Origin of the sequence: Nocardia camponoti, from assembly GCF_014646135.1 — a bacterium.
Classification (GTDB): domain Bacteria; phylum Actinomycetota; class Actinomycetes; order Mycobacteriales; family Mycobacteriaceae; genus Nocardia; species Nocardia camponoti.
Map to the genome: position 1 here is coordinate 251,123 of NZ_BMMW01000001.1, position 57,671 is coordinate 308,793.

General features: G+C 61.5%; 53 protein-coding genes (2 of these 53 running past the window's edge). 26 read left to right on the forward strand and 27 right to left on the reverse strand.

Annotated features, from left to right (window positions below):
• The 4 genes in view from IEX78_RS01065 to IEX78_RS01080 are tightly spaced (at most 52 nt apart) and all read left to right on the forward strand, a layout consistent with a single transcriptional unit that may run on beyond the window.
• Positions 1-876: the 3' portion of an MCE family protein gene (locus IEX78_RS01065; RefSeq protein ID WP_188826817.1), read on the forward strand. 201 nt of this gene lie to the left of the window's left edge; only the last 876 of its 1,077 coding nucleotides appear in the window; its start codon lies beyond the left edge, outside the window; its stop codon occupies positions 874-876.
• Positions 873-2,057 (forward strand): MCE family protein, encoded by a 1,185-nt coding sequence (locus IEX78_RS01070; RefSeq protein ID WP_188826818.1) that lies wholly within the window; start codon positions 873-875, stop codon positions 2,055-2,057. The genes IEX78_RS01065 and IEX78_RS01070 overlap by 4 nt, the downstream gene beginning before the upstream one ends.
• An 8-nt stretch (positions 2,058-2,065) precedes the next feature.
• A complete protein-coding gene (locus IEX78_RS01075) occupies positions 2,066-2,581 on the forward strand; it encodes a hypothetical protein (protein WP_188826819.1) in 516 nt (171 codons plus the stop codon).
• Between the two features lie 52 nt (positions 2,582-2,633).
• Complete coding sequence (locus tag IEX78_RS01080) at positions 2,634-3,851, forward strand: TetR/AcrR family transcriptional regulator (protein ID WP_188826820.1); 1,218 nt, start codon at positions 2,634-2,636, stop codon at positions 3,849-3,851.
• Here IEX78_RS01080 and IEX78_RS01085 read toward each other — a convergent pair.
• The gene (locus tag IEX78_RS01085) at positions 3,839-4,984 is read right to left on the reverse strand and encodes an acyl-CoA dehydrogenase family protein (RefSeq protein ID WP_188826821.1); all 1,146 of its coding nucleotides are present in this window, start codon (positions 4,982-4,984) and stop codon (positions 3,839-3,841) included. The two genes, IEX78_RS01080 and IEX78_RS01085, sit on opposite strands and share 13 nt — an antisense overlap.
• Before the next feature lie 174 nt (positions 4,985-5,158).
• Here IEX78_RS01085 and IEX78_RS01090 point away from each other — a divergent pair, with 174 nt between their 5' ends.
• The 10 genes from IEX78_RS01090 (at position 5,159) to IEX78_RS01135 (ending at position 15,591) form a co-directional block, all read left to right on the forward strand.
• Positions 5,159-6,154 carry a phosphotransferase family protein gene (locus IEX78_RS01090; RefSeq protein WP_188828152.1) on the forward strand — a complete coding sequence of 332 codons (996 nt, stop codon included), beginning with the start codon at positions 5,159-5,161 and terminating at the stop codon, positions 6,152-6,154.
• Positions 6,154-7,302: an acyl-CoA dehydrogenase family protein gene (locus IEX78_RS01095; RefSeq protein ID WP_188828153.1), complete on the forward strand. Its 1,149-nt coding sequence runs from the start codon at positions 6,154-6,156 to the stop codon at positions 7,300-7,302. The genes IEX78_RS01090 and IEX78_RS01095 overlap by 1 nt, the downstream gene beginning before the upstream one ends.
• Positions 7,303-7,596: 294 nt before the next feature.
• Positions 7,597-7,965, forward strand: a complete 369-nt coding sequence (locus IEX78_RS01100; protein ID WP_188826822.1) for a type II toxin-antitoxin system RelE/ParE family toxin — start codon at positions 7,597-7,599, stop codon at positions 7,963-7,965.
• A gap of 2 nt (positions 7,966-7,967) precedes the next feature.
• On the forward strand, positions 7,968-8,297 hold the full coding sequence (locus IEX78_RS01105) for a helix-turn-helix domain-containing protein (RefSeq protein ID WP_188826823.1): 330 nt from the start codon (positions 7,968-7,970) through the stop codon (positions 8,295-8,297).
• Between the two features lie 137 nt (positions 8,298-8,434).
• On the forward strand, positions 8,435-9,556 hold the full coding sequence (locus IEX78_RS01110) for an ABC transporter substrate-binding protein (protein ID WP_188826824.1): 1,122 nt from the start codon (positions 8,435-8,437) through the stop codon (positions 9,554-9,556).
• A gap of 4 nt (positions 9,557-9,560) precedes the next feature.
• Positions 9,561-10,568: an ABC transporter permease gene (locus tag IEX78_RS01115; RefSeq protein ID WP_188826825.1), complete on the forward strand. Its 1,008-nt coding sequence runs from the start codon at positions 9,561-9,563 to the stop codon at positions 10,566-10,568.
• On the forward strand, positions 10,562-11,413 hold the full coding sequence (locus IEX78_RS01120) for an ABC transporter ATP-binding protein (protein WP_188826826.1): 852 nt from the start codon (positions 10,562-10,564) through the stop codon (positions 11,411-11,413). The genes IEX78_RS01115 and IEX78_RS01120 overlap by 7 nt, the downstream gene beginning before the upstream one ends.
• Positions 11,410-12,837 carry a PLP-dependent cysteine synthase family protein gene (locus tag IEX78_RS01125; protein WP_188826827.1) on the forward strand — a complete coding sequence of 476 codons (1,428 nt, stop codon included), beginning with the start codon at positions 11,410-11,412 and terminating at the stop codon, positions 12,835-12,837. The genes IEX78_RS01120 and IEX78_RS01125 overlap by 4 nt, the downstream gene beginning before the upstream one ends.
• A complete protein-coding gene (locus IEX78_RS01130; RefSeq protein WP_188826828.1) occupies positions 12,834-13,508 on the forward strand; it encodes a YcnI family copper-binding membrane protein in 675 nt (224 codons plus the stop codon). Before IEX78_RS01125 ends, IEX78_RS01130 begins: the two co-directional genes overlap by 4 nt.
• A 229-nt stretch (positions 13,509-13,737) precedes the next feature.
• Positions 13,738-15,591: a copper resistance CopC/CopD family protein gene (locus tag IEX78_RS01135; protein ID WP_188826829.1), complete on the forward strand. Its 1,854-nt coding sequence runs from the start codon at positions 13,738-13,740 to the stop codon at positions 15,589-15,591.
• A 4-nt stretch (positions 15,592-15,595) separates the two neighbouring features.
• Here the strand turns inward: IEX78_RS01135 and dprE1 are convergent, their stop codons facing one another.
• Positions 15,596-16,963, reverse strand: a complete 1,368-nt coding sequence (dprE1, locus tag IEX78_RS01140; RefSeq protein WP_229683625.1) for a decaprenylphosphoryl-beta-D-ribose oxidase — start codon at positions 16,961-16,963, stop codon at positions 15,596-15,598.
• A 48-nt stretch (positions 16,964-17,011) separates the two neighbouring features.
• The gene (locus IEX78_RS01145; protein ID WP_188826830.1) at positions 17,012-18,838 is read right to left on the reverse strand and encodes a glycoside hydrolase family 15 protein; all 1,827 of its coding nucleotides are present in this window, start codon (positions 18,836-18,838) and stop codon (positions 17,012-17,014) included.
• Positions 18,839-19,108: 270 nt separating this feature from the next.
• On the opposite strand from IEX78_RS01145, the gene IEX78_RS01150 reads away from it, so the two are divergent.
• Positions 19,109-19,474, forward strand: coding sequence for a YybH family protein (locus IEX78_RS01150; RefSeq protein ID WP_188826831.1), 366 nt, complete (start codon positions 19,109-19,111; stop codon positions 19,472-19,474).
• Here IEX78_RS01150 and IEX78_RS01155 read toward each other — a convergent pair.
• Complete coding sequence (locus tag IEX78_RS01155) at positions 19,471-19,812, reverse strand: hypothetical protein (protein WP_188826832.1); 342 nt, start codon at positions 19,810-19,812, stop codon at positions 19,471-19,473. The two genes, IEX78_RS01150 and IEX78_RS01155, sit on opposite strands and share 4 nt — an antisense overlap.
• A 122-nt stretch (positions 19,813-19,934) precedes the next feature.
• On the opposite strand from IEX78_RS01155, the gene IEX78_RS01160 reads away from it, so the two are divergent.
• On the forward strand, positions 19,935-20,639 hold the full coding sequence (locus tag IEX78_RS01160) for a 2'-5' RNA ligase family protein (RefSeq protein ID WP_188826833.1): 705 nt from the start codon (positions 19,935-19,937) through the stop codon (positions 20,637-20,639).
• Here IEX78_RS01160 and IEX78_RS01165 read toward each other — a convergent pair.
• The 10 genes from IEX78_RS01165 to IEX78_RS01210 all read right to left on the reverse strand — a co-directional run bounded on the left by IEX78_RS01165 (position 20,629) and on the right by IEX78_RS01210 (position 31,381).
• Positions 20,629-20,967 carry a 4Fe-4S binding protein gene (locus tag IEX78_RS01165; RefSeq protein ID WP_188826834.1) on the reverse strand — a complete coding sequence of 113 codons (339 nt, stop codon included), beginning with the start codon at positions 20,965-20,967 and terminating at the stop codon, positions 20,629-20,631. The genes IEX78_RS01160 and IEX78_RS01165 overlap by 11 nt on opposite strands.
• A complete protein-coding gene (locus IEX78_RS01170; RefSeq protein WP_188826835.1) occupies positions 20,964-22,547 on the reverse strand; it encodes an FAD-dependent oxidoreductase in 1,584 nt (527 codons plus the stop codon). Before IEX78_RS01170 ends, IEX78_RS01165 begins: the two co-directional genes overlap by 4 nt.
• A gap of 58 nt (positions 22,548-22,605) precedes the next feature.
• A complete protein-coding gene (locus IEX78_RS01175) occupies positions 22,606-23,541 on the reverse strand; it encodes a TauD/TfdA dioxygenase family protein (protein WP_188826836.1) in 936 nt (311 codons plus the stop codon).
• Positions 23,542-23,646: 105 nt separating this feature from the next.
• Positions 23,647-24,978: an LLM class flavin-dependent oxidoreductase gene (locus tag IEX78_RS01180; RefSeq protein WP_188826837.1), complete on the reverse strand. Its 1,332-nt coding sequence runs from the start codon at positions 24,976-24,978 to the stop codon at positions 23,647-23,649.
• A 10-nt stretch (positions 24,979-24,988) separates the two neighbouring features.
• Positions 24,989-25,867, reverse strand: a complete 879-nt coding sequence (locus IEX78_RS01185; protein WP_188826838.1) for an ABC transporter permease — start codon at positions 25,865-25,867, stop codon at positions 24,989-24,991.
• Positions 25,860-26,684 carry an ABC transporter ATP-binding protein gene (locus tag IEX78_RS01190; protein WP_188826839.1) on the reverse strand — a complete coding sequence of 275 codons (825 nt, stop codon included), beginning with the start codon at positions 26,682-26,684 and terminating at the stop codon, positions 25,860-25,862. The genes IEX78_RS01185 and IEX78_RS01190 overlap by 8 nt, the downstream gene beginning before the upstream one ends.
• Entirely contained in the window at positions 26,681-27,763 is a 1,083-nt protein-coding gene (locus tag IEX78_RS01195) for an ABC transporter substrate-binding protein (protein ID WP_188828155.1), read from the reverse strand. The genes IEX78_RS01190 and IEX78_RS01195 overlap by 4 nt, the downstream gene beginning before the upstream one ends.
• 338 nt (positions 27,764-28,101) lie before the next feature.
• Positions 28,102-28,917 carry a hypothetical protein gene (locus IEX78_RS01200; protein WP_188826840.1) on the reverse strand — a complete coding sequence of 272 codons (816 nt, stop codon included), beginning with the start codon at positions 28,915-28,917 and terminating at the stop codon, positions 28,102-28,104.
• A gap of 55 nt (positions 28,918-28,972) precedes the next feature.
• Positions 28,973-29,701 (reverse strand): IclR family transcriptional regulator, encoded by a 729-nt coding sequence (locus tag IEX78_RS01205; RefSeq protein ID WP_188826841.1) that lies wholly within the window; start codon positions 29,699-29,701, stop codon positions 28,973-28,975.
• A 285-nt stretch (positions 29,702-29,986) separates the two neighbouring features.
• Positions 29,987-31,381, reverse strand: a complete 1,395-nt coding sequence (locus tag IEX78_RS01210) for a hypothetical protein (protein ID WP_188826842.1) — start codon at positions 31,379-31,381, stop codon at positions 29,987-29,989.
• 1,257 nt (positions 31,382-32,638) lie between these two features.
• Between IEX78_RS01210 and IEX78_RS01215 the strand changes: the two genes are divergently transcribed.
• The 10 genes from IEX78_RS01215 to IEX78_RS01260 all read left to right on the forward strand — a co-directional run bounded on the left by IEX78_RS01215 (position 32,639) and on the right by IEX78_RS01260 (position 42,966).
• A complete protein-coding gene (locus tag IEX78_RS01215) occupies positions 32,639-33,841 on the forward strand; it encodes an MFS transporter (RefSeq protein ID WP_188826843.1) in 1,203 nt (400 codons plus the stop codon).
• A 34-nt stretch (positions 33,842-33,875) separates the two neighbouring features.
• Entirely contained in the window at positions 33,876-34,673 is a 798-nt protein-coding gene (locus tag IEX78_RS01220; RefSeq protein ID WP_188826844.1) for a purine-nucleoside phosphorylase, read from the forward strand.
• A gap of 121 nt (positions 34,674-34,794) precedes the next feature.
• Positions 34,795-35,775, forward strand: coding sequence for an HD domain-containing protein (locus IEX78_RS01225; protein WP_188826845.1), 981 nt, complete (start codon positions 34,795-34,797; stop codon positions 35,773-35,775).
• The gene (locus tag IEX78_RS01230) at positions 35,772-37,013 is read left to right on the forward strand and encodes a cytochrome P450 (protein WP_229683626.1); all 1,242 of its coding nucleotides are present in this window, start codon (positions 35,772-35,774) and stop codon (positions 37,011-37,013) included. Before IEX78_RS01225 ends, IEX78_RS01230 begins: the two co-directional genes overlap by 4 nt.
• The gene (locus tag IEX78_RS24680; protein WP_188826846.1) at positions 36,956-37,603 is read left to right on the forward strand and encodes a dienelactone hydrolase family protein; all 648 of its coding nucleotides are present in this window, start codon (positions 36,956-36,958) and stop codon (positions 37,601-37,603) included. Before IEX78_RS01230 ends, IEX78_RS24680 begins: the two co-directional genes overlap by 58 nt.
• A gap of 194 nt (positions 37,604-37,797) precedes the next feature.
• Entirely contained in the window at positions 37,798-38,370 is a 573-nt protein-coding gene (locus IEX78_RS01240) for a GNAT family N-acetyltransferase (RefSeq protein WP_188826847.1), read from the forward strand.
• Between the two features lie 5 nt (positions 38,371-38,375).
• Positions 38,376-39,074 (forward strand): iron-containing redox enzyme family protein, encoded by a 699-nt coding sequence (locus IEX78_RS01245; protein WP_188826848.1) that lies wholly within the window; start codon positions 38,376-38,378, stop codon positions 39,072-39,074.
• Between the two features lie 205 nt (positions 39,075-39,279).
• On the forward strand, positions 39,280-40,566 hold the full coding sequence (locus IEX78_RS01250; protein WP_188826849.1) for an MFS transporter: 1,287 nt from the start codon (positions 39,280-39,282) through the stop codon (positions 40,564-40,566).
• 10 nt (positions 40,567-40,576) lie between these two features.
• Positions 40,577-41,767 (forward strand): M20 metallopeptidase family protein, encoded by a 1,191-nt coding sequence (locus tag IEX78_RS01255; RefSeq protein ID WP_188826850.1) that lies wholly within the window; start codon positions 40,577-40,579, stop codon positions 41,765-41,767.
• 1,025 nt (positions 41,768-42,792) lie between these two features.
• Positions 42,793-42,966, forward strand: coding sequence for a hypothetical protein (locus IEX78_RS01260; protein WP_188826851.1), 174 nt, complete (start codon positions 42,793-42,795; stop codon positions 42,964-42,966).
• A gap of 38 nt (positions 42,967-43,004) precedes the next feature.
• Here the strand turns inward: IEX78_RS01260 and IEX78_RS01265 are convergent, their stop codons facing one another.
• From IEX78_RS01265 to IEX78_RS01325, 13 genes are all read right to left on the reverse strand, one after another.
• Complete coding sequence (locus IEX78_RS01265; RefSeq protein ID WP_188826852.1) at positions 43,005-44,273, reverse strand: MFS transporter; 1,269 nt, start codon at positions 44,271-44,273, stop codon at positions 43,005-43,007.
• 17 nt (positions 44,274-44,290) lie between these two features.
• Positions 44,291-45,079: a putative hydro-lyase gene (locus IEX78_RS01270; RefSeq protein WP_188826853.1), complete on the reverse strand. Its 789-nt coding sequence runs from the start codon at positions 45,077-45,079 to the stop codon at positions 44,291-44,293.
• Complete coding sequence (locus IEX78_RS24685) at positions 45,076-45,537, reverse strand: flavin reductase family protein (protein WP_373291529.1); 462 nt, start codon at positions 45,535-45,537, stop codon at positions 45,076-45,078. The genes IEX78_RS01270 and IEX78_RS24685 overlap by 4 nt, the downstream gene beginning before the upstream one ends.
• A 145-nt stretch (positions 45,538-45,682) precedes the next feature.
• Positions 45,683-47,542 carry an asparagine synthase (glutamine-hydrolyzing) gene (gene asnB, locus IEX78_RS01280; RefSeq protein WP_188826855.1) on the reverse strand — a complete coding sequence of 620 codons (1,860 nt, stop codon included), beginning with the start codon at positions 47,540-47,542 and terminating at the stop codon, positions 45,683-45,685.
• 32 nt (positions 47,543-47,574) lie between these two features.
• Positions 47,575-49,041, reverse strand: coding sequence for a 4-hydroxyphenylacetate 3-hydroxylase family protein (locus tag IEX78_RS01285; RefSeq protein ID WP_188826856.1), 1,467 nt, complete (start codon positions 49,039-49,041; stop codon positions 47,575-47,577).
• A gap of 36 nt (positions 49,042-49,077) precedes the next feature.
• A complete protein-coding gene (locus IEX78_RS01290; protein WP_229683627.1) occupies positions 49,078-50,142 on the reverse strand; it encodes a PLP-dependent cysteine synthase family protein in 1,065 nt (354 codons plus the stop codon).
• Positions 50,129-51,409 carry a M24 family metallopeptidase gene (locus tag IEX78_RS01295; RefSeq protein WP_308426519.1) on the reverse strand — a complete coding sequence of 427 codons (1,281 nt, stop codon included), beginning with the start codon at positions 51,407-51,409 and terminating at the stop codon, positions 50,129-50,131. The genes IEX78_RS01290 and IEX78_RS01295 overlap by 14 nt, the downstream gene beginning before the upstream one ends.
• 1,163 nt (positions 51,410-52,572) lie before the next feature.
• Positions 52,573-53,145 carry a Uma2 family endonuclease gene (locus IEX78_RS01300; RefSeq protein WP_229683629.1) on the reverse strand — a complete coding sequence of 191 codons (573 nt, stop codon included), beginning with the start codon at positions 53,143-53,145 and terminating at the stop codon, positions 52,573-52,575.
• A 298-nt stretch (positions 53,146-53,443) separates the two neighbouring features.
• Positions 53,444-53,872, reverse strand: a complete 429-nt coding sequence (locus IEX78_RS01305) for a type II toxin-antitoxin system VapC family toxin (RefSeq protein ID WP_188826857.1) — start codon at positions 53,870-53,872, stop codon at positions 53,444-53,446.
• Positions 53,869-54,075: a type II toxin-antitoxin system VapB family antitoxin gene (locus IEX78_RS01310; protein WP_188826858.1), complete on the reverse strand. Its 207-nt coding sequence runs from the start codon at positions 54,073-54,075 to the stop codon at positions 53,869-53,871. Before IEX78_RS01310 ends, IEX78_RS01305 begins: the two co-directional genes overlap by 4 nt.
• Positions 54,076-54,219: 144 nt before the next feature.
• A complete protein-coding gene (locus IEX78_RS01315) occupies positions 54,220-55,530 on the reverse strand; it encodes an AAA domain-containing protein (protein ID WP_229683630.1) in 1,311 nt (436 codons plus the stop codon).
• Position 55,531: 1 nt separating this feature from the next.
• Positions 55,532-56,998 carry a hypothetical protein gene (locus IEX78_RS01320; RefSeq protein WP_188826860.1) on the reverse strand — a complete coding sequence of 489 codons (1,467 nt, stop codon included), beginning with the start codon at positions 56,996-56,998 and terminating at the stop codon, positions 55,532-55,534.
• Positions 56,995-57,671, reverse strand: the 3' portion of a protein-coding gene (locus IEX78_RS01325; RefSeq protein WP_188826861.1) for a hypothetical protein. It continues 409 nt past the right edge of the window; only the last 677 of its 1,086 coding nucleotides appear in the window; the start codon falls outside the window, past its right edge; its stop codon occupies positions 56,995-56,997. The genes IEX78_RS01320 and IEX78_RS01325 overlap by 4 nt, the downstream gene beginning before the upstream one ends.

Below are 57,671 nucleotides of genomic sequence, written 5' to 3' on the forward strand. Positions count from 1 at the left end.
ACCACGTCGTTTCTCGCCGACGTTGAAATGCACATCCGCGCCGACATCGAATTACCAAGGGGCACAACGGCGGAACTGCGCCAGGCGACACCGCTCGGTGACATCTTCGTCGCAATGACCCTGCCCAGCGCCGCCGAGGCTGGCCCCGCGCTGCGCGCTGGCGAGACCATCGGTGCAGACCACACCGCGTCGGCCGCGTCCGTCGAGCAGTTGATGATGTCGATTTCGATGTTGATCAACGGCGGCGGCGTCAACCAGGTCGCGCGGGTGACGTCCGAACTCGATTCGATCTTCGCGGGCAAGGCACCGCAGTTGCGGCACCTCGTCGGGGAGACGACGAGCGTGATCACCGCGCTCAACCAGCGGACCGGCGACCTCGACGCGACACTGGCGGGATTGTCGGGCCTAACCGGTGAATTGGCAAGGCGCAAAACCGAATTGGGTGCTGTGGCGGATAGCTTCCCGCAGTTGATTGGGCTGTTCGCCGAGAACAACCAGGCGATGGTCGAGTTGATCACCAAGCTCGCGGTCACTACCGACGCGCTTGGCGATTTCGCCGCGACGAACGGTCCGCAGTTCGCCAGTCTGTTTCAGAGCGTCCAGAATTTGATGTCCGGGTTCGCGCAGATGGGCGATGACCTCACCGGCGCGCTCACCGGCTTGCATCAGCTCTATCCGAACCTCATGGACACCCTGCGTGGGCCGAATCTCGCTGTCGGAGCGATACTTTCGTATCTCGACATCGGCGCGATCACCGATCCAGCGGGAAGCCGGTGGCCGGAGGGGAGCGACGCTGGCGCGTTCGTCGGCAGCCTTACCCAGGTGCTCGCCAAGGTGCTTGGCCGAGTCGGCAGCCAACCGGCAGGTCCGCGATGAACCCACCGCTGTGGCAATGGCTCGTCCGGCGACGGATCACCGTCGCCAACCTGGGCCTTGTTGTCGTGATGATCCTGGGCAGCGCGTACCTGGGCGTCGCGGTTCTGCGGGTTGACCCGACGAAGACGCGGATGCACGTCACCGTCGAGTTGGCCACGTCGGGCGGCCTCACGGTCAATAACGACGTCACCTATCGCGGGGTGCGGGTAGGTCGGGTCAGCGACGTGCGCGCTGAAGGGGACGGCGTTGTTGCGATCGCCGAAATCGACAGTGAGACAAGGATTCCGACGAGCGGAACGGTCTCGGTCGCGCGGTTGTCGGCGGCGGGGGAGCAGTACCTCGACTTTCGGCCCGAATCCGAGGCTGGACCGTATTTGCGCGACGGTGCCATTGTCGACCGGGCCCGTACCGCGGTGCCGGTGCCGATCCAGTCGGTGCTCGGCAACGTGAGCGCGCTGTTCGACGGGATGAACCCCGATCGGCTCACGGTGATCGTCGACGGACTCGACAAGGCGCTCGCGGGCGGACCCGACAGTCTGCGCAACATGATCTCCGGGATGAGCCAGGCGATGGCCGGACTCAGCGGCCTCCTCCCGCAGACTCAGCAACTCCTGCGCAATCTGGAAGTGATCGCGTCGACGACCGCGCACGCCCAACCCGACCTCGGCACGCTCACGCACGCGGGCAGCACCCTGTTTCGCCAGTTCAGTGCCGCCGACGCGGAAGTGCGTCGACTGCTTGAGCAGACACCGGGTCAGCTAGGCACGCTCGGTGGATTTATTTCCACCACCCAGGACCCGATCACCGATTTGGTCACGAACTTCGTCGCGATCACCCGCGCTGCCAAGTTGCGTCAGCCCGCGCTCGAAGCGCTGTTCCCGTCGATGAGTCGCTTCGCCGACGCGCTCGGCGTCCCCGCCCACGACAACGCGTACTTCACCCTCGTCGACCCGTGGCCGCGCCCGACCTGCGATTACGACACGATCCCCGTCGCGCCCGCTGTCCCAACCACCGACACCCGGGTTCGCCTTTACAACTACTGCGTCACCGACAATCCCGCGCTGCAAGTTCGCGGCTCGGCGAACGCGCCCCGACCCGCCGGTCCCGACAATGGCGCTGGTCCGCCGCCCGGGGTCACCGGCAACGAACTGTCCCAGCCCGCGGTACCCGCACCCCGATAAGGACTGTCATGAACGACGAAACCGCACGGAAGAAACTCGCCATTCGAAGCGCGATCGCCGTCGTGCTCGGCTCTTCGATCGCGGCATCGGTGTTCTTCTTCGTCCAAAACAGCAATACCCAGGACCTCCTCACCGCCGAGCGGGAAGCGCGGGAGGCGGCCTGCCGCTACGCGCCGGTGCTCGCCGACTACGACAGCAAACACCTCGACACCTACTTCACCGCCGTGCTCGACGGCGCGACCGGCGACTGGAAGAAACAGTTCAGCTCGACGAGCACCGAGCTGCGCGACGTTCTCGTGCACGGCGCGGTGACGTCCAAGGTCACCGATACCCAATGCGCGATCCGCACCGCCGACACCGAATCCGCCGAGGCGATCGTGGTCATCGGCCAGACCATCAGCAGCGTCGGCACCGACAACAAACCCAAACCCGGGCAGCTGTCGATGGTGTTGCATCTGCGCAAAGTCGATGACAAGTGGCTCGTCGACAAGCTGAACTCGCCACTGGCAACGCCGGCACCGTGACCGCATCCGCCCAGCTACCGGCCCGCACGCCGCGATACCATGACAACCGAGCATGACCACACAGACAAATCCCCCGAGTACGACCGTGCCGCAACGTGAAGTAAGGCGCAGGCCGAAGAACCGGCGAGCCCAAATCGCGGCGGAGTCGGCGGCAGCGTTCGCCGCGAACGGCTACCACGGCGTGAGCATGGACGACATCGCCAAGCGACTCGGCATCAGTTCAACCGCGCTCTACCGCCACTTCCCGAACAAATACGCGCTGTTCCGGGAAGAATTGTTGCGTTTGTCGGGGCTCATCGCGGGCACGACCGCGCTGGCGGAGGCCGACGGGTCACCGCGTGAGCGCATCGACCAGCTACTTGATGCGGTGATCGCGATGACGATCGCCAATCGCGCGACCGTCCGGTTGACCCGCTGGGAACGCCGATACCTTGAGCCCGACGACTACCACCAGCTCATCGAAGAGCTAACCGGACCGATCCGCCTCATGCGCGCGCTGGTCGCCCAGGTTCGCCCCGAACTCAGCGGACACGACCGCGCTGTTCGTGCGGTCGCTATCTTCGCGCTTACCAGCAGCATTGGTGATCACCACGTGAAGGTCTCCTCGGAAGTCCTTGCGCCGCTGCTGCATTCGGCGAGTTGGGCCATCATCGACGCCGACCTGACAACGCCGGAAAGCGCGACCCCCGAAATTAGCGAAACTAGTAGCGACGCACCACTTTTCCGACAGGAGCAGTTGCTGCGCGCGGCGGTCACCCTCTTCCACGAACGGGGCTACCCGAACGTCAGCATGGAAGATATCGCTGGCGCGGCGAACCTGGTCGCGGCGTCGGCGGTGTATCGGTACTACCGGGGCAAGAGCGACCTGCTCGCGACCGCGTTCCGCCGGGCGGCCGAGCGGGCGTCAGCCGCGATCACCGCCGCGACGTCGACCGAACGCCCGCCCGAAGCCGCCCTCGCCGAGCTGATCGACGGCTACGTTCGCGACTGCTTCGCCGAACGCGCGTTGACCTTCGTCTATTACACCGAGTTCGGCAACGTCGACGCCGCCGACCAGGTCACGTTGCGGCAGATGCAGCAAGCGGTCGTCACCGAGTGGGCCGCGCTTGTCGTCAAAGCACGGCCGGAACTGACGATGAGCGAGGCTCGCGTGCTCGTACATGCCTGTTTCAGCCTCGTCGTCGACCTCGGTTGGATCTTCAGAGACACCGGAATCTGCAAGCGGGGCAAGGTCATTCGCATCCTTGAAGCAGTCGCCTACAGGCCGTAGGTCTTGCCGATGATGTCGCGCTGAATCTCGCTCGTCCCACCGAAGATCGTGGAGACAAGCGCGCCGCGGACATGCTTTTCCATGTCGAACTCGCGCGCGTAACCGTAGCCGCCCATCATCTGCATGCCCGCCAACGCGACCGCCTTACTGGTCTCGGTTGCCTTGAGCTTGGCCATTGACGCTTCCCGCGCGAACATCTTGGTTGGGTTCGCGTCGACCGCGTCCGCCACGCTGTAGACGAGGAGTTTCGTGCACTCAATCTCGGTCGCGAGGTCGGCGATCCGGTGCCGGAGCGCCTGAAAGGTGCCGATTGGTCGACCGAATTGCTTTCGCGCACTGACGAATTGGAGGGTGTCTTCGAAGGCGCGCTCGGCCGAGCCCAGGCTCATCGCGGCAAGGACGAGGCGTTCGAAGTTCAACCCGGTCATCAGCTGACGCCAACCGTTGCCGACCTCGCCGACCACCGCGTCGTCGGGCAGCAGGCAGTCGGTGAAGTACAGATCGTTCGTCTCGCGTTGGTTGCCCATCAGCTCGATCGGGTTGATCTTGAGGCCGGGGGTGTTCGCAGGCACATGGAACATCGTCAAGCCCTCATGCTTACCGCCGCTGCGATCGGTGCGGGCGACGAGCAGGATGTTTTCGGAGATGTGGGCGTTCGAACACCAGGTCTTTTGGCCGTTGATCAACCAGCCATCGTTGGTCTTTTCCGCGCGGGTGGTGAGGTTGCCGACGTCGGACCCAGCTTCGGGCTCGGACATCGAAATCGACTGCGACGCACCGCGAACGATGCCGCGCAGCACCGTTTCCTTCTGTGCGTCGGTGCCGAATTTGGCGTAGGCACCGCCGGTGATGAGCGTCGGTCCGATCGCGCCGATGGGCAGCATGCCTCGGATGCTTTCCTCAAGCAGGATGCACATGTCGACCATTGAGGCGTCCGAGCCGCCGTAGGCCTCGGGCACGGTCAGCCCGAGCCAACCCAGCTGAGCCATCTTGGCGTAAACCGCCGGATTGTGTTGTTCCGCATCGTCTTTGGTGAGCGCGTCGCGCTTTTCCCGTGTGCCGGCTTCCCGCTTGGCGAACGCGGCGACGGCGGCCGCGAAATCCTGCTGCTCGGAACTGAATTCGACGCCCATCTGACCGTTCTCCTTCGAACGTGACCGTTGACACATTCGCGCCAACCCAGCTAAGTTAACAAAAATTCTCGCTAAGTTAATAGGTATTCTCGTCGGAAGTGAAGAGGTTCGGTGCGCGATAACCCGAGCGGCACGGTGCTTACCAAGGGCGAGTTAGCCGCGCTTGCGGCCTGGATGGACGCGCGGGGCCTCGGCTCGGGACCTCTCGGCGCGGTTGAGCCGGTGACCGGCGGGACGCAGAACGTGATGGTCCGGTTCGAGCGTGAGGGTCGCGGTTATGTTCTGCGGCGCGGTCCGCGCCACCTGCGGCCACGCAGCAACGACGTGATCCGGCGTGAGTTCACGATTCTCGACGCACTCGCGAAAACCGATGTGCCGCATGCACGTTTGATCGGCGCGTGTGGTGACACGTCGGTGCTTGGTGGCGCGGTTTTCTATCTGATGGAGCCGGTTGCGGGGTTCAACGCGGGGGTTGAACTGCCTGCCCTGCATGCGGGTGACGTTGCTCTGCGCCGGGAGATGGGGTTCAGCATTGTCGACGCGCAGGCTCGCCTCGGTGCTGTCGACCATGTCGCGGTGGGCCTGGCTGAGCTCGGTCGGCCCGACGGATTCCTTGAGCGTCAGGTGCCAAGGTGGCTTCGCGAACTTGATTCTTACGCGGCATTTCCCGAATATCCCGGTCCCGCGATTGGTGCCGTTGATGAGGTCGCGCGTTGGCTTGATGAGCACCGGCCGAAGTCGTATATGCCCGGCATTCTGCATGGCGATTTCCACGCGTCGAACGTGATGTTTTCCCGCGCCGGAGCTGACGTCGTTGCGGTTGTTGACTGGGAAATGTGCACGATCGGTGACCCGCTGCTCGACCTGGGCTGGCTTTTAGCTACCTGGCAACTGCCCGGCTCGCCCGCCGAGTTCGGTGGTGAATTGGCCCGCGCGGGCGGTTTGCCGACGCCTTCCGAATTGGTCGCGCGGTATAGCGAGCAATCGCAGCGCGACGTCACCGCGATTCGGTGGTACACCGTGCTCGCCTGCTTCAAACTCGGCATCATCCTGGAAGGCAGTTACGCGCGAGCGTTGGCGGGTAAGGCACCGATGAGCGTCGGCGAAGCACTACACGGAACAACGCTGCGCCTGTTTGAACGGGCGCAAACTTTGATGAGTGGAGAATGATGATCGACTTCGAAATACCCGCTGAGCTCGTCGAATTAGGTGCTCGGGTGCGTGCTTTCGTTGAAACCGAGGTGGTGCCGTATGAGCGTGACCCGCGCGTCACCGCCCACGGCCCGTCCGACGAATTACGCGATGAGTTGATCGCGAAGGCTCGTGCGGCCGGACTGCTGTCCATCCAACAGCGCCCCGGCGGCATGACGCACCTGGAGCAAGCGGTGGTTTTCGAAGCTGCTGGTTGGTCGACACTTGGTCCGGTCGCGATGAATTGTGCGGCACCGGACGAGGGCAATATGTTTTTGCTGTCGAAAGTCGCCAATCCGGAACAGGCGGCGGAGTTTTTGCAGCCGATTATTGACGGTGCGCGACGTTCAGTGTTCGCGATGACCGAACCCGACGGTGCTGGCTCTGACCCAAGCCAATTGCGAACGACGGCCGTGCGGGACGGCGATAAGTTCGTCATTAACGGGCGTAAATGGTTAATCACCGGCGCGATTAACGCCGACACGTGGATCATCATGGCCGACGTTGTCGACGAAGGCGCGACGCTGTTTCTCTGCCACGGGAACGCGCCGGGCATTGTGATCGAACGGGTCATGAACACCATGGACCGCAATTATGTTGAAGGCCATTGCGTCGTCCGATTCGAGGATTTAGTGCTGCCGGAGTCGGCGGTCCTCGGCGCGGTAGGGGAGGCATTCCGCTACGCCCAACTTCGCCTAGCCCCCGCGCGACTCACCCACTGCATGCGGTGGCTCGGCGCTGCGGCACGCGCGCAGTCGATCGCGGTCGAGCACGCCAAGACCCGAATGTCGTTCGGCAAGCCGATCGGCGAACATCAGGGCGTGGGATTCATGTTGGCAGACAACGAGATTGCGCTACAACAATGCCGACTGATGATCTGGTGGGCATGTTGGACGTTGGACAAGGGTGGTAAGGGACGGCACGAGTCGTCGATGGTGAAGTCGATGGTGTCGGAGGAGCTATTCAAGGTCGCCGACCGCTGCGTGCAGGTACTGGGCGGCATGGGCATCAGCGACGAAACCCCGGTAGCGGCGATCTTCACCGACCTACGCGCATTCCGCCTATACGACGGCCCGACTGAGGTGCACAAGTACGCGATCGCCCGCCAGTTGTTACGGGCGAAGTAGGTTTCGCCGGTCCATTACGCACCTCCGCGCGCGATGCAGTCCTCGCCGCTGGCCGTGTTTCGCCGCTTTCTCGACGGCAACCGGACCGACAGGTATGCAGATACGTGGCATTTTCGTGCATGCTCACGCCTCCGCCCCTGATTTTGGGCCCTCGGCCCGCGAATGTGCACGGATATGCCACGTGGTCGCATGATCTTGAAGCGCGCCAGGCCACCAGGCCGCGTTTTACGCCAATGAACGGACGCCTACGCCGAGTGGTGGCATCCACATAAGTGCTGACTTATACTCGCAGGTGTGGAATGGGAAGTCGTGCTACTCGAACCAGTCGACCGCTGGTACCTGAAGCTGTGCGAATCCGACCCGAAGTCTGCGATTTTGATCGAGCAGGCCGTGGACCGACTCGCCGCACTCGGTCCGGCGCTCGGCCGTCCGCTCGTCGATACTCTGGAGCACAGCAACCTACGAAATTTGAAGGAGCTGCGACCGGGCTCTCGCGGCCGTTCTGAGATCAGAATGCTGTTTGCATTCGATCCCCGTCGGCGCGCGATCATCCTGGTCGCTGGCGATAAGGCCGGGCTATGGGCCAGGTGGTACGACGACGCGATTCCGCTGGCGGAGCTCCGCTTCGCGGACTATCTCGCGACGACGTTGAAGGAGGAATGACTATGACTGGCGCACGCAACTGGCGTGAGGTGAAAGCGGAAGGGCATCGCCTGAACCCGGATCTCGCTAACCCTGAACTACGCGCTGAAGCGGCCGCGCAGCTCGATGGGCGCATCGCGGGTCACCATCTCAAAGAGCTGCGGCAAGGGGTAGGTGTCACCCAGGCTGAGCTCGCCGCTGCGCTCGGCGTCAGTCAAGCGCGCGTTTCGCAGATCGAAAATGGCGACCTCGCGGCCATGGAGCTCGAAACTTTGCGCGCCTACGCACGCGCGCTTGGTGGGCACGTCGACATCAGTGTGAGCGTTGGTCCGCACACGATCAAGGTCGCTTAGTAGCGCGGCGGAGCGGGGGATCATCATCAAATCCACGTGAGGCCAAATCTGGTTGGGGGAACCTATTCGCGCGACGCTTGTTCGCATGGCCCGCCGCATCGCGGGTCGCGAAACACGTTGCGAGAATTAGGATTTCGATGAGCGAAACTCCATCAGGTGATTCCGGCAAGGGCGAGTTGGACGCGTCCGACTCGAACCCCGCAGTCGTTCCCAGCGACGACGAAGACCTCAGTGCCCCTGCGGAATTGCCCAGTTCCGGCCTCTCCAGGCGCGGGTTGTTCATCGGGGCCGGGGCTGCCGCTGCGGTCGTCGCGGGCGGCGGGCTCGGGGCCTGGCTGACGCTGCGGCGCACACCCGGCTCCGGTGCCGTTAACCGCGCGCTCAAGATCGGGCACGGCGGCGGCATCTGTGAAGCGCCGCTGTATGCGGCTCTGCACCAAGGGATCTTCGAAAAGCACGGGCTCAACGTCGAGATCATCAAGACGGCGGGCGGCGAGATCAAGGACGCCGTTGGCGCCGGCAAGCTCGACGCCGCGCCTGGCATCTTCTTCTCCTGGCTCAAGCCAATCGAACAGGGCATCGACGCGAAACTCGCCGCTGGCCTGCACGAAGGCTGCCTCCGCATTGTTGTCCCGCCGGACAGCCCGATCAAGAACGTCAGCGAACTGCGCGGGCAGCCCGTTGGCGTTGGGGCCATTGGTGATTCGGCGATGTCGTTCTTCTCGCTCGACCTGCTCGACGCCGGGCTCAACCCGACCAAGGACGTGAACTGGCGCGTTTTCGACGCCGACCAGCTGCCGGACGCGCTGGCCCGCGGTGAGATCGTCGCGATCGCGGCGAGCGACCCGGTCGCGCTGCTGCCCACTCTCAAGGGCAAGGCGCGCGAGCTCACTAACAACTCGCAGGGCATCAACAAGCAGCACTACTGCTGCGCCACCGCGATCAGCGGCAAGCTGCTGCGCGACGACCCCGATGTCGCGCGTTCGCTCGTCACCGCATGGGCTGAGGGGAGTCGCTGGGTCGGTGCGAACACCTCGGCGGCCGCGAAGATTCAGGTCGACAACAAGTACGTCGCTGCCGAATTGCCCACCGTCGACGCGATTTTGAAAACATACGGCTACAACCCGTCGGCGTCGCGACTCAAGGCTGAAATCACGCCCGGCATCGCGAAGTTCGCCAAGACCGGCTACCTCGACGCGAAAACCGACCCCGAAGCGCTGGCGAACAAGGTCTATGTCGACCTCGGGCTGAAGTGGTGAGCTCGTGACCGCGACGATCACGCGGCCGGTCACGCCGACCGCAGCGCCGGTGAGCGTCGTCCGTCGCAACCAACCCGGGGTGAGTTTCGCAGTGGGATGGGCGATTTGGGCGCTCACGGCGGCACTCACCCTGGCGGTCCCGGACAAGCTCGACGCGGCCGACCCGCGCTACGTCGGGATCGGGTTCGCAGGCTGGACGGTGTTCCTCGCTGGCTGGGCCGTGGCGGGCTATTTCCACTTCAATGCCGCTGCGGCACTGCGCAAGTGGCAACCCTGGATCATCGTCCTCGGCCTTTGGACGCTGTTTTGGGAATGGTCGACGGCGAAAACCGCGTGGCTCATTCCGCCGCATTTCGCCTCGCCGCAGCACCTGCTGAGCGCGGGCGTTTCCGACTTCGGGTTGCTGGTTTCGAGCACGTATCACTCACTGTTGTTGCTGCTCATCGGGTTTGGGATCGGCTCGGTCGCGGGATTCGCGACGGGACTGGCGATGGGGTGGTCGAAAGTCGCGTCGTACTGGGGGAATCCGTTCCTGCAGTTCATCGGACCCGTTCCGGCAGCGACCTTGCTTCCACTCGTGCTCGTCCTCGCGCCGACCACCTACTCCGGCAGCGTGTTCATGGTCGCGTTCGGGGTGTGGTTCCCGGTCGCCGTCCTCACCCGCGCGGGCATCGCCGGCGTGGCACGCGGGTACTTCGACGTCGCCCAAACCCTCGGCGCCTCACCGTCTTTCCTCGTGTGGCGCATCGCGGTGCCCGGCGCTTTGCCGAGCATTTTCACCGGCCTGTTCATGGGACTCGGCGCGTCACTTGCCGCACTCGCCGTCGCGGAACTGCTCGGTGTCAAGAACGGGCTCGGTTGGTACATCCAGTGGACGAAGGGGTGGGCCGCGTACCCGCGCATGTATGTCGCGATCTTGATCATGGTCGTGGTGTGTCGGGTGCTCATGTTGGTGCTGTTCAGGGTCCGCAATCGGGCGCTGGCGTGGCAGAAGGATTTGGTGCGATGGTGAACGCGGTCGCGACCGGCGCGACAATCGACATTGACGGGGTCTCACACCAGTTCACTGTCGAAAAACCGCGCGGGCAAAGCATTTTCGATCGACTGCTCGGCAAGCCAGCGCCGGTACTCACTCGCGCGCAGGAGTTGGGTCGCCTTCGGGTGTTGACCGACATCTCGCTGCGCATCGAGCCAGGCGAGTTCGTTGTGCTGCTCGGGCCGTCGGGATGTGGGAAATCGACACTGCTGCGGCTACTTTCGGGTCTGGACAAGCCGTCGCGCGGGTCGTTGCGCGCCGACGGCGCCGAGATCGTCGGACCAGATCCGCACCGCGCGTTGATGTTTCAAGATCCGACGCTGCTGCCGTGGCGGACCGTGCTCGACAATGTCGCGCTGGGTCCGCAGGCCCGGGGAACATCGGCGCAGGATCGTGAGCGCGTCGACCAAACGCTGGAACTCGTTGGACTGGAAGGGTTTCGGGATTCGCTGCCCGCGCAACTGTCGGGCGGGATGGCTCAGCGCGTCGCGTTGGCACGGGCGCTGGTGAACCGGCCGCGTCTGCTGCTGCTTGACGAACCACTCGGCCGACTCGACGCACTCACTCGCGCGACGCTGCAAACCGAGATCGCGCGACTGTGGAGCGAAGAGGGTTTCACCGCAGTGCTTGTCACCCATGACGTCGACGAAGCGCTCCAATTAGCCGACCGCGTAGTGGTTTTCACGCCGCGACCCGGTCGCATCGTTGCCGACCTCGCGGTGCGCATCAACCGACCGCGCGAACTCGACAACCCTGAAAATTTGCGGCTGCGCAGAGAAATCCTGCGGCTGCTTGGACAGACAGAAAGGCCGGCATCGTGACCGCGACCGAATCGGTGACCGGCGGCGTGTTCGCCTCGGTCGACGCCGCCATCGGCAACACCCCGCTCGTCCGGCTGAATCGGATCACCGAGGGCATTGCCGCGACGGTGTATGTGAAGCTCGAATACTTGAATCCCGGTGGAAGCGTGAAGGATCGGGCTGCGGTGTCGATGATTGACGCCGCTGAAGCAGCGGGGGAGCTGCGACCGGGTTCGACCATTGTCGAAGCCACATCGGGCAACACCGGGACCGGACTCGCGCTCGTCGCGGCCGCGCGGGGTTACCCGGTGATCGCGGTGGTCCCCGACAAGGTGAGCGCGGAGAAAATCGCGTTGCTGCGTGCGTTTGGGGTGACGGTGCACATCACGCCTGCTGGTCGCCCGGTCGGGCACCCTGAGCATCTGCGCACGGTCGCGCTGGGGCTGGTCGAGTCGATTCCGGGCGCGTGGTTCGCCGGTCAGTACGACAACCCGGCGAACCCCGAGGCGCACCGGACGACGACGGGCCCGGAGATTTGGGCGCAGACGGCGGGGCGTGTCACGCATTACGTCGCGGGGATCGGCACGGGCGGAACCGTCAGTGGCGCAGGGGAATTCCTCAAATCGGTGGGTGACGTGACCGTCGTTGGGGCCGACCCGGATTCGTCGGTGTATGGCGGCGGTGACGGTCGGGCGTGGTACATCGAGGCGGTCGGACACTACGTGCATCCGGAAACGGAACTCGACGAGTGGCCGCAGTCGTACCACCTCGACGCCGTTGACCGGATTGAGCGAATCCCGGACGCGGAAGCCCTTCGCGTTTTGCACCGGCTCGGGCGGGAGGAAGGGTTGCCGCTCGGCGGATCGTCGGGCACTGCCGTTGCCGCTGCGCTGCGGGTGGCGCGTGAGCTTGGGCCCGACGACGTGGTTGTTGTCGTCGCGCCGGACTCCGGGCGGGCGTACCTGTCGAAGTACTTCAACGATGAATGGTTGGGGCGCTTCGGATTTCAGCTGTTGACGCCTGCTGACGGCCCGACTGTCGGCGACGTAGTTGCGTTCGCCGATACGCCGACGGTGATTGAGTCGAGCGCGACCGTTGCCTCGGCGCGAGAAGTGTTGGGCGACTTGGGGTTCGCTCCGGTCCGGCTCGCTCGCGAGCGTGGGGGTTCGGTTGTGGCGGCCGAGGTTGTTGGGACGCTGCGCGCGGATCGGCTCGTGGGTGTTGACTGTGAAGCGCCGATTGCGGACTACCTCGATGCGCCGCTGCCGTTAGTCGGGACGACGGAATCGGTGGTGAGCGTGCTCGCGCGGGTGCCCGACGGTGCTGTGCTGGTGGTGCATGAGGGAATTGTCGTTGGGGTGCAGGATGTTTCGGCCTTGGCTGTTGCTTCGGGTGACGACGTCGCCCCAGGTGACTCCGTCAACATCCCGGGCGAAGTTCAATGACGAAACTAAAGATTGCGACGAGTGCCGTTGTGGCACTTGTTGTTTCGCTGGTCGGCGCTGGTCCCGCATCCGCCCACGTCACCGCGAGTGCGGCGGACGCGGCGGTTGGCGGCTACGCGGTTGTCACGTTGCGGGTGCCGACCGAGTCGGAAACGGCAGGCACTGTGGGACTTCAGGTTTCGTTGCCTACCGACTCGCCGCTCGCGTCGGTACGCGCGGAAACCACGCCCGGCTGGACGACGACACTCACGCGAACCGCGCTGGCTAAGCCGGTCGACAACGGACACGGCAAAAGCATCGACCAAGCGGTTTCGACAGTGAATTTCACTGCTAGTCCCGGTGTTTCGATCGCGCCGGGGGAGTTCGCGGAGTTCCGACTGCTCGTCGGCCCGCTGCTTCGGGGCGGTGCGTTGGTGCTGCCGACGAAGCAGCGCTACAGCGACGGGACCGAGGTCAGCTGGATCGACCGGAGCACCGACGGAACCAAAACCGACCACCCGGCCCCGCAGATCACGGTCGCACCGAGCGGAGGCGAACACGGTCACGACAGCCGTGCGGCACTGGGCGCGCAGCCGTCGACGCCGTTGACGTGGCCGGCTTACGCCCTGGTGTTGGCGGCATTGGGCGCGAGCGGCGCGGCATTGGTTACCGCGCGTCGCAATGCGAAGTGATGTCGACCCCGCCGCTGAGGTGCCTGCTCACGCGCTCGCATCGGCAGCACTGGGCGTGCACGGGGCGCGGCAGTGATTACGCGCGTCGCAACGTTAGGTGAGGGAGCGCAGCCCTCGGCGCAGCCATGCACGCCGTGGACGTGGCCTGCCGACGCGCTCACAGTGGCAGCCCTGGAAGTAAGAGGCGCGGCGCGCTGTGAAATATCTAGTCGAATGAGGTGAAAGTCGGATGCGTGCGGTGCTCGGCAGGAAGGAGCGGAGGACGGCGGGGCGGTTGGCGGCGGTCGTCAGTTCGCTCTTCGTCCTCGGGTGGGCGGCGACGGGGTTCGCGGCGGCCCACGCGACGGTGGTTTCGGTAGCGCCCGCCTATGGGACAACCGTTGTCAGCGGCGAAAAGGGTGACGTCACAATCCATTTCGATGAAGCGGTCACCGTGGCCGACACCGGGCTCGCTGTCCTCGACCGCGACGGGAATCGCGTGGAAACCCCGCGGCCGACGTACCGCGACAGCGACCACACCATCGCGACCACGCTCCCCGCCGCGTTACCGGATGGGACGTACCTCATCAGCTGGGCGATCCTTTCGGCCGACGGGCACACGGTCGGCGGATCGAGCGTGTTCGGACTGGGTGTGCCGCCAGATACGACGCTGTCGAAGCCAACCCCGGACCCGCTGCGCGGCGCGCTCGACACCATGACCCGTTTGCTCCACGCACTGACCTACCTCGGAGTGGTTGCGGCCGTTGGCCTCCCGTTAGTGGTGGCCTGGTGCAGCGCGAGGCGCTCCCACGCCCCTCACGACGGGTCCGGCGTCCACGCTGCCGCAGTCGGGCAACGGCGAGCAGTCCGTCTGTCGACCACCGGGCGGCCGCCGTTGCCGCCCACCGAGAGTCGCATCGTTCGCGCCGGACACGTCGCGGTAGCAGCGCCACGCTTCCTTTCCCTCATCGCCACGAGGCGCGGTGCGGAGCCGTCGCGGCCGACCCTGCGCGCAAGTCCGGCTCAAGGTGCATCCGGCGAAGTGGGTGCAGCAACTGGCTCGCTGGCGCGGGTCGGGGCCAGTACCGTCGCGATCACCTCGCTCGCCGTCCTCCTGCTTCTTCCCGCGCGACTCGGCGGCGCGGCATCGTGGGTCGAATCTGCCTCGTGGACTGCGGCATTCACGTCGAACGCCGGTATCGCGGCACTGCTTGGACTGACAGGTGCGGCCGTCACACTGCTCGCTCGGCCCGTTGTCCTCGAAACTAGCGCGATAACGCCGCGCAACCTCGCCTGGCGCGCGGGCGCAGCGCTGACCGTCCTAGGCACCGCCCTCGCCGGACATGCAAGCGCCGCTTCAGATTTCGGTCTCACCCTCGTCAGTGCCACCGTGCACGTCACGGCGATGGCGCTGTGGGGCGGCGGCTTGCTGGCGGTGGTCGCAATCTGGCGCGGTCCCGAACGTGCTTCCGCGCTAAGACAATTCACCCCCATCGCCGTCGGCGCGGTGATCGCCCTCGCGATCACCGGCACCATTCAGGCCGTCCCCGCCATCACCCCGCTCGACGCACTCTGGACGACCGCTTGGGGCCAACTCCTGCTCGCCAAACTCGCCCTGGTCGCCGTGACCCTCGCGCTGGCCGCAGTGCTCCGCCACCGAGCGCGCCGCTCAGAATACCCTGGCCGACTGCTCATCGCCGAAACCGCGACCCTCTCGGTAATCGTGCTGCTGAGCGCGCTATTGGCTGGCGCGGTCCCCGCCCGCGACGCCTACGACCCGCCACTGCACGCCACCCTCAACCTCGGCGACGCGCAGGCCGACGTGACCGTCGACGGCATGGCAGCAGGCGACCAAACAGTGGCCGTCCACGTTCGTCGAGACGACGCCCCGATCGAAATTCGTTCACTAACAGGAAAGTTGGCGAAAGAAGACGACACCCTTCCCCAAAACCTCGACTTCCGACGAGTCACGCCGAAAGACCGAGGCCCCGACTACTTCGTAGCGGACCTACGCGCGGCAAGGGGCGACTGGCGCTTGGCTCTAACCGTCACCTTCGACCAAACAACGGCTTACGCCGCATCAACCCCTTACCGCGTTTGGTAGCGCGTCAGTCGGCGATGAGCCGTAACCGCCGCGCCAGGTCCGACACAAACACGCCGTCCGGGTCAGCCGTGTGCCGAATCCGACGCCACTCATCAAGCCTCGGATACATCGTCCGAACCATTTCTGGTGTCGTTCGCGATTCCTTCGCGAAATACAACCGCCCGCCAGCGTCAAGAACGCGCTCGTCAAGCGCCGTGCAGAAATCGTCAATGCCAGGCTTGATCGGAAAGTCCAGGCTCAGCATGAAACCGGGATGTGGCCAGGAAAGCGGGGCACGACTGCTCGGACCCATGCGTTTGAACACGTTCAGGAACGACCGGTGTCCCGAATGTGCGATGGCTCGCACCGCGTCCGCGAGCTGCTGCTCAGCCCCGTATGGCATCGAGAACTGGTACTGCAAGAATCCACGTCGGCCGTAGCCGCGATTCCACTCGCCAAGCAGGTCCAGTGGGTGCAGGAATTGCGTGATGTTCTGAATCAGGCCGCGCCCACCCTTGGCGAAGGTGTAATGCGTGACCTCACCGCCAAGGCGCGACGTGAACCCATTCACCATTCCGTTCGGGAAAATGTCGGGAACGGTGAGCAATTGCGGCGCGGTGAATCGCAGCGGATCGCGACGCAATTTCGGTGGCAGCTGGTCGAGCGTCGCGAGATTACCGCGACTGAATCCCGCGCGGCCCAATTTCGACCCAGTGGAAATGGTGTCGGGAACGGCCACCGAATACTCGTACCCGTCGTCAGAACCGCCGGTGAGCAATTCCATCGTCTCGTCAAGATTGTTCGTGCGGTCACTGTCGACGTAGAAGTACGCGGTTTCGGTGCGCTTCATCCGAATTCGGGCGCGCACGACGATGCCGGTAAGCCCCATGCCGCCGACCGTCGCCCAAAACACGTCACTGTCGGGGCCAAGCGTCCGTACTTCACCGTCGGCCATCAGCAAGTCGAGCGAGAGGACATGGTTGCCGAAACTGCCCTGCGAGTGGTGATTCTTGCCGTGGATGTCGGCGGCGATCGCGCCACCGATGGTCACCTGGCGCGTTCCGGGCAACACCGGCACCCAAAGGCCATGCGGGAGCGCAGCTCTCATGAGGCTATCCAGGCTGACACCCGCGTCCGCGTCGACAATGCCGCTGTCGACGTCGATGTCGTGAATGACGTTGAAAGCCGTCATATCTACGACAAGCCCGCCGCCATTCTGCGCGGGGTCGCCGTAGCTGCGCCCGAGACCGCGCGCGATGACACCCCGCTCGCCCGCCTCCCGCACCGCGCGGGCCACCGCATCCAGGTCTGGTGTGGAGATAACCTGCGCCACCGTGGAAGCCGTTCGGCTCCACCCACTCAAGCGACGTTGCTCGATCACTGATGAATTCACCGCATCCACCGTACCTGGCTTACGGAATACCGTGGGGCACAGCGACGCTCAGGACAATCCCTCCTCACGATCAAGTTCCTCATCCAATGCCATCGCCGCCGCGATCAAGGCCAAGTGGGTGAAGGCCTGCGGGAAGTTGCCCAATTGTTCGCCCGACGGGCCTATTTCCTCCGCGAACAAACCGACGTGGTTCGCGTACGTCAGCATCTTGTCGAACGCGTAGCGCGCCTGCTGCACGCGGCCCGTTCGCGCCAACGCCTCCACGTACAAAAAGCTGCACAGGTTGAACGTGCCTTCCGTGCCGCGCAATCCGTCCGGCGACGCGGCCGGGTCGTATCGGTAAACGAGGCTGTCGCTCACCAATTCCTTGTCCATCGCGTCGAGCGTGCTGCGCCACCTCGGGTCCGATGCCGCGAGAAATCCCATGCGCGGCATCAACAGCAGTGACGCGTCGAGTACGTCGGTGTCGTAATGCTGCACGAACGCCTGCCGCTCGGCATTCCAACCCTTGTCGACAATCTGCCGAAACACCGCGTCACGCTCGGTTCGCCAACGGTCGATGTCGGCGGGGCGCGCGGCGTCGGTCGCCATGCGGATGCCGCGATCGAACGCGACCCACGTCATCAGTCGGCTGTAGGTGAAATTCTGTTGTCCACCTCGGGTTTCCCAAATGCCTTCGTCGGGGCGGTCCCAATTGTCGGCGAGCCAATCGAGCAGGCCGGCGAAGGTGTCCCACGCGTCGACGCCGGGCAGGTCGGTCGCTTGAAAAAGCGCGTCGGTCGCTTCGCCGTAGATGTCGAGCTGAAGCTGGTCGGCCGCGCCATTGCCCAAGCGCACCGGCGACGAATTCTCGTACCCGGCAAGATGATCCAGCGTTTCCTCCGCTAAATGCGGATCGCCATCGACGCGGTACATGATCTGCAACGGATCGCCCGACGCACTGTCGCCCGCCTCAACCCGCGCCCGCAACCAACGCCGAAACGCGTATGCCTCCTCGGTGAATCCGAGGTCCATCAGCGCCCGTACGGAAAGAGAAGCGTCCCGAATCCACGTGTACCGGTAATCCCAATTGCGTTCGCCGCCAACCTGTTCCGGCAACCCCATCGTTGCCGCCGCGATCGGCGCGCCCGTTGGTGCGTAGGTCATCAACTTCAACGTGATCGCCGCCCGATTCACCATGTCCCGCCAGCGACCTCGATACGTCGACGACCGCAACCACGTCTGCCAAAAGCGACGACACTGATCGAATTCGGTCCCGATTTCCTCCCACGTCGGTGGCGGCGCGACGGGCGCACCTGGCGCGGTCGTCGTCAACACCACCGCCGCCCATTCGCTCGCCGAGAGCGTGAAGCGCGCGACGCTGTCGGTCCCGTCAACCTCAAGCTTGATCGGCTCAGTTGTCTGAAGGTGTAGGTCGGCGACGGGCGACCGGAAAACGGCGGTTTGGTCGTCGATCGCATCGAGGGTGTGGGTGGCTCGCGCGTAGTCGAAGCGGGGTCGGCAATCGAGCGCGAACGTCAATTCCCCACGCACCGCCCGAACAACGCGAATGAGCTGGTGGCGGTCGGTAGCCGGACTGTCTGGCAGCGGGACCATGAAGTCACCAACCTCGCCAACGCCGTCGGGCCCCGAGAAACGGGTGAGCAGGATCGCGGTGTCGGGGAGGTAGAGCTGGCGGATCGTCATCTCGTGCGCGGAGTCGACAGCGAGCGTGCACGACCCGCCCTTCTCAGCGTCGAGCAGGGACGCGAATACGCTCGGCGCGTCGAACCGCGGCGCGCACCACCAATCGATCGTGCCCGCCGACGACACCAACGCCGCCGTCTGCAAATCCCCGACAATCCCGTGCTCATCGATGGGCGGATATGCGCTCACGTACGTCCTCCTCGGCTGCGTGGACCAAGCACAGCATCACCTGCCCGCCCGCGACTCACCCAGCGCGGATGAATACGCCGCGCGATCGCCCGCTCGGGAGTCCTGCAGCCCGATCACCTGGGTGGCGCTAGTCTCGCAGGCAGCAACTCACGCGATCCAGCGCGAACCCGCCGCACCACCCACGCGAATGCAACAGCAGCGCAAGCACCTAACCTGTCGTACCCCCTCGCTAGCGTTAATCACGTAATCCGAGCAGAGGGAGGGTGTGCGATGGAGCACCAAGTCACGCGCGAACGGGCGCTGCGGCCGGAAGATCTGAGCAGGCTTGTCGTCGAACGCATCAACGCGGGCGATATCGACGGGCTCATCGAACTATATGAGCCGAACGCGGTGCTCGCGCTGCCGAATGGGGTGGTCGCTACCGGGCTTGCCGAGATCCGCGAAGCCTATACGCGCCTAGTCGCCGACCGTCCCGTTTTCCAACTCGGTCCCCAAGCGCCCGCGCTGCGAGCAGGCGATTTAGCGATGACGTCGTCGCGATTGCCGGGTGGCCCGGGCGCGACGGCCGAGGTGGCGCGCAGACAACCCGACGGCAGTTGGCGCTGGATACTCGACCAACCCAACATCCTTGGCTAGTTCGGGTTCACCCCGGTGGAGAGCACGACAACCACTTTGTCGGCCGTCACCTCGTTGACCCGCACGTTCATCCCGTCGGTCTGCTGCGACTGCCCGACGGGCACAACCACCTGCTGACCGCCCACCGACAACGTCACGTTTTGTCCGTCGACAGAAACGAGCTGCGCTTCGACGCCGAGCACCGACGCTTTCGCATCGACACCTCGTTCGAAGGTGATGGTGCACCCCGAGACTTTGCATTCGGTGGTTGTCCCTTGGCCGCTGATCGTGCATGCGGAAAGGGCGGGCAACGACAACAGCGCGAACGCGCACACGGCAAGCAGCCGACGAGCAGGCATGCCGCGAGTCTAGACGGTGGCGAACCTACAACGGAACGGTCTCGCGCGGTTGCTCGCGCCCGCACCGGGGCATACCGTCGCTGAGAGATAGCTGAGGGCAGTGCGGGAGGAGCTGGCGGCACATGAGTGAAGTCACGACGCCGAGTCGGTGGTGGTGGCGACCAGGCTGGACGTCGGGTCGGTCGTTTTACGAATGGCAGCTCACCCCGACCCAGCCCATCGCCGACAAGATCGTTGAGATCTTCGCGCCGGTGCTGTCGCGGATCAGCACCTTCGAGCAGGTCGACGCCCCGCGCCTGCGAATTCCCGTGCAGGGCATCGGTTTTGCCGACGCGATCAAGGGCGTGCACCTGGCCGCCTTGGTCGCGGGCGCACGCGAATCAGTGCGCGCGCGCTCAACATTTCAACTGTCGTTCGGGCCGCCGGTCGTGCTCGCGGACTCGATCCGCCTGCCCGTCACCGCACCCGACCCCATCTTGCGGATTCGTGAATCCCTCACCGCCACCCTGCTCGACGTGTGGATTCGCGAACGCATCCCCGATTTCGGTGAACCGCTCAAACCGTATTTGACGATCGCGCACGCAACGGATGCTGGATCGTTGCGGGCGGTGCGCGAAGCGCTCGCTGCCGATGATTTCGCGGACTTCCACATCGATGACAGTATTTCCACGGTCGCGATGGTCGAGCTGCGGTGTGTGGACGGCCGCTACGACTGGGGTGAGGTCAGCTGTGCCGACCTCGCCAGCGAGCCAGAGCCGCCGAAGCCATCGATGGTCGACGACCTGCTGTTCGGCGGCCTGCCCGCGCCTGGCGTTTTCAACGGTTGAGTCGCGGCGGCGGCGTCCCCCTCGGCAGTTCGGGGCCTACCGCCACGCGCGCACCCGCCACGCGACCGTGTCCCCAGCCCAGCTTCTCCCGATAGCGACCGATATGTTCGACGGGCACCTCATCCTCAGCGGCGAGCGGCGTTGTCTGCGGCGCGACATACAGCGCGTCGGTCGGGCAGTACGCCTCGCACATGAAGCACGTTTGGCAGTCGGACTGGCGGGCGATGATCGGGATTCCGCTCGCCGTTGGCTCGAAAACGTTTGTTGGGCACGCGAGTACGCACTTGTCACAGCCGATGCAGTCGTCGGCGCGCAGCAGTTCGATCATGATGCGACCGCCAATCCTGAGTTGCGAGTGGGCGCACTCGCGGTCCACTGATCATCGAGACCGCCCGAGTGCATGTGATGGTGCTGGCTCGCGTCGAGTTCTGGATGGTCGGCGCGCTTGCTCATGCCGCGAGATTCCGTGCGCGCCAACGTCGATCGATACATCAACCGCCCGACCGCGACGATCGCCGCCGCACTGCGCGCCCGCACCCGGTCGTCGCCCGAAACGGGCCGTAACTGACTCACTCCGTCACGCCAAAGCTCGTCGAGACGGGCGAGCGCGGGAGCGAGGGTTGTGCCGTCGCGGAGGAAGTTCTTCTCGAACGGGATCAGCTCGGCTTGCGCCGCGCTAACCACCTCTTCTGGAGAGACTGCGCCAGTTTCGTTGTCATCCAAAGCAATCCGACCCGCTCCCGAAACGTCGCCTACCGTCGAAGCAAGCGCATACCTCGCGGCACCAGCGCCCGCCCACGTGCCCGACGACATCGCCCATGCCGCATTGTGACTACCACCGCCGGTGAACCCGCCGCAGATCCGTTCGCGCGTGGCAGCGTCGCCAGCGACGTAAAGTCCGGGAACCGTTGTGGCGCAATCATCGTCGACCACGTCGATGCCGCCGGTGCCCCGCACCGTGCCTTCCGCGAGCAGGTCGATTTCGAACTTCTGCGTGAACGGGTTGATGCCGCGTCGATCGAACTGCAGGAAGAAGTTCGGCTGACCAACCCGCATCTGCTGCTGCGTCGCCTCGTCCGCGCGGTCGAGTTGCGCAAAAACCTTCTCGTGCAGCAGATGTCGCGCGATCACCGAGCGCCCCTTGCTTGAACCGGCCTCCTCAAGCACTCGCCCGTCCTCGCCGAAGAACGTCGCGTAGCTGTAGTAGGCGGTCTTGGTGATCGTTGACCCCTTCGGCGCGATCCCGTACGCGTTCGAAAACTCCATGCCGGAGAACCGCGCGCCCACCTCGGCGGCCATCAGCGTGCCGTCGCCGGTGTCGACGTTAGTGCCCAACGCACCGGCGAGGAAGGCGCAGCCGCCGCTCGCGAGCACGACCGCGCCCGCGGTGACGCGGTAGTCGCGGTCGAGTTGGCGCTGATAACCAGCCGCGCCGCGCACCGCCCCATCGGCATCGACAAGAAGCTCCAACGCGGGGGAGTGGTCGTGGATGTCAACGCCAATTCGATTGAGCCACGCGCGCATTCGTCGCATGTACTCCGGACCTTGGACGCCGGTGCGCAACTGGGTGCCGTCGGCGTTCACGGGGAATGGGTAGCGACCGTCGACCGCGAGTCGCTCCATGTTGCGGTAGGTCTGGTCGAGGACGCGGTCCATCCAGTAGTGGTCGGCGAGGTATCCGCCGAGCGCTTCGCGGCTGGCTTTCGCGTTCGCGCGTGCCGTCGCTTCGGGTGCCACGTACCAGACGCCGGTGCCCGCCGGGGCGGTCGCGCCGCTCGTTCCGCAATAACCCTTGTCGACGAGGACCACCCGCGCGCCCGCTTCCCGCGCGTGGATCGCCGCCCACGCGGCCGCTGGTCCGCCGCCGATGACCAGCACGTCGGTGCTCGTATGCCACGGTTCTCGCATTGTCGCTCCTTGCAAAAGGCGGGGCCCGGTCGCGAAACCGGGCCCCGGAGAAGAACTTTCAGGCGCCGGTGAATTCCGCGCCAGCGACGGACGTCGACTGCTTACCGTCGACGCCAACCGGCACGTCGCCCGCGAGGGTCGTGCGGTAGAGCACCCGGGTGACATCGAGGTCGTCGAGGTCGCTAGGGGCGAGATGCGCGGTCGCCCGGTTGTCCCAGAACGCGATGCTGCCGCGCCGCCAGCGGAACCGGACCGTGTAGGCGGGGTGGGTGATCTGATCGAACAGCAGCTGCAACACCGCGTCGCTTTGCGCGGGGCTGAGCCCGATGATGCGGGTGGTGAAACCCGGGTTCACGAAGAGCAGTCGCTCGCCGGTCACCGGGTGCACCCGCACCACCGGATGCTCGGTGACCAGCGGTGATGCGGCGATTTTGCGCGCGTAGTCGCTGTCGGCCTCCCACTGCGGGATGCGGCCACCGAAACGGTGTTCGGCGCGCAGCCCGTCGACGAAGGTGCGCAGCGATTCCGGCAGGCCCGCGTAGGCGGCGGCCAGGTTGGTCCACTGCGTGTCGCCACCTTGTGCGGGGGCGATCTCGGCCCGCAGGATCGACGCTGCGGGCGGGTTGATCAGCGGGGAGATGTCGGTGTGCCAGTGGTTGGTGTAGCTGAATTTCTTTCGGCCGAACCGCTTTTCGTAAAGCCGACTGTCGACGGCGAGGATTTCCGGGTACTCGGTCGGCGCGTCGTCGTCATACGGGTGCGAAGGGGTCACCGCGCCGAAGTGCCGCGAGAACGCGATCTGTTCGGCGTGCCCGATTTCCTGGTCGTGGAAGAACAGGACCTTGTGTCGGTGCAGCGCGGCGGTGAGGTCGGCGACCTGGGTGTCGTCGAGGTCGGTGCGCAGGTCGATGCCGGTGACTTCGGCACCGATGTGTCCTGCGACCGGCGTGATCGTCAAACTCTGTGTGGCAGCGAGGTTTTCGATGGTGGTCATGTGCTGTGCTTTCTGATTGGAGGTGTCCTACCGGCGGTCACCTCGAACAGGAACTGGCTGTCGCGCGCATCAGCGCGATGACGAGCCCGCGACGCGGGTTGAGCATTAGGCGCCGACCGCGACCGGGTGGGCGGTGTGGCGGTTCTCGGCGTGGCCGAGCCCGTAATGTCCACGCAGCGTTGATGATTCGTAGTCAGTGCGGAACAGGCCGCGTTCTTGCAGGATCGGCACGACCTGGTCAACGAAGTCCTCAAGCCCACCCGGCAGGTACGGCGGCATGATGTTGAAGCCGTCGGCAGCGCCCGCTTCGAACCAGGTCTGCAGTTCGTCGGCGACCTGTTCCGGGGTGCCAGCGAAGGTGCGGTGCCCGCGTCCGCCACCCAGCTTGCCGATCAATTCGCGCACGGTGAGCTGCTCGTTTTCGGCGAGTTCCTTAACCAGAGTGAAGCGACTCTTGCCGCCTTCGATCTGGCTCTCGGAGGGCAGCGGCGGGAGCGGCGCGTCGAGCGCGTGTTCGGTGAGGTCGACGCCGAGCAACGTCGACAGCTGTCGCAGTGCGTAATCGGGCGAAATGAGGTCGGTGAACTCCTGCTCAAGCGCGCGGGCGGCCTCTTGCGTCTCAGCGATAAACGGGACGAGGCCCGGCAGCACCTTGAGGTCGTGCTCGGCGCGACCGTACTTGGCAAGGCGCGACTTGAGGTCACGGTAGAACGCGACGCCCTCTTCGACCGTCCGCTGCGCGGTGAACACCGCTTCGGCATGCTGAGCTGCGAATTCCTTACCCGCTTCCGACGAACCCGCCTGGACGAGCAGCGGGCGACCCTGCACACTGCGTGGCGAATTCAGCGGGCCGCGCACGCGGAAGCGTTCACCCTCGTGGTCGATGGCGTGGACCTTGGTCGGGTCGGCGAAGCGGCCCGCTTCTTCGTCAAGGACGATCGCGTCGTCCTCCCAGCTGTCCCACAGTGCCAGCGCGACGTCGACGAACTCGCCAGCACGCTCATACCGCTTGGCATGCTCGGGGCGGGCGTCGAGGCCGAAATTGAAGGCTTCCTCGGCATTGGCCGAGGTGACGATGTTCCAGCCCGCGCGGCCGCCGCTGATGTGGTCGAGCGAAGCGAACTTGCGGGCCAGGTTGAAGGGTTCGTTGTAGCTGGTTGACGCGGTCGCGATCAGGCCGACGCGGTCGGTGACGGCCGCGATCGCGCTCAGTAGGGTGATCGGCTCGAAGATCGTGAGGGTGTTGCGTTCGATGCGCGGGCCAGCGGCGAGGCCGTCGGCGAAGAAGATCGAATCGAGCTTGCCGCGTTCGGCGATGCGGCCGAGGTTTTGGAAGTGAGCGACGTCGAGAACGTCGGTCGCGGTGGTGCGCGGGTGCCGCCACGCGGCTTCGTGGTGGCCGACGCCCATCAGAAAAGCGTTGAGGTGGAAGGTCATTCGAGTACTCCTAGAAGGTGGGCGTGGTGCGCCAGCGCGAAAGGCGACGTTCCAGCGCGACGAGGGCGAAGTTGAAGCTCAGACCGATGAGTGAGATGGCGACGATCCCCGCATACATCTGCGGGATCTGGAAGTTCTGCTGTGCCGCGGTGATGAGGTAGCCCAAACCGGCTCTCGCACCGACCATTTCGGCAGCGATCAGGACGAGGATCGAGCCCGCCGCCGCCATGCGAATGCCGGTGAAGATTTGTGGAATCGCAGCGGGGAGGATCACTTTTTGGAACAGCTGCAATGGTGAGAAGCCGAGCGAGACAGCGGATTTCACGAGCAATGGGTCGACCGTGCGAACACCGGTGATGGTGTTGAGCAGGATCGGGAAGAACGTCGCGTAGCCGATCAAGGCGATCTTTGACGTCTCGCCGATGCCGAGGATCAGCACGAAAACCGGCAGCAGCGCGAGCGCGGCGGTGTTGCGGAACAGTTCGAGTACCGGATTGAGGAAATCCGACACCGGCTTGTACCAGGCGATGGCGATGCCGATCGGAATCGCGAGGGCTAGCGCGATGGAGAAGCCGGTCAGCGACCTCGTGAGACTGGCTGAAACATGCTCTGCCAGTTGGCCGTTGGCGACGAGTTCAGCGAGGGCCCCAATGACCGTCGAGAACGGTGGAAGGAAAACCTCGTCGACGATGCCGACGCGAGGGGCGATTTCCCATGCGCTGAGCAGAAGTGCGAAGGCGAGGAGGGGTTTGGCTGTGCGCCAGAGAACACGGGCTGCTGTATTCGCAACTCGGCCAACGGGATTCGGCTTCTTCGTTTCGATTATGGGCGCGATAACGTCGTTGACCGGAGCGATCACGCGGGGCGGTGCTTGCAATGCGCTAGACATGAGCAGGCGTCCCTTCGGATGACGGCGCGTTGAGTTCGATGCGCTGGGCGCGAGCCACTTCGTCTTGCAGTTCGGTCCAGATCAGGTGGCGGTAGTCGCGGAACGCCTCGCTTGACCTGACATCGGCTGCGCTGCGGTCGAATTCGATATCAATGAGCTTTTTCACGCGGCCTGGTCGCGAAGTGAGCACGGCGACGCGCTGGCCCAAATACACGGCCTCGTCAATGCCATGCGTGATGAACAAGACCGTTTTGCCGGTGGTCCGCCAAATGCGCAGCAGTTCGTCTTGCAGCGACTCGCGGGTTTGCGCGTCGAGCGCGGCGAACGGTTCGTCCATCAACAAGACCTCGGGGTCGAACGCGAGGCTGCGAGCGATCGCGACACGCTGCTTCATGCCACCCGAGAGTTCGTGCGGGTAGCGGTCGCCGAAGCCGGTAAGACCGACTAATTCAAGGTATTCGTCGGCAAGTGCGCGGCGTTGTTTGCGCGGAATGCCTTTTGCCTCAAGGCCGAACTGGATATTGGCGCGGGCGGTGCGCCAGGGGAGTAGGGCGTATTGCTGGAAAACAATGCCGCGATCGAGGCCGGGACCGGTGATCGGTTTGCCGTCCAGCAGGATTTCCCCCGCTGTCGGTTTGCTGAGGCCGCCGAGCAGGTCGAGCAGGGTGGATTTGCCAGAACCGCTTGGGCCGACGAGGACGAGGAATTCGCCCGTCTTCACATCAAGGGTGATGTTGTCGACGGCGGTGAAACGTTCCGTTGAACCGCGCACCGCGAATTGTTTACTTACGCCGTTGAGCGCCAGTTTGGTCGTCATTTCGCGGCCACCGCTTCGCCAGTTGGGCCGGTGGTCGGGCCGAAGGTGCCGTTGGAGTAGGGGTTGTCTTTGTTGGTGAACAGGTCGGTTGCCTTGACCTTGCCCTTGGGGAGTTCGCCGTTGCGTTCGAGCCAGTCGATCCAGATTTGGATCTCTTTCTCCGCGATTACCCCGCCGGCGACGGGGAGGCCCGAACTGCGCCAGTATTCCAGCAGCTTCGTGTTTTCGTTGCGCCCACGCTTGGTGATGATCTCGGTGAATTTCGCGATTACCTGGTCGCGTGGGGTGATTTGCAGCCAGCGGATCGCCCGGGCTGTTCCCTGGACGAAGTCCTTCACGGCGTCGGGGTTCTGCGCGATGAAGTCTTTGCGGAAGACGAGGGTGCCGTAGCTGAATTTGCCGAAGATGTCTTTGTCGGCGAAGAGCGGATGGATGCCGCCGCGCGCGACCGCGGTTTCGCGGAATACGCCGTTCAGTGCCGCAAGATCGATCTGCCCGCTGCGCAGTGCTTCCTCGGTGTTCACTGGGGGAACGACGACGAGCTGGACCTTTTTGATTTCGTCTTCTGAGAGTCCCTGCTGATGGAGCCACTCACGAGTGAGGAATTCGTGGTGCGCGCCAAGGGTATTCACACCGACCTTCTTGCCGATCAGGTCGCGAGCCGAGTTGATATTCGCGTCGTCCTTGACGTAGTAGCCGGTGAAAGTTTGGTCATCAGAGCCGTAGTACGAGATCACCGACTGCACCTGCGCGCCGCCAGCCGCGAGCTTGACGACCGCGCCGTTGAACGCGCCGCCGAATTCGATTTGTTTCGTCGCTGCCGCCTGGATATTGGCGGGGCCGCTCGTGGTGTCGCCCTCCCACTGGAGTTTGACCTTTGAGAAGTAGCCGAGGTTCTCGGCAAGTTCCCAGGACATAACCTGGCCGGTCGACCCCTGGTAACGCAGCACTGTCTTACCTTCAGCGGTAGTTGCCGTTGAGGAATGTCCGCATGCGGTGCTCAATGCGAGAGCGGCCGGGATTACTAGCGCCGCAGCGAACGCCCGCAGCGTTCGGCGACGAGAAAGGGTGGGAAACATCGTTGACGTCATTCTTTCCACGTGAGCGCGCACTCTTTCGTTAATTAGGCGCGCGAAAGGAACACACCCCTCGAAAGGTGGTGTGGGGGAAGCGGAAACGAAATCAGCGTCGACAGAACCCGGGTGCGAGGCGCATCAGGTCCACCGTTCGGCGGCGGACGAGCGCGGGGGTTTCGATCATGACTGGACTTTCGGCTAGCGGCGACGCACTCACTGGCATCGGCTCGAATTACATCCTGCGCCAACGATTATCGTTGAGACAATGGTGTTTTCACATCGTGGAAATCACCGTGCGCCGAATCCCGCATCGGCGGCGGCGTTGGACTGAATCCGCGGCCTCACCACTGGCCGTGGAAGGCCGTCAGCAGGGCGGGCGCTGGGTCCGTTGCGGTGCTGGTGTTAGCGACGGCCACCACCGCCATCGAAAGGGCGACCACGCCTAAGGCGGCCGCGAATGAGCCGAGCGCCCAACGGGTTTCGCGGCCCTCGGCGCGTCTTGCCCGTCGCCACAACACCACGGCGGTTGTTAGTGCCGCCAGGGTGACGGCGGCGGCGAGCGCGGCCATCGCGACGTGGTAGCGCGTGAAGTCATCGACCATCCGGTCGATCGCGGGCACGCCATGCCAGCCCGGCGAATCGGCGAGACTTTTGACCTGGTCGAGCGTCACCGCCAGTTCGGGGTCGGTGGTGTCAGTAACGAGCATCGGCAGCAGCGAGGCAAGCGGTGCGATGGCACCTTGAACGTTGACCATGGCAAGCACTAAAGCGACGAGCCCCAACAGCGCGACCGCGACACCAGCGACCGACCTGACGACTTTGGCTGCCAGTCCGGCGGGGCTGAGCACGCTTGACCAGACCCGAACGCCGACCACGATCAGCGCCGCGAATAACGCGGACGCCAGCACCGCCTTCACGCAGTGGTAGCGCAGCCAGTAGTCGGTGATCGCCGCGAGATCAGGGCTGAGCTCTCCCCGCCCAGAGTCCCAGTACTTCACGAAAGCCGACCCCAGCGCGACTCGCAGATCGGCTTCGGTATCGAAGTGGGCCGTGGTCGTCGAAGCGAGTGGACCTGGGGCGACAACGAACAGGACAGCTGCTACGGCGGCAACAACCGCAGCCACATACGGGAGGATTCGACCGCTGCGCAAGCCCATGCGTTGATCATCGACCGACGCGGCGGGGACTGTCTAGAACCGGCATCACGATGAATCACGATGCGTCGAAGCCCTCGCCTGCTGCCGCGGCGTGGAAGTACGGGCCGATGCGGACGGCGATCTGGTGCATGGCGGGAACAACGGCGCGCACGAGGTCGGCGTCGAGGCGCGCGGCGCGGGCTTGGACGCCCAGCGCGCCCCACACCTGCTTGTCGGGTCCGACAACCGGAACAGCAAGGGCGCGAATGGGATCCGCGTGGTCGATGGCTTCGACGGCGAAGCCGCGTCGGCGGACGGTGTCGAACACTTCGCCGGGTGCGCGGTCGGTGTGGGCGAGCAGGACGTGGCCGACGGCGCTGGTGGTGAGGGAGCGGCGTTCGTCGGGGACCTGGTGCGAGCAGAACGAGACGGGCGGGCGTGCTTGAAAGACGGTCAACGCTTCGTCGGCGTCGGGGACGCTCAGGCTGACGGTGATTTTGATGCCTGCGGCGAGGGCATAGAGGTGAGGCGCTGCGGCGTCGAGCCCGAGCCGCGAGAGCGCGGGCTTGGCGAGGCAGGCGAGCCCGTGCCCGATGCGGTAGCGGTCATTGGCCGGATTCTGCTCAAGCAGCCTGCCCCTGACCAGGGCTTGCGCGAGTCGGAATGTGGTGCTGACCGGCAGGCCCGCGCGTTGGGCAAGCTCGCTCACCGAGAGCTCGAAGTCGCCACCGCGAAAGCAGTTGAGGACGTGGACGGCTTTATCGACAGCTTGCGCGCCCGAACGTGGGGGCTCGGTGGTGGTCATAGGTCACTATCGCCAGCGGTTCGCGGGCGGACAAGGGTTGTGGTCGGGATGGAGGAATCTATGGACACCGAATCGGTGTCATCTTCCCGCGGAACCGCGCTGAACGGCCCCAAGCGAGTCACCCCATTAATCCAGGAACCCGCGCCTACAAGCTTTCGACGTACTCCGTCCACATCTCACAAGCTCCGTGACACCGAGTGAGCGATGCACCGAGCCCGACCTGAGACAGCGGCTGAACGTGACGGTGAGTGCGCTCGCAGTGTAGGGTGCCGGTACCTGGATCTACTACGCGGTTCTTCCAGCCGACCGCTGGTACCACCGATGCACGGCTGCGCTGGCCCGATGCGGCCACGCCCACACATGCCACCATCGGTATGCGGTGGGGACAGTGGGAGGAGTGGGCGCGCTTACGCCGAGCAACGACTCAAGGCGCTTGATCTGCCCGAGGATCAAGCTTCGCACCGTTGCCCGGGCGAGTCCGGTGGGCAGCCAACTCGCGCGCTCGCGTTGGATTGCCAACGCGCAGACTGTGAGACAAATCGGGCCGAAGATTGTCCACACTCCAGCGACGGCTAGTGCCAGATCGTCTGGCCTGCGCGCATCCTCTAGGTAGCTAGCGATCGGTAACGCTGCGACGATCAGCAATGCCACTGCCACTAGCGACGACAGAACCACGGATAGTGGCGTCGGGCGGGCAATAACCGCGAACGCGAGAGCGACGACCGATCCGCTGAATGTGAGAATCAGTAGTAGGACGCCCACCGATAGGAGGGCAAGGCCGGACCAGTAGCCGTCGAAATTGTCCGCGAACCAGCACTGGACCGCGACGACCGTGGCAGGCCCGAGTAAAGCAAGCACGACGGTCGCAAGAATCTCGTAGACCCACCACGATGTCGACGACACACTCGTGGCTGGATAGCGTGCCTGGGTTGCTTTCGCCGACCACGGTGGCGGTGGCGTGGTGTCGGCAGTGACGCGACGCAATCGCTCGACGTCTGAGTTGCGTTGGGCGCGAACGACTTCGCGCCGAATAGCGTCGCCGTTATACAGGCCCTGCTTCGCGTCAAGGCTGACAAGTGAAATGACGATCGCCAGCGAAAGAACCGCGAAGGCGGCGAGAACGGCGTTGCCGTTGATCGCGTCCGCAAACGACGCACACCCAATCACGATGGACGCGAATCCCATGAGTTCGGCCGTGTTTGAGAGAAAGAAGTGGCGCGCATACGCGCGTGCACGCGCCTCGGGCGTCTGCATGAGCACGTCCGGCGCTTCGGCTGTTCCCGTCAGCCGCGCACTGACGTTCAACGCGATCACGGCAGTTCCGATCGCGGCGAGAAAGTCGATGCCTGTCGAGTGGCTGATCGTGAGCGGGACGTGGAACCGGAGCCCTAGCGATGCCATGTGGTTTTGCGCCACCCACAAACTGACGCCGATGACCAGATAGCCGAACACACCCGAACACAGCAGCTTCAGCGCGCGGGTCGTCGCCGTATCCCAGTGATCAAGCACCATCGGCGCAACTTCTGAATCGAGAGTGGGTAGCACGGTGAGTCCACCCGGAGTTTCATTGGTTGTGGATTGGACAACCGCTGGACGAGCTAGGTACGCGACTGCGAGAGTGGCTGTGGCCGCGAGCGCACCGACAAGCATGGGTCGGGTGAGGCGAGGATCGTTGGGCATGTAAGTCCTTGGCAGATAGGTTGTTTGGCAAGGACTACCAGCTGGCACCGACAGGTTTGGCCCTGACGCTCGCCGCGTGGCCGCCCTTCCCTCGCTACGGCGGTGATCCGATTTGTCGCGTCGGTGCGGGCGGCAACGAGTTGGCGCAACACGAAGTGTCCAGTCTGGAGACGGTATTGGGCGATCCTCACCAATCCGGTCAACATCACCGACGTGGCCTAAGAGCGCGATAGTCGGGCAGTGACGGGTACCCGCGAGCAGGGAATTGATTCCCGCCCGCAACCCCACGCCGCCGATCAACGCATCATCAGAAGCCAGGAACCGCGACGCTTCCTATGCGAGACGTTGCCCGTGGTAGGCGTAGCTACATCCCCGGACGGTATCCAGCCGCTGCAGGTATCGCTAGATCCGGCACAGGTGACCACACCATGTGAGCTTGTGTGCTTCTGCAGGCGAAACATCCGGCTGAGTACGGCTGTTGGCATCGACGATCAACGGCCTCCACCGCTCCAGGGCTACCCGGGTCGCCGTGCCGAACGACATGGCGGCGGTCCATCAGTGTGGGGGCGAGCGCGCATCTGCGCCAGACACGCCTCCTCCATCGCCGGTTTCAGGATTGGCGCCCGCCTCAAGACCCCGCCTTAGCCCGAGGAGCGCCACATCCTGCAGTTGGCGCCGCACAGTCATCAGCTGTGATCTGAGTCACTTAATGCCTCCCCGACGTGTGCACGGATTGGCAGAGTACAAACGATGTATACAACTCTGTCGACACCGAGTTAGTATGGAGAAAAAGCAACGACGTGCACGGTCCATGCATACACCCGGGGCGTCTCTCCGCACTTCTGGGGCTACTAAGCAAAATCGTCTCGATGATGCTTGCTGAGGCTGTAAAAGGCCACGACACGATCGTATTTTCTGCCAGCGCAGCAATCTTTTCGCAATTCGAACAGTTGCTAACAACCTGTCGTGAGCAATAACAACCCGTGATCATGGCAGCATCAAGCTTGCTCGACGACCTAGCCGCCCCGGGGGATCAAGTAAGGGTGCAATTCCCTCGCTTGCACGGTTGCTCGACCATCGGCTACGGTCACCTGTAGTTATCGCCGGGAGGGAACTTAATCGGGCTACAGGGGATCGATGCAAAATCTGCACCGGAAAGTCGTGCGGGCACTTGGCTCCTAATTAAGGCACCAAGGTTAGTTCATGCCAGCCAAACTTTACGCACCACTGCGTCTAGAAGTACGCCAGGAGTGATAGATGGTCGAACGCAATATGCGTCTGCGCGGAATAGTCTTAACATTATCCATTGTTGTCGGTGCTACCGTGTCAAATATCTACTACGCCCAGCCGTTGTCCGGGACAATGATGGACGCATTTCACGTGAGCGCACTGGCGATAGGTGTCGTTCTCGCCAGCATTCAGATTGGTTTTGCAGTAGGGCTTGCCTTCGTGGTGCCTCTTGGCGATATTTCTGACTGTAGGAAACTATGCTCGATTCTCTTGATCGCCTGCGGTGTGTCTTTGTTGGGGATGAGCCTGGCACCGAATATTTATTTGCTAGTTTCCTTCGGCGTAATGACCGGTGTCGCGTCGTCCGTGGTTCACATTCTCGTGCCATATGCGTCGAAGCTTGCGCCCGTTGAACAGCGTGGCGCGGTTGTTGGGACAGTTATGACCGGTCTCTTCACGGGCATCCTGTTGTCCCGCACTGTCGCTGGCCTCATCAGCGACTACTACGGGTGGCGGTGGGTCTTTGGTGTCGCCGCAGCCGTGACCTTCACTCAGGCCGCCGTTGTGACTGCACGCCTACCGCGCTCCCAGCCCACCGCCGGACTATCGTATCGCGACCTCGTAAGCTCGGTTTTCGAGCTAGTCAAACGCCACCGGGAGCTGCGTGTGCGCATGCTGTACGGCGGTCTTGAGTTCGCGGCGTTCAGTGCGTTTTGGTCAACGGTTGGCATCGTGCTGCGGGATCGGTATGGGTGGTCAGATGCTTCAATCGGGTTGTTTGCGCTCATCGGTGTTGCTGGCATAGCTGTTGCGAGGGTCGCGGGACGCCTGGTTGACATGAACTGGCAGCGTGGTCTGACCGGGGGATTCCTCGCAGTGATTGCGATATCATTCGCTGTTCTCGGAACCGACAACATTACGGGAATGATAGGGGTCTTCGTCGGTGCGGTGTTGCTTGACTTCGCCGTTCAGGGTTTGCAGGTAACGAATCAATCGGTCGTGTTCTCGCTCGAAGAAAACGCGCAGAGTCGAATAAATACTGCCTACATGACCGCGTATTTCTGCGCAGGAGCAGTCGGCTCCGCAACAGCTGCAGTGGCATACTCTCTTGGTGGATGGCGCGCAGTCTGTTTTTGCGGCTCGTTATTCCCGTTGCTCGGTCTCGCAGTGTGGTTGGGCGAATCTCCTCGATTTCATTCGTCCGCTGATTCTAAAGTCGTGCAAACGTAGTGCCGTAGTGCTCAAGTTCGTTCTAAGGGGAGAAATGTACCCGCAGATTGTAGACGCAGACGCCATCACCGCAGCGAATGCCATTCGTGCCCGGTTCGGAGACCACCGCATCGGAGTCGTGCTTGGATCCGGATGGGGAACAGCGAAGGAATATCTGGGTGCCGACGAGAGCCGATTCATTGATCTTTTGGACCTTCCCGGATTCCGGGCAGCAGGAGTGGCCGGACACAAATCTCACGCGTACTCAATAGGGCGCGATTCTGGCTCAATTCTTCTCTTCATGGGACGGACTCACTTTTACGAAACGCGTGACGCATTCTCGGCCACGCATCATATCCGGGTAGCTATTTCGCTTGGCTGCGAGCATCTCATCTTGACGAATGCTTCGGGAGGGATAAACCCCTCCTTGGACCTCGGTCGGCCAGCCATCATTGATGACCACATCAACTTTACGGCGAGTTCGCCGCTTACCGGCAGCGAGCATGGTTCCGACAAGCCGATGTACTCGCCCAAACTTGCCGAAATCGCTAGGTCGATTTCCCCTGATCTGAAATCCGGTGTGTACGCCCAGTTCATTGGACCACAATACGAGACCCCTGCCGAGATAAGAATGGCGAAGATCCTCGGTGCCGACATGGTCGGCATGTCAACAGCACTCGAGGCGATTGCCGCTTCGCATTACGGCGCGGAGCTCCTCGCGCTGTCGCTTGTAACTAACTCGGCGCCCGGTCTCTCCAGTGAGACAGTCAACCATGACGCGGTCCTGCACTCAGCAGACGCTCATGCAGAGTCGAATGGACGCCTCCTTGCCCGGATCGTCCATGCACTGTGACCCGACAGACCTCGCCCCCGTACCAAGCCCGGAGGACGTTATCGCTGCCAGCCAGTTTCAACCGCTCCTCAACAGACTCTCCGGCGTTACCCAAATAATTCCGGTGTTTGTAGCATCCCGAGTGCGTGACAGGAGAACACACAGCCGCCACGTTGCGAAGCTAGCCAGAAAGATCTATCTAGCGACTGCAGATGCGCCTGACGACGCGCAGGTTTCCCACCTCACGCTGGCAGCTCTTCTTCACGATGTGGGCCACCCGCCATTCGGCCATGTCGGTGAACGAATCCTTGATCGCAAACTTTGCGGTCACGGCGGCTTCGAATCGAACGCTGAGGGAATCCGCCGGGTACTCGCCACCGAGGACCCCAGGAGAATAGAGGTGGCCGCCATCTTGGCGAAGCATCAGAATGTCATTCCAGACACGCGATCTGAGTACGAATCGGTTGTCAAGGGTCTCTATCGAGCTGAAGCGATGATCCTGCGCGACCATCAAAAAACGATGGTCGCAACAACCCTACAGCGCACAGTGGTTGATGTTGCCGACCGCGTATCGAATGCCGTTGGTGACTACGTCGACATCGCGATCATGTTGGGGCCCGTCCGGGCGACTCAGCTCTACCGTCAGTGGACCAGGACAGTCCCGCCGTGCGCCTTTTACATGAGCACCGCCGCGGTCGAATGGCGGTCAGAAGCTGACGTACGGTCTTGGGCAAAGCGAGTCCGAAATGTCTTGTGCGCAGAACTGATCGCCTCTAATCAGGCTCGACGCCGGAGCGCACCACTTGTTGTACCGCCCAAAAGCGCCGCCCTGCTGGATCAGCTTGAAAAGCCAATCAGGCGCGGCTTTCTTCACTCGCCTGTGAACGTCGCTATCGACGAGCTTGTCACCCGCGCCTATGACGTGGCGTTGGAGCGTATTTCGGCAGGTGGCTTACTGGCGGCAAACCCGCTGCTCCAGCCTGGTGGAAGCCAAGGGAAGTTCGAGAGCTCGAAGAGTCCAGTACCGACAACGGCGGCTGATCTTGCCCACCTCAACGACGCTGACCTACTCACGTTCGCAGGACTAGAACCCAACCTTCAATCTCTTAGGGGGATCACATGACAACGCCCACGCTCGACTTCAGCATCTATGGCGCCGAGTTCGCCAGCAAGCGCTACAACCTCTATGCCGCGCTCCGGCAACAGGCACCGGTCCGGTGGCATGAAGAAACTCAGTCGTGGTTCGTGACCCGTTACAACGACATCGCTAAGGGCCTTGTCGGTGACGACTTCATCACAAGCCCTCTCATCGGCAACAAGATGGCCGCTGTCGACGAGGGATCCGTTGACGCATTCGATGAGATCGTCCGGGTGATTTCCACCTGGATGATCTACAACGATCGACCGCACCACACTAGGCTCCGAAGCCACATGAGCCGGGCGTTCTGGGCGAGCGAACTTGAGGCGATCAAACCGGAGATCGCGGACATCGTCGGACAGCGACTAGACCGTCTCACCGATGCTCCCTCATTCGACTTCGTAACGGAGATCGCACATCCCACACCTGCGCTCGTCTTGTGCAAGATGCTCGGGATCTCGGGGGACGACGTCGACAGGTTCATCGGGTGGTCCGACTCAATCGCGCTCTTCATGCAGGACTTCGTGGTTTCCCCAATCCCCGACGAGAAGATCAGTCGCGATACCGCCCAAGCAGTGATCGAAATCCGCGACTACCTGACCGCGGCCATCGCTGATCGCCGTGCCACGCCCCGCAACGATCTCCTTACGCGACTCATCTCGACTAATCCCGAGAGCGGAGACCAGCTTTCAGACATCGAGCTGATGAATCAGGTCATCCACCTGATCTTCGGTGGCCACAAGATTCCTCAGTTCCTGCTTAGCAACTGTCTGAACATGCTCTTCTGCTACCCAAACATTCTGGAGGAAGTCAAAGCCGACTTGTCACTTGTACCCCAAGTCGTCGAGGAAACCATGCGACTTGAGAGCCCCATCCAGTACATCACCCGGCATGCGGCTCATGACCTCGTCCTGCATGGAGCTGAGATCAAAGCTAACGACTCAGTGTACTTCTTCCTGGGATCCGCGGGTCGCGACGAGACCCAGTTCAACGACCCGGAGGAGTTCCGGCTACGGGGCGGCGGCAAACGGTCACTCGCATTCGGCGGGGGATACCATGCCTGCATCGCTGGCGCATTCGCGAGGATGGAAGTGGAAGTAATCCTTGCCCAGGTACTCGAACGACACGGCAACCTGACACCTTCCTACGACCCAAGGCAGCCGACGTGGACCAACAACCCTACCTTTCACGGACTGGCCAAGATGCCGGTACGGCGCTCGTAGTTCGACCCGCGGACGATACACATTCGGCAGTTGTCCTGTGTCATGAAGTCTTTGGGCTAACTGGCACGATTGCAGATCTCGCCGAGCGGATTGCGCACGATACAGGGGCGACGGTCTACGCGCCGCATCTTCTGACCACTGGTCCGTTCCGCCGGTCGGAGGAACACACCGCCTACACGCAGTTCATGACCACGATGGGACCAAGCGGCCTAGCAGAGAGACTTCTCGACTTCACCGCCCTGCATACCGCAGATCATCAAGTCGTCCACTGTCTCGGCCTCAGCGTAGGTGCGACTGCTGCGTGGATAGCTTCGGGCGTTGACCAGTTCAGTGCGGTCGTTCCGGTGTATGGCTCGCGGATCCGTGACCACATGGACGTTCAACCGTACGGTCGCGCTCATCTCGTCTTCGCGGAGCATGAACCAAGCTTTTCGCCGAGTGAACTTGCGTCACAGCTTAGGAATATTGATCGGGTTACCGTCGAGATCCTTCCGCATCACCATGGCTTCTGTAGCACGGACGCGGGGACTTACTCACGGACGGGATTAGATCATGTAATCACAACGGCGCAGGCGTTATTCCAAAGATGACCGCGGGCGCGGTTGCTGTCTCCGGTCTGTTTGCCTGGGTTCATGCCATCGCAGACAGACCGCGTGGAAGATGCGGGTTTCGAAGGCTACCCGATTCGCTGAACGATAAGTTTCGTCACCGGTAACGTTAAGGTATGCCGGGGGAATCTATTCTGCGAATGATACAGAATCCCCTAGGTTTGGAGTAGGCGTACATGGCAAATGAAATCGACTGCACTACAGGCTACAAACCTATATGGCTGAGCGATTCCCACAAAGTATATGTGGACCAGATCGTAGATATGGTCGTGGAGACATCGAAGAGCGAACCTTTCATCGGGGTTTCGTCGGAACCCTCGCAATCCGACATCCACATGCTACGCGGACGACTCATCCAGGGGCTGTCTTCTGATCGGTCCGGCGTCCTAGCAGTGCTGTGGGGTTCGACCATCGTGGGAGCGGTGTGCATGAATCGTTCTGCGACCGCTAACCAAGCCCACATCGCGGAGTTGACAACAGGGGTGGTCGACAAAGCGCATCGCAAGCGAGGCGTGGTAGCAGTAGCGTTTCGCGGAATTGTCGACAGATGTTCAGAGGAGGGCATTGACATCCTCCGACTAGATGTTAGAGAAGGCACCGATTCGGAAAGAATTTGGAGAAGATTTGGCTTCATGGAATACGGACGCCTGGAAGACTACGGCCGATGCAATGAAGAACGTTATACAGGCGTCTATCTTGCGCAGTCGGTGCGTAGCTTGAACTCAATTCTCTCAACCCAGATTAGGTGAAAGCAATGTTGTCTCGCGCCGAATTTAAAGACCAGCTGTATGCTGCCATTCATGAAAATACCTCGGTCATGCACCCGCTGGTATCGGAACTGGTGAAACCAGAGAAGAACCTGGAGCTTCTCCAAGCGCTGACCTTACAGGGGTATCAGCTCACCAAAAACTTCTTGACATACATAGAATATCTTTTCTTCTACTGCCCTCTTCCAAAGCACAAGAAGGCCCTGTTGGTAAATATGTACGAAGAGGAGACTGGCAGACTGTCTAACACAAAGAACCACGTCCGGTTGATGGAGGACTTCATTCGGGCAATCGGCATTTCAGATTCCGAAAGGGATGGCGCCGTCGCATACCCAGAGACGCAAGAACTAATCGACTACCGAATGAAGTTGGTAAAGGACACCGCGACATACCACCTCGGTGCCGCAGCCGTCGCTATTGCAAGCGAAGGTCAGAACCTTGAGGACACCGCTGGGCAAAACCGGCATTCATTACTCGGTGGGGTATACGGCCTGTCGGAAAAGGATACGTTGTTTTTCTCCGTACATGCGAAAGAGGACGTGGGTCACGTTCGCGAAGGAGTCGCCCTGGTTGTAGACCTGTGCAATGACCCGAAGATGCAACAAGACGCCCTAGAAGTTGTGACGCACACTTGCAAACTATTCCAAGGAATGTACGACGGGGTAGCCAAGCGTCACCTTTTATAGACGTGTTCATCGCCAGGTAACGGGGTTCCCGATCGCGTCGGACGGTCGGGTCCCGCCTACCCGGCATTTCCCCCAGATATACCCGGCAAGAATCTTGGCAACCATCAGTTGTCTTAGCTGATGATGATAACGAGTACAACGTTACGTGCGGTACAGATACCGGCACGACTTTCGTCGGCAGGAGAAACCAGAGGATGGCAATACCATGACCAAAGATGGGGAAAAGGCACTCGTGCAGGCCGAGCGGACACACGAGGAAGCGACGACACGTAAACCGGCCGCACGGATGTTGTTGCTGATAACGGTTGGTATTGGTTTCTTAGTAGCACTAGCCTCGTCTTCGATAAAGAACACTGTGTCTGCATTCTTCGTATCGATGGCCACGGAGTTCGATGTCTCCCGAGGGGTCTTCGCCGTCGCCCCCTCGATCTTCATGCTGACGTACGCCGTGGCATCGCCAACCATGGGTTATGTCGCCGACCGGTTCGGCGCCAGACGCACCCTCGCCGGTGGGCTGCTTCTCGGTGGCGCGCTCTTCGTCTCAGGCGGCATTGTCAACTCGTTCGCATTGTTCTCCGCGGTCTATGGCATCGGAATGGCGATTGCCTATACCGCCGTATCGTTTGTTCCGCTGGGGGTACTGGTCGACGAGCTATTTCCGCCCAACCGCCGCGGCATCGTCTATGCAATTCTGATGAACGGCGCTGCTGTTGGATTCATCGTGCTGCTCCCCCTGTGGATCTACCTAGATAGTAGGGTGTCCTGGCGTACGGTGTTCGTGTTGCTGGGCGCTGCGATGGTGATTCTCACCCTATGCGTACTGATATTCATGCGCGAACGGAGCGGGCAGCTTACGAAAAAATCGACGAAAACGCCGGTGTCGGGAGATACCCGACCACTTATCGGCGTATTTAAATCGCCTGTCTTCCGGTCTGTCAGCATCGCCTTCTTCGGCTGCGGCGTCACCATGGGATTTATCGATGTCCACTTTGTTGCTCATCTTGACCATGTCAACCTAGGCGGCAGCAATGCAGAGCTTACAGTCGCAATGCTCGGTATCGCAGAAATAATCGGCGCGCTCCTCGCTGGTTTCCTATGTGACCGAGGTGCTGGCGTTGCAGTCCTGTCAGGAAGCTACCTAATTCGCGCCGCATCATTTATCGCCCTGGCTATTGCACCGACCGTTCTCACCGCATGGGGTTTCGGTGTACTCTTCGGTGTCAGTTATCTGGGCACCGTGATTGCAGGGACGATGTTTCTGCTGAATGCGCCCGATATCGAGAGCAAGGGCCTTGCCCTCGGACTAATGTGGTTTGTACATCAGATCGGCGCCTTCCTGTCGAGTCAACTCGGCGGCATTGGATACGATCTCGTCGGTTCATACACGCCTACAATGGTCGGTTCAGCCGTATTCGCGATCATCTCATTCCTGATCGTCGTTCTCGCTCTTCCCCGATCCCTATCACGCTCGGCGGCAAGCAATGAAAAGTAGCCCGACAGAGATGCTGCTGGCGATCGTCAACCGAGAACTGCCAGAGATGATCAGGTTTCGACGTGACCTCCATTCACACCCGGAGACTGGAACTCGCAATCCTAGAACTCAGCAGAAGATCCTCGACGCGATAGGAAACATCGGCCTTGACATCGAGGTCGGTCGGACATGCACGTCGGTAACGGCGACGCTACACGGATCTAAACCGGGGCCAAATATTCTGCTTCGCGCAGATACCGACGCACTTCCTATGGCCGAAGATAGCGGTCTTTCGTTTAGCAGTCGCGTTCCTGACGCGGCTCACGCCTGCGGACACGACGCGCACACCGCGATGTTAGTAGCTGCCGCGAAAATACTTGCGACCGATCTACGAAACAGAGTTTCGGGCACCATTAGATTTGTGTTTCAGCCGGGCGAGGAAGCCTGCGGTGGGGCGCAGGCGATGCTCGACGACGGTCTTTTTAGCCAAGCAACTGATGAAGCCTTCGCGCTGCACGTTACTCCGAATATTCCCACCGGTATGGTGGCGTCTCGGTCTGGACCGTTCTTCGCGTCGTGCGATGAGTTCGAAATAGTCTTGACTGGCCGTGGAGGCCACGCATCGATGCCTCACACGTGCATTGATCCTATCCCGGGTGCTTTCGCACTAGGCTCAGCCTTACTCGGAACAGTTGCTCGGGGCTTCGACCCGTTCAGCCCAGTCGTCGTTAGCATTGGAGCAGTGAACAGCGGTACTACTTCTAACGTGATACCTGATACAGCAACGATCCGAGGAACCCTTCGAACGTTCGATGCGGATGTACAAGCCAGGGCGTGGAGCAAAATCACTCATCTTACTTCTTCGATCGCAACCACGCAGGGGCTAACTGGTAGTTCAATTATTCGGTACTCCAGTCCGGTGACTGTCAATTCCGAGGAGACTACCCGCCGTTTTCTTGAGCACGCTACTGCGCTTTTCGGTGCCTCACAGGTTGTCGAGATGGAGAGCCCAATCATGGCATCTGAGGATTTTGGCATTATGCTCCAGCACGCGCCGGGCACCTTGGTGCTCGTCGGTGCATGTCCTGAAGGAGTCTCGGACCCGGTGAATGCTGAGCCATGTCACTCTTCCAAAATGGTCATCAATGAGAACTGCATGGTGACAGGAACAGCGCTGCATATTGTCACCGCACTCGGAGGTCCGAGCTCGCTGACGCAGTGACGGATCGACGTCGCAAGCACCGAGGTTGGGGTGCCACGTCCAGAAAAGTTGATGCAGGGAGACTGGCCAGGTCCACGCGGGCAGCGGCCAAGGGCTGCCCGGAGCCAGCTGAGATGAGGGCATCAAAGCCAGCTGAGATGAGGGCATCAATATGACGCGCACCGCTCGACAGGCAACTTCGTAACGCGGCGAACTGTTCGGGGCCAGCCACCATCCGCAGACACCCCGACACCTCCTGCCGCAGTTAACGATCCGGTTATCTCGCTCCTTAGCTTGGTGAAACGGCCTATTTGCGTGATGTCATCACCGCAGAGCATCGAGAATCGCCCGCTCAGCCTCCGGCGCCTCCAGCGAGAACGTCTCCAGCGCACCGCTGGACGCGATTGTCGCCCACGGCAAACACCCCGACCAGGCGGCGGAAGAAGCAGTCGATTCGTTTGTGGTTGATCCGCTGCCCGGCGGGTGTGCCGTGGTTGAGCTCGATTGCGATCCAAGGTCGCCCGTACGTTGTTGTCCTGGTCATGGACGGCACGGACTTTGGTGGTGAGATCGGCGTCGGCGTCGGCGTCGGCGCGCGGCTCGTTTGTCGGCGGCACCGCTCCACGCGTAGTACGACGCCCGGGCGACCTCGTCGACCTGGCGTAACCGCTTCACCTCGAAGGTGTGAGAGTGGTCGGCGACGAACTGGAAGCTGGTCACCAGCGGGTCTCCTCGGCGAAATATTGGCCGCCGATCGTAGGATGTCGCGCTGTGGCTCGGGCTTGGCTTTCTCGGCCTGGACGTGGGCGACCTCTGCCCCCGCATGCGAGCGGGTTCTTGCTCCGCGGTTTCATCGCTGGCTGGCCCGGGATCGGATTTGTTCGGGGTTCGCGGATCGGTACCAAGCACGTCGCTCGCGCCTATCCAGTCGGTGAACTCCGCCTGGTGATGGACAAGTAGCCGCGCACAATAAGGTCGAAATACGTGACTGACTCGCTGAAAACCCGCGCATCCGAGTCCATTTTATCCCGACCTCAGCATCGCGGATGAAGATGGTCGAGGTGTGGTTCGGCATCATCGAACGCCAAGCCATCCAGCGGGGCACCTTCCGCGATGTCCGCGAGTTGACAACGAAGATCCGCGAATTCATCAGCGGCTGGAACCCCCAGCGTAACCGTTCGTCTGGACCGAGACCCCGAGGAGCCAAGGCCGACCGTTGAAAGACTTCAAATATTACGCCGGAATCGCACAGGTCACCTCACCGCTCCGGCCCCGCCGTCGGCGTTGGCAGCGACGTGGCAGTCGTAAAGGAGCAGTTTCGCACTCGCAGCTTACCTGTCATCATGATGTTAAAAATTACGCTCGTGAAGCAAAGCGCGGCTCCCGCCAGTATTGGCGCGCGGGATCCGATCTCGTCAATCGCGACGCCGCCGAACAATGCGCCGAGCGCAATCGAACAGTTGAAAACAAGCACATAGATTGATGTGGCGGACTGACTGTTCTTTCCTGCAACTCTTAAAACAATCGTCTGCAAGACAACAGGTAGGCCGGAATAAGATAGACCCCATAGGGCGAGCAGAATAATCATGCCGGGTGTGGAATCGATCGAGAAGAGCAACACGAGCGAACCGGACACTGTCAATGCCAATGCTCCGAGTACCGCCGGTGCTGACCCGACCCTATCCAGGGTATACCCGGCAAGGAAGTTTCCGAATACGCCAGCTACGCCGTAGAGCAGTAACAGCGGACCGACCAACGATGGATCTATTCCACGTTCACCGATGATAAACGGCGCAATATAGGTATACGCGGCGTAATTTCCGACTACCACGACAAGGGTGATGCCGAGCGCCGCAACAAGTGCCGACGACCTCAAAAGATTCCGGAAATCAGCAACACCAACCGTTTCCACCGGCGTCAAACGGGGAATAAAGAGCCAGACTACCATGATATTTACTATGCTCAGTGCCGCCAGCGCGCCGAAAACCGACCGCCAGCCCGTGGCGGTGCCGAGCAAGCTGCCAAAAGGGACGCCGAATACGAGAGCCAGGGAAATTCCAGAGAAAGCTATAGACGTTGCCCGAACACTGTCTTTCGGATGAACAAGTCTAATTGCAGTTGCGGCCACTATCGACCATAGTAATCCGTGAATCACCCCCGTAGCCGCTCGCGAAACAATGAACATCCAGTAGTTCTGCGCAGTCGCGGACAAACAATTTCCGGCGGTGAATACGATAAGGATCGCCAGGAGCAGTGTACGACGGTCAATGCGGCTGCTCACAATGGTACTTATCGGCGCCAACAGTCCTGCAACAAGCCCAAACGCAGTAACTGCGACGCCTGCCGTGCCGCTACTTACACCGAGATCGTGCGCAATTTGGGGCAGGATTCCCACTGGCGCCATTTCAGTGGTGGTGACAACGAACACCGTCAAACCCACAGCCCAGACCGGCAACCAGTTCTTGCCAGTTGCGGGTTGGTACGCGGTTGCATCCGGCCCTGAGTTCAACCCGAGTCCATCCGTCATGCCCGCCCTGGCTTTCCTTAGATTGAAATATCGGTAACAAACATGTACCCGCTGGAGTGCGTAATCATGAAATCGACCTTTGATTCCAGTGCAATCTGTTGTGAAGTCACACCGCACGCCCAGAACACCGGAACGTCACCTGCATGGAGTTGCACGGGCTCTCCCCAATCGGGCTTACGAAGGTCAGTTATCCCCAATGACTGGGGGTTGCCTACTGATACTGGTGCTCCGTGGCTCTCGGGGTGCCGAGCAGTAACAGAGACCGCTTCCGAGACTAGAGAGCTCGGTACTGGACGCATGGTCACGACCAACCTCCCAGAAAACCTGCCGGCTGGCACGCACTTGCGATTCGTGATGTACATAGGCGCACCGTCGATTCGTTGTTCGTGATGCCTGAGCGGCACGCCCGCTTTCGCAAGCCGATGCTCGAAGGAATAGCTACAGCCAATCAGAAACGAGACCATATCGCCATTGAAAATATCGAGAATATCACGCTGCTCGGCAACCAGTTCACCATCCCGGTAGAGTTGGTAACGAGCAATGTCAGTTCGCAGGTCAGCACCCGGAGCCGCAATTTTTGGTTCGAAGTCTCCGGGCTCGGTCACATCAATTACGGGGCAGGCCCGCGGATTGTATTGACAGAACCGCAGGAAGTCGAATGCGTCGGCCAACGGCAACACAACGAGGTTTGCCTGAACGAACTCGGAACATAACCCCGACGTGTTTCTGTCTAGCCTATTCGCCCGATTAAGGGCACGTACTTCCCTTGGAGACAATGCGGAAGACTCACGTTGAGAGAGAGTCACTGCGATATCACCGCGCCCGCACTCCGGAACGACCTGCGTCCGTATAATAATGGCAAGTCTCCTTCAACTCGCAAGCTTGTAACCCGACCGAACACGACCACGTGGGTACCGACGTTGCTTGTGAACTCTAATTCACATTCCGCCATTGCAATGGCACACGCGGTGAGCCAGGGCTGACCTGTGGTTGGCGACGGCTCCCAGGTAACGGCGCCAAATCTGTCAGGAGAGTTGGAGCTGAACGACCGAGCCACTTCCGCCCCCGAGCTTCCCAGAATATTAACGGCGAACTGTCGAGTCTCGGACACCGCCTTTAAGGTGCCTGCCGTATTGTTGAGACACACCAGAAGTATTGGCGGGTCCAGAGTGACGCTTGTTAACGATGTGCAGGTCAACCCGTGTGGAACTTGAGCTGCATCGAATGCGGTCACAATAGATACGGTCGTAACACACGAGCCCATAAACTGCAGGAACTGCTTTTCCAGATCGGTGTCGAGAGACTCCGTTTGCACCACGCTCTCCCATACAAGCGGCGTATCTTACGTTGATGCCAAACACTTCAGATAGATGAAACGCGGGCGGATTTCCCCCGCTTCGTGACCGGTCTTAGCCGAAGCTCAGCGTAGGTTTGTGTGTGTCGAACCAGACCGCAAGGTCAAGGACTCGTTCCAGTTCCCGACGCGACGCCTGGTCAATCTGCACGTCGTCGGATTTGGCAGAGACCCGCAGCAGATCTGCATCTACCACGTCGAATACCTGGTGATTCGGGTTTAGAAGTAGCTCTTGGCACTGCGTTCGAAGAGCCTGAGCGTACCGAGGGTCTTGTGTCGATGGATACGGGACCTTCGTTCTCTCGATCACGGATTGCGGGAGGATGTCAGACGCAGCCGCGCGAAGTAGCGACTTCTCCTTGCCGTCGAACGTCTTCATGGCCCATGGAGTGTTGTAGACGTACTCCACCAGCCTATGGTCTGAGAATGGAACCCGAACCTCAAGCCCATGCGCCATTGAGATCCGGTCCTTGCGATCAAGCCATATCCGGACGAACCGAGTCAGATGCAAGTAGTTGATCTTCCGCATCTGCCATTCGAAGTCGCTCTCCGCTGGCAACCGGTCGATTCTGCGGACAGCATCACTGTAGCTGTCCTGTATGTAGCTTGGAAGGTCCAAGGACTGCTCGAATGAGCGAGCAAGAAGGCTCTGATTTCTCAGGTCCGCATTTCCTCTTCCGAAGAACTGGTGGCCGTTTGAAAGCCACGGGAAGGTCGTTCCCTGGCGCGCTGCTGGATCGAAGAACTGTCGGTAGCCTCCGAATAGCTCATCTGCAGACTCGCCAGTGAGCGTGACGGTCGCGTGCTTTCTCAGCTCTTGGAAGAACAGATACAGGGAGAGGTCAAGGTCGCCGAGCAACGATGGGAAGTCCCGTGCAGCAATCGCGGCATGACGGACTGAAGGCGCGGTCATGGCTGCCGAGCTCAGTACGATGTCCTGGTGCTCTGTACCCCATTTGCGCACTACGTCATGTGCAAACGGAGTGTCAGGTGTACCGCGAAGCTCGTCTGCCACGAAGTTCTCCGTGAGGCCTACGAAGTCCACGGAGAAGCTGCGGACCTTCTCTCCTGCACTCGCAAGGTGAAACGCCGCAATCGAGGTAATCGTCGATGAGTCCAAACCGCCTGACAACAACGTGCACGTCGGAACATCAGAGACTTGTTGCCGAACGATAATGTCGTGCAGCAGCTCGCGCACGGTCGCCACCGTTGTTTTTAGGTCGTCCTGGTGCTCGGTAGTTTCGAGCGACCAGTATCGGGCCGTCCTGATACCCGAGACATCGACTGTGACGATAGTGCCTGGCTCTACCTCAAGCATGCCATCCCAGATCGCGTGGCCTGGGCTTTTGATGTATGAGAACAATTCCCGAAAGCTATCAACAGTGAGCTTGCGGCTCGCGCGCGGATTCGCGAAGATCGCTTTCGGCTCCGACCCGAACACGACACCGTCAGAGGTGGGATAGTAATAAAATGGCTTCACACCTGCTCGGTCACGAATCATCAAGAGCTTCGAATCACGTGAATCCCAAATGGCAAAGCCGTACATGCCGTTAAGGCGGTCGGCGACTTTCGCACCCCACTCAATGTAACCGCGCAAGACGACCTCTGTATCAGATCTGCTGACAAACTTGTGGCCCAGCAGCGCAAGTTCGGCACGGAGTTCCTGGAAGTTATAGACCTCGCCTGAGTAGACCAGTGTGACTCGCCCTCCAGTCACCTCTGCAGACATCGGCTGAGCACCGCCGTCTAGGTCAATTATGGCCAATCGGCTGTGGCCTAATACGACATGTTTGTCAACATAGGTACCGCTGCCATCTGGCCCTCGACAGTCGAGTGTATTGGTCATTGCCGAAATTTCGTTCCCCAAAGTCCCTAGGTCGTCAGAGAAAGAGACCCATCCCGTGATTCCGCACATTTTCACGTTCCCTTCAAATTGCGTTTCGCCAGTTAGAGTTCGAATATCGCCATATCGCGCGCAGAGGTTTCCATCGCGCGCTTTACGGCAGACTTGACTGACGTGGCGTCGTAGTTGAGGTACTGCGCTGCTGCAAGCCTGACGGGGTCTCCGGCGAGGTTTCGTTCGTACAATGACTGGCGTTGGCCCGATCCATCACCCGAAACATCCCAAGCTAGCTTGAGCAAATGGATCCGCTCATCTCCACCGAAGTCCGCGGAACCGCTGAAGTATCGGCTCAACTCGGGTCCGTCCTCTGCGGTAAGGTCGGCGTAGGAAGGGGTAGAGAGTAGGCTGCCCCCACCAAGTATCTGAATAATCTCGATTATGCGTGAACATGCCCGCGGGAAATGATATCGGATAGCTCTTATTGTTTGAATTGGGGGAGTCATCGTGCCCCAGCTGGACAATGACGCAGAGTATTCCGCATGCAGAACGGCACCCTTATATATTTCAATTAGGGAAAGAGCCTCGCCGAGCATTTCCTGCACGTGAAGAAACGTTGACGTATTAGCCGATTCAGCCAGTTCTACTGCGATCCCGCACAGAAGTTCCAACTTGGACAGACCCCGGATAATACCTTGGTGACCGGTGTGGATCATGCCAGTTGTCTCGGGGTAGAGTCGATTGGCTTTCGCGACATCGCCGTCGAGAAATACTCGGTTCCAAGGTACACGAACATTGTCGAATACTACTGTCGCATCCATTTCGTCATAGCGCGCTAACGGATGATCAAAGGGGTTTCGGGGCGAACCCGACCCGAACGGTTCCCTGCAGACGATCGTGACGCCGTCTGTGTTCACTGGTATCGCAAATGCGACGGCGTAGTCTTCGTCGCCCGGTCGGTATCCTGGCATAGGAAAGACCAGCAACTCGTCTGCTATCGGCACCAACGTCCCGATCATCTTGGCACCATGAACAACAATTCCATTTACGTCACGGTCGACGACCTTCATATGTAAGGTGGGATCGCTCTGGCCGGCCGAACCTTTCGATCGGTCTGTTTGAGGATTGATCGACGCATGTACGATGAATTTGTCATTCTGAACACACCATCGGTAATATTCTCTAATGTTGTTCCCAAAGCGGGCGTCCAGATCGCCAAAATAGTCAGCTGCGGAGTCGAATGCTGTGATAAGCACGTTTACGAAGTCGGGTGACCTGCCCATCATCCCGAACGTCTCGTCTGAGGCGACCTTGAAGGCGGATCCGCGATTTTTTAGATCGCCCCTCGTCAATGGCGACTGAAGCGACCACGGGATTATCTCACCTGAGACTTCCCTCGTGAGTATCGCTTGCAAGCCCGGTTCGTGCTGGAGGTCGTATAGTCCTGCGATCGTTCGAACAGGAGCGGCAAGCGAAGGGTGCTCTGTGACATCATCAACGGTTTGGCCGCCCAACCGCACTGTGCGCCCATCTTTCAGACCTTCAAGATACTGTTTACCTGCCCTGATTGACACTCAAATTCCCCTGGTTAGTCGTGCATATAGATGGGATTATCGCACTGACAAAATATCGCCGATTTCGGCTGGCTCGCACGTAGGTTTCAGTGCCGCCGCGACTAGAGACTTAAAGTCTCGATACTCTGGAAGGTCTAAAACAGCGGCTAGCTCGTGGGCTCGTAACCAACTTTCGTCGAAGGACTCGCTTAAGTAGTTAACGCCATCGTCTGCGGCCACAACAACGATTCGCTGGCCCGGATGTGAATGGGCATAGTGCAGCGCGCCGAATACAGCCGCGCCCGCCGACTCCCCAACGAAAATTCCCTCATGCCGAGCAAGAAGGCGGCTTGTTGCAATGCCCTCGATATCAGTAACCAAATGTACGCAGTCGATTACAGAATAGTCGAGGTTTTCTGGCTTCCAGGCTAGCCCTAGACCCCGCATACGGTAGGTGCTAAATGCATGACCGAATGTCGAAGAGCCGAACGCATCAACTGCGACTGTCGTCAGAGATGGACACGCGTCCTTAAGGGCCCGAGATATTCCACTGATGTGGCCACCGGTACTAACCGTAGACACCAAAGCATCGATCTTCCCTGCGCCACGCTTTATTTCTGCTGCAGTGGAGATCGCGTGCGCGATTGGGTTGTTGGGATTGTTGTACTGGTCAGGCCAAAAGAAGTCTTGGTTCTCACCGCACATCGACTTTACACGCTCAATTCGCGGGCCTTGAAACCCGCCTGAGGAGTCTGGCGCTGTCACCATCTCGATTTCCGCGCCGAGTGCTTTGACAAACTGAAGCACCGACGCTGGCACCTTCGGATCAACGACTAGTATCACTCGGTACCCGCGGACTGCTCCAATCAAGGCGAGCGCCTTTCCGAGATTTCCAGAGGTAGATTCAATGATCGTCCCGGCAGGCAAAAGCCTGCCCTCTCGCTCGGCTTGCTCAACCATATACAGCGCCGAACGATCCTTGATGCTGCGACCTGGATTGGTAGCTTCCAGCTTAACTAGAATTTCTGATCCATTGTCGACTGCGAGATTCCTGAGTCGCACAATTGGCGTATTTCCGATCAGGTCCAGAACTGTGTTATGGATCATTTTAGATAATTCCAATGGTTCTGTCTAGTGTCGTAAGAAGGCGATTTTCAGTCCTGCCTACCACAAACGGGTCTTCCACGTGCACCGCACCCATGCCGAATTCATAATAGGGTGTCTCGATATTTACGACGGTTCCTTCTTCTATGAGTTCATTAGAGTCTGGTCTAATTAGAACTTTGTCGTATACCTCAACTCCGATGCCATGGCCTACGTGGTGTCGGGTGTAGTGGGGAACGCCAGCGTCCCTCACGGCCTCAACGGTCAGTTCGAAGAGCTCCCTCCCGGACATTCCAGGTCGGGCCTCCTCTATCGCTCGCTGCTCGCCAGCGAGCATCGCGTTGTAGTATGCAAGCGTCTTGCCCGGAGGATCACCGATGGTAAATACCCTCGCGATGTCGTACCAGTAGCCGTTTACGACCCCGCCGACATCGAACCAGATCGAATCGCCTCGCTTGAGGGGTATGCTGGTGGGCTTGGTCTGGCCAGCCACAGCGGCTCGCCCAATCTTAATCAACGTGAATCGTGGACGCCCCCCGTGCTTTGCGACCTCAATCTCAAACTCCCGAACCAGGTCACGCTCCGTAACGCCTGGGCGCGCAATAGAAATCGCTGCCTTGATTCCCATTTGAGCTACCCACGCAGAGCAGGAGATCGCGTCGACTTCGGAAGGGGTTTTGACCTTCCGAGTGGCACGAAGTAGCTCCGCGCCTTCGATAATGCCGGCTCTCGGCAGGTGCTCTGCGAGACTGGATATTTGATGTTGGCGGAACCCGCCTCTGTCAATTGCGATCCGCGAATGTTGAGCCCCAATATCGCGCAAGATCGTGGCGAGCGCTTCGACCGGCTCGTTTGTGAAATTGTCGTCGCCAGAAACTTCCTTGAGGCGAAACTCCTGGTCAGTAAGACTTGGGTCATCAAAAACGCGGGCGAATTCCCCGTATGCCATTGCCCCCGATAGCTGGACATCAGCATCCAGAAACTGATCAACTTCGCACCGTGAGCAGATAAAATACGGATGGAGAATATTATCGCGACTGACAACTGCGTAACAGTTTCCGGAATGCGGGAACATGTCTAACGCTACGCTATGAATGCCCGTCAGATAGAAGACGTTCTCGACACTGGTGGCCACCAGCGCGCCAACATCATTTTCGTCCATTAGCTTCAGTAGTCTATCCGAGTTGAATTTTCTTGGTTGTGAGCCCGCATTACTGTCTTTTTTGCTATGCGGCGGAATCGCTAAGTCCACGCAGGTATCCCTATCTGACATTAGGGGGACCATCGTCCCCACACTTCTATGCTGAGCATCTGAATACCGACCGGGGTACTGGCAGTACAGCGACTGAGCCGGGCTTTGACCACACCAGTTTGTTGCTTGCTGACTCGAGGCGGCAACGTCCCAGTCGTGCGAATACAGCGCAAGGGCGGCAGGGAAAATTTCCTCAATTAGTCACCAGGTGAAGTTCTGACTAGTTTCATACAGAACCGGTCATTGCATTCATGTTCGACGGAATATTCTGCGAGCATCCGCTGCGCGCACAATTTCTCCCTGACGTTAGTTAGACAGTCTCTGAGTCCCCGAAATGCGTAGCAGTTAAAGCTCCTTGCGCCAGGTATTTGAGGCTGCAGCCTTCCTGGCTCAGCTTATTCACAAAAACCGTCTGCGCGGCGAGTGTGTGATTCAAATCACTGTGGGCTGCGTATATCTTTCGTTGCGATGAACTGTATACGCTGCTGTATACACCGGCTGCACAGGACCGTTTACACGACCGTAGGCATGCAGTGTATACGCGCTTTGGATACACATTTAGATCTATTGCGCACTTGCGCAGTTAACCGGCCATTCGTTGAGATTTGCCCACGCTAGCTACGTCTGCAAGAGCGCAGCGAGCCCGAAAAGCCGTGGAATTCTCTTGTCGGCGAACAATCAGCTTTCGAGTATTCAGCTTTCGAGTATTACGGCGGTGCGCTATTGAGCACGCGAGACTTCGTGAGTCGGCCGCCTCCTCCTTGGCTGTCTGAGTACCCCCACAACCAACTCTGAGGCCCTCACGTCGATCGCCCAGCGCGGCGTCAAAGCGCCGCCGATGGCAACATTGCGCTCTGAAGCGTCCTGGGCTGCACGGGTCGCCGATCCTGAGCCGGCTGACGCCGAACAACGCGGCGGAGCGTAGCCGATGTGTGTAACGCGGTCCGCGACGGGCTCAAGGTCTGCCGGAGGCGATCAACACCGTGTGGGAGCGAATCGTCGTGCCGACCTTCGTAATCCTCCTGCAGGGCAACAGATTCCGATACGCGTCCCACACCAATGCTGAGACCAGGTGAGCAATGACCTCGAAACTGGACTGACTATGGCAGCGGCGTTCGGCAGCCCGGTTAGTCGCAGAGCATCGCGCAGCAGTTGGTCTGGTACCTCAACGATTGCCACTGCTCAGGCCCCTTTCGTCAGCGAGTAAGTGTGCTCAACGAGAGATCTAGCGCGATCGGGACCGTTACTGTCAATCGGTCCCGGTAGACGCCGGTTGCCTCGTACGAGTCGGTGGTGTCGTCCAATTCGTAGGTGTGCACCACCGGCTGGCCGTCCTCGTCTTCGATGCGCCACAGGTGACGCAAACCGGCCTCGGCGTACAGGCGCGGTTTGTAGCGCCGGTCGCGGTGTTCGGACTCGGCCGACACCACTTCGACAACGAGGTCGACCTCGGCTGGGAGGAAACGGGTCCGTTCGGGGGCGTAGGGGACTTGAGCGACGATCACGTCCGGCTCGGGGCGGCTGCGGTTATTTAGTTTGATCGTCATCTGCGCCTCGACGGTGCTACCCGGCTCGACAACGAGTTCCAGCGCCGCCGCGAGGCGGCGAATGACGCGATCATGCCAACTCCGCCGCGGGGCTGCATCGAAGATCAAGGCCCCGTTGAGAAGTTCGATATGGCGTGGAGCCTCGGGCGGGAGCAGGTCAAGGTCGTCGGCCTCCCAGCCACTGGCGCGCGGCGGGCGCATCCACCGGGGAACTGGGGTCACTAGACGTCCCTTCCCTGGTCAGGCCGCATTTATCGCCAAGTTTAGACCCGATCGTGCCCCTCGAAGGACATGTAAAGAAACTTTGCATGTGCCCCGGGACGTGTAAAGAAATCGGCGAAAACTTTACATATCTATGCTCGGACCGTGTGGGCCGCGAGGTGGCTCAGCACCGCCTGGTTCGCCTCACAACCATCTGCGGGAGCGCCTTTCGGCGAGGGCGAAGCGGTGCTTTCGGTGGTGAAGTACGGCGAACCGGGTGCTTGTTGACGCCGGACAAGGCTTTGCGCCGCTGCGATGATTAAGAGTGTTCCGGCTTTACCCGTTGCTGTTTGAAATCCGGAATCGCCCGCGAGATTGTTTGAAAGTCAGTGTCGTTGTGAACCACTGTCGCGTCGTGGGTCAGCGCGACTGCGGCGATGTGGACATCAGTGGTTTGGGCGCCGCGTCCAGCTCCGATCTTCCAAAGCGCGGTGCGGATGCGCCTGACGTTAGCCTCGGCAACATCATCGAACGGCAACCAGTGCATCACTGATCCGTATAGCTCAGTGATGTAGGCAAGGTCTTGGGCGTTGCGCGCGCTGAATCGGGCCTCGTCCATCGTCACAGCTGAAGCGCACAATGCTCCGGTGATCGCGAGCGCGTCGATTGTTTGCTCGACCTGAGCGCTGGTCCGGTAATGCGACATAGTCGAGTGATCGACGAGGTAGCGCGGGCGCACGGTGGTCACTTGCGCTCCTCGCCTGCGAGTTCCTCGTCCGTCATGAATGGGTTGTGGTCCATCCGCTTGAGCCTGGTCAGCGCCTCACGCTGGCGGTAACCCTGAACAAGCTCTGACATCGCCAGGTTGATCACGGCCTTCTTCGTAGTCAGGCCAGTAAGTCGCAGGGCCTCGGCTAGTACCTCGTCGGGAATGTCTACTGTTGTCGCCATGCCGCCTCCATATTTCGCGTCACCAATATTCATAATATCAGTGATTCGTAATAGTGGTGCTTGCGGATGGATGCTCGTGCCGTCTGGTCACAGAAGCCGTGGTGAGCGAGTGATCCGACGAAAATCGGCGAAAACTTTACATATCTATGCCCGGACCGTGTGAGCCGCGAGGTGGCTCAGCACCGCCTGGTTCGCCTCCCACCCATCCGGGAATTTCACCGGGACGCCCAGTTGGACCGGTTCCGACGACGGGTGCGCGTCCAAAAGTTCCGGGATGCCCGCCCGGCCAACCAGGATGCAGGAGTGGCGGTGGCGCGAGGTCAACACGCACAGCCGGCCCGCCTCAAGGTGGAACGAGCTCGCATCCCGACGGCCCGACAGCGGGTGCAAAACCACCGTGACGTCGTATTCGCGGCCCTGGAGGCGGTTAGCGGTGTCGACGGTGACGGTCTCGGCGACCGTGCCGCGCAACGCGTGGCGGATGGCCTCCGCCTGGTCGCGGTGCGCGGTGCCCACCGCCAAACGTTCGGCGGTGACCGACTGCACGCCCTGTTCCGACGTCGCCTTCGCACCCCGCTCCAACACCCGAACCGTGAGCGCCGCGACTGCCGCGACCGCCTCACGATCGGTGCGCAACGTATTGCGCGCTGCCAATTCGTAAAAGCCCCAACCAGATTCGGCCGCCTCATCAAGGCACTGATCGACCGACGAACCCGAACCGCGCGTGAAGAAATCGAGCTGGCGGGTGCCCGGTGCTGTGCCCGCGTCGAACGGCGTGAACGGGTAAAACGCCCGCGAGACAACGGGAGCCGCGCTCGCGGGCAGCCGCCATGACACCGGCAGACGATGCAGCGGGATGTGGCGGTCGCGGTTGTTGGCGAGCATCACCGACACCGCGCTCATCGTGGGGTCCCAGTCCAAGCCCGCCCAGCGGTCGGTTTCGACGGTCGCGAACGGGTCGAGCTGACCGGGGTCGCCGACGAACAACCCACGGTCGAAGCGACGGGCGATGCGCAACAACATGTCTGAGCGCATCTGGTACGCCTCGTCGACAATCGCGTGCTCCCACGTGCCCTCGGTGAGCGTTGCCCACTTGGCCGCCGTGCCGATGAGGACCGTGCAGTCTTCGAGGTCGCCGACTTTCGCCGCATCACGCACGGTCGGCAGGTCGATGCGTTCAGCGCGGCGATATCCCTGCGCGGACAGTCGACCGATGCGCAGCTCGGGTTCGGCGGCGGCGAGGCGGGCGATGAGGTCGTCGACCTGCTCGTTGGTTTGCGCGACGATCATGCGCTGGGTGCCGTCGGCGGCGAGCTGACGTGCCGCTTTCACGACTAAGGTCGACTTGCCAGCACCCGGCGGCGAGTCGACGACGATCGCCTTGTGAGTGGTGTCGGCGAGGTCGGTGAGAATGGCCGCGACGGTGGTGTCGGCGGCGTGGCCTGCGGTCGACAACTCAGGGCTCCTCATCGAATTCGGGCGGTCCGCCATGCGTCCACGGGGTTTCCTCGGTTGCGGGCAGCCCGGCGGGGCGGAAGTTGCCGTCGGGGCCGAAGCGCGCGAGCACGATGCGGTCGCCTTCGACATTCACCGTGCCCTCGGCGGGAGTTGTTGTGCTGCGGCCCATTCCGCCGCTGAGCTCGACGACGATGATGTCGTCTTCGAGTTCGAGCACCGTTGCCTTCTGGCCCTTGATCGCCGTGTTGTGCAGGACTTCGCCGACAACCGGCGTGAACGGGTCAGTGGTCGCGACACGCAGCAGCGGGCGCAGGATACGTTTTCCCTTGTCGCTCAACGTGGTTCGCGTTGGCTCGGTATCGACAACGTCGGCGAGACAGGCCGTGCCGGCGAGGCGGTTTTCCATCATGACGTACGGGTCGTCGTAAGCCATTGCGGCAGTGAGCTTTTCGAGCGCCTGCTCGCGCCCCAGCAGTCGCCGCACCGCCGAGACGGCCGAATCGCGACGTGGCTGCGGCGTTCCTTCCGCCAGCGTTTCGGCATAGAACGAAAACGAGCGCACATCCTCGGCCCACCGATTCGGCACAGACGACCCTTCGGGCAGCGCGCGCAGCAACGCGATGCCCTGCCACATCAGCGCCCACGTCGGTTCGACTTGCGTGCGCAACGCCTGCTCAAGACGCTGAACGGCACGACCGCGCGCCACCTCATCCGGTGCCGTGTTGTACGCGCTGATCAGCGGCGCGAGCACGACATTGTCGAAACCAGGGTCCGTGGCGGGACCAGCCGGCGGGCAGATGGTTGGGTCTTCGGCGCGCTCAGCGGCTTCGGGGCCGGACAGTCCGTTCGGCGGGGCGATCCAGCCGAGGAGCGCGCTGAGGTTGGCGTCTTCCAGCGCGGATTGGCCGGTGGTCCAGTGCGTTGACAGGTGCGTGGTGAGCGGCGAAAGCGCGGTGGAGCCAGGGTGTTCGGCGCGATCGCAGAACCAGGTAAGCCAACGGCCAAGGGCGGGAATCGCTTCCGCGACGGCGTCGTCGCCTTCGGTGCGACGGAACCGCAGCGAACGGCCAAGCAGGCGAAGGAAACTCACGCCCGCCGGGTTCGGCACCCAGATTTGGGGGGCGTCAACGCATCGGTCGACGGTCTCGTTGGTCTTCTTGTCGACAATCACTGGCTCGGTGTCGTCGGTGAACCGGGCGATCATCGGTAGCAGGACCGAGGCGAATTGCTCAGCGAAACGCAGGCGAAGCACGCGGTCGCGGGGCTGCGGGACGATCAGCAGCCGCGCGTCGTCGGGGCTGGTGCCCGCGAGTAGCGCCAGCGGCGCGGCAGCTTCGCCTGCCAGTTTCAACGGGATGACAACGAGCGGGCGCTCGGCGATATGACAGTGCCGCACAGTGGCTTTCGGTTGCGCGCGGCCGGTGCGGGCGGCTTCGACTTTCGCGAGCGCGGACAAGACGCTCATCCGAGTTCAGCTCGCAATCGCTGTGCGGTGCGCAGGATTTCGGCGATGTCAGCCTGGTCCTCGGTTGGCTGTTGGGTGCCGCGCGCGAGCGCTTCGACGGTGGCCATGTCGGTGAGGCCGCCAAGTTCGTCGCAGACACCGCGACCCAGCGCGTCGACCGAACCGCACGCGCGTGCTTCCGCGCGACACGCGAAGCCGAGTTCGCATGCCGAAAGGCATTCTGGCGCAAAGCGAGCAGGGATATCGGCGATGACGTGCTCAAGCTGCGGGCCCGGTTCGAACGTGGCTTTAGCGGGCACGAGGTCGACGAGGCGGGAGATGGCGGTGAGGCGCGACAGCTGTCGCGAGATGACCGCGATTTGCTTGCGCAGGTCGACCATCGTGGCGACAGGACGGTTCGTGAAATCGCGCGTGCACACGAGAATCACGTTGTGCGACACCAGCTTTTCCGGGTCGGCACCGATGTCTTCGAGGATACGACGCAGCGCCACCACATACACCGCCGACTGACGCGCGGCGGCGGCGACTTGCGCGGGGTCGGCTTGACCGTCGACCACCGGGAACGACTTGATCTCAACGACGTGGAACATGCCGTCGATTTGCAAGGCGACAACGTCGGGTTCGAGGTAGGCGTCCGCGCCAGCGATATCGAGGCGCAGCAGCGGGTGGTCGA

Bases quoted from the DNA above. Each gene is read 5' to 3' on its own strand.
- IEX78_RS01255 (WP_188826850.1), top strand. From the start codon at position 40,577: ATGCTGCTGGCGATCGTCAACCGAGAACTGCCAGAGATGATCAGGTTT.
- IEX78_RS01260 (WP_188826851.1), top strand. From the start codon at position 42,793: ATGAAGATGGTCGAGGTGTGGTTCGGCATCATCGAACGCCAAGCCATC.
- IEX78_RS01130 (WP_188826828.1), top strand. From the start codon at position 12,834: ATGACGAAACTAAAGATTGCGACGAGTGCCGTTGTGGCACTTGTTGTT.
- IEX78_RS01205 (WP_188826841.1), bottom strand. From the start codon at position 29,701: ATGACCACCACCGAGCCCCCACGTTCGGGCGCGCAAGCTGTCGATAAA.
- IEX78_RS01175 (WP_188826836.1), bottom strand. From the start codon at position 23,541: ATGACCACCATCGAAAACCTCGCTGCCACACAGAGTTTGACGATCACG.
- IEX78_RS01170 (WP_188826835.1), bottom strand. From the start codon at position 22,547: ATGCGAGAACCGTGGCATACGAGCACCGACGTGCTGGTCATCGGCGGC.
- IEX78_RS01120 (WP_188826826.1), top strand. From the start codon at position 10,562: ATGGTGAACGCGGTCGCGACCGGCGCGACAATCGACATTGACGGGGTC.
- IEX78_RS01295 (WP_308426519.1), bottom strand. From the start codon at position 51,409: ATGGTCCCCCTAATGTCAGATAGGGATACCTGCGTGGACTTAGCGATT.
- IEX78_RS01230 (WP_229683626.1), top strand. From the start codon at position 35,772: ATGACAACGCCCACGCTCGACTTCAGCATCTATGGCGCCGAGTTCGCC.
- IEX78_RS01245 (WP_188826848.1), top strand. From the start codon at position 38,376: ATGTTGTCTCGCGCCGAATTTAAAGACCAGCTGTATGCTGCCATTCAT.
- IEX78_RS01075 (WP_188826819.1), top strand. From the start codon at position 2,066: ATGAACGACGAAACCGCACGGAAGAAACTCGCCATTCGAAGCGCGATC.
- IEX78_RS01135 (WP_188826829.1), top strand. From the start codon at position 13,738: ATGCGTGCGGTGCTCGGCAGGAAGGAGCGGAGGACGGCGGGGCGGTTG.
- IEX78_RS01210 (WP_188826842.1), bottom strand. From the start codon at position 31,381: ATGCCCAACGATCCTCGCCTCACCCGACCCATGCTTGTCGGTGCGCTC.
- IEX78_RS01105 (WP_188826823.1), top strand. From the start codon at position 7,968: ATGACTGGCGCACGCAACTGGCGTGAGGTGAAAGCGGAAGGGCATCGC.
- IEX78_RS01110 (WP_188826824.1), top strand. From the start codon at position 8,435: ATGAGCGAAACTCCATCAGGTGATTCCGGCAAGGGCGAGTTGGACGCG.
- IEX78_RS01220 (WP_188826844.1), top strand. From the start codon at position 33,876: ATGTACCCGCAGATTGTAGACGCAGACGCCATCACCGCAGCGAATGCC.
- IEX78_RS01265 (WP_188826852.1), bottom strand. From the start codon at position 44,273: ATGACGGATGGACTCGGGTTGAACTCAGGGCCGGATGCAACCGCGTAC.
- IEX78_RS01200 (WP_188826840.1), bottom strand. From the start codon at position 28,917: ATGGGCTTGCGCAGCGGTCGAATCCTCCCGTATGTGGCTGCGGTTGTT.
- IEX78_RS01320 (WP_188826860.1), bottom strand. From the start codon at position 56,998: ATGAGCGTCTTGTCCGCGCTCGCGAAAGTCGAAGCCGCCCGCACCGGC.
- IEX78_RS01080 (WP_188826820.1), top strand. From the start codon at position 2,634: ATGACCACACAGACAAATCCCCCGAGTACGACCGTGCCGCAACGTGAA.
- IEX78_RS01310 (WP_188826858.1), bottom strand. From the start codon at position 54,075: ATGGCGACAACAGTAGACATTCCCGACGAGGTACTAGCCGAGGCCCTG.
- IEX78_RS01070 (WP_188826818.1), top strand. From the start codon at position 873: ATGAACCCACCGCTGTGGCAATGGCTCGTCCGGCGACGGATCACCGTC.
- IEX78_RS01090 (WP_188828152.1), top strand. From the start codon at position 5,159: ATGGACGCGCGGGGCCTCGGCTCGGGACCTCTCGGCGCGGTTGAGCCG.
- IEX78_RS01155 (WP_188826832.1), bottom strand. From the start codon at position 19,812: ATGCCTGCTCGTCGGCTGCTTGCCGTGTGCGCGTTCGCGCTGTTGTCG.
- IEX78_RS01160 (WP_188826833.1), top strand. From the start codon at position 19,935: ATGAGTGAAGTCACGACGCCGAGTCGGTGGTGGTGGCGACCAGGCTGG.
- IEX78_RS01180 (WP_188826837.1), bottom strand. From the start codon at position 24,978: ATGACCTTCCACCTCAACGCTTTTCTGATGGGCGTCGGCCACCACGAA.
- asnB (WP_188826855.1), bottom strand. From the start codon at position 47,542: ATGTGCGGAATCACGGGATGGGTCTCTTTCTCTGACGACCTAGGGACT.
- IEX78_RS01195 (WP_188828155.1), bottom strand. From the start codon at position 27,763: ATGTTTCCCACCCTTTCTCGTCGCCGAACGCTGCGGGCGTTCGCTGCG.
- IEX78_RS24685 (WP_373291529.1), bottom strand. From the start codon at position 45,537: ATGGGCTCGTGTGTTACGACCGTATCTATTGTGACCGCATTCGATGCA.
- IEX78_RS01250 (WP_188826849.1), top strand. From the start codon at position 39,280: ATGACCAAAGATGGGGAAAAGGCACTCGTGCAGGCCGAGCGGACACAC.
- IEX78_RS01190 (WP_188826839.1), bottom strand. From the start codon at position 26,684: ATGACGACCAAACTGGCGCTCAACGGCGTAAGTAAACAATTCGCGGTG.
- IEX78_RS01095 (WP_188828153.1), top strand. From the start codon at position 6,154: ATGATCGACTTCGAAATACCCGCTGAGCTCGTCGAATTAGGTGCTCGG.
- IEX78_RS01150 (WP_188826831.1), top strand. From the start codon at position 19,109: ATGGAGCACCAAGTCACGCGCGAACGGGCGCTGCGGCCGGAAGATCTG.
- IEX78_RS01085 (WP_188826821.1), bottom strand. From the start codon at position 4,984: ATGGGCGTCGAATTCAGTTCCGAGCAGCAGGATTTCGCGGCCGCCGTC.
- IEX78_RS01215 (WP_188826843.1), top strand. From the start codon at position 32,639: ATGGTCGAACGCAATATGCGTCTGCGCGGAATAGTCTTAACATTATCC.
- IEX78_RS01185 (WP_188826838.1), bottom strand. From the start codon at position 25,867: ATGTCTAGCGCATTGCAAGCACCGCCCCGCGTGATCGCTCCGGTCAAC.
- IEX78_RS01240 (WP_188826847.1), top strand. From the start codon at position 37,798: ATGGCAAATGAAATCGACTGCACTACAGGCTACAAACCTATATGGCTG.
- IEX78_RS01165 (WP_188826834.1), bottom strand. From the start codon at position 20,967: ATGATCGAACTGCTGCGCGCCGACGACTGCATCGGCTGTGACAAGTGC.